Consider the following 53575-nt stretch of genomic DNA (forward strand, 5'->3'; position numbering starts at 1 on the left):
CCCACCTCGACCTCCTGGTCGCCCGTGGTGAGGCCACTCGCAGCAGCACCCCGGCGGGCGTCGCGCTGTTTGCGCCCGCATCCCACCACGCCGGACCGTCCGAACCACCTGAAGAGGAGCCCCACGCACATGAACATCGGTGATCGAGTCAACTATGAGCTGGTCGACCGCGTGGCGCGCATCGAGCTCGCGCACGGCCAGGCAGCCAACAGCCTTGATCAGCGCATGGGGGAGGCGCTCCACGAAGCTGCCGGCCTCGCCGAACGGGACGCAGCCGATGGGGACGCACGCCTGGTGATCATCAGCGCCCAGGGCCGGATGTTCAGCGTCGGGGGCGACCTCGCTGAGTTCGCCAGGGCTGAGGACCGAGGTGTCCAGGTCAAGGCGACCGCCGACGCGCTGCACGCCGCTCTGACGACCATCCGCAGGGTCACGGCTCCGGTGGTCTCCGTCATCCAGGGCACCGCGGCCGGCGGCGGTCTCGGGTTCGCGCTCGCCGGCGACATCGTCATCGCAGCGGCCGGGGCCAAGCTCGTGATGGCTTACACGGCCTCTGGGCTGACCCCCGACTGTGGGCTGACCTGGCTGGTCCCGAACCGCCTCACATGGCCGCGGGCCATGGATCTCGCGCTCACCAATCGCGTCCTCACCGGGGCGGAAGCAGCGGAGTGGGGCCTGGTCAGCCGCGCGGTTCCCGGCGAGGAGTTGCCCGCCGCGGTCGATGCGGTCGTCTCCCTGCTGCGCGCGGGTGCTTCGGACGCGTTCGCTAACGCCAAGCGCCTCATGCTCGAGTCCCGGGACAAGACGATGGCAGAGCAGATGGACCAGGAGGCTGAAACCATCGCTCGGTTGATCGTGCAGACCGACGGAGTCGAGGGGATCGACGCCTTTCTCGGCAAGCGACGGCCGATCTACCGCTGAGCCGACAGTGAAGACACGACAGATCAGCGCCCTGCAGAGAGCTGAGCCCAGATCCGGATTTGGGCGAGTCTGACGGGTGGAGTCCTAAATAGTGGTGTACGACCCCGGTGGGTGTGTCGCTGAGACAAGCAGCGACGGTCACCGGGTGATCCTTCGAGTCAACCTTCCACAGAATCCTCGAACGGAGCACCACGATGACCGTCAGGTCCAGTATCGACCCTGCCCTCCTGCTGGAGGAGTACCTGTCCCAAGCCAGCCCGGATCTGTTGCGCGAGCGGATGCAGACCTTCATCAACACGTTGTTGTCCGCGGACGCGGACACGGTGTGTGGCGCGGAGTACGGCACCCGGTCCGAGCAGCGGGTCAACTCCCGTAACGGCTACCGCCACCGTGACTTCGACACCCGCATCGGCACGTTGGATGTCGCGATCTCGAAGCTGCGGGAGGGCTCTTACTTTCCCGAGTGGCTCCTGGAGCGCCGCAAGCGTGCCGAGCAGGCCCTGACCACGGGTGGTCGCGGAGTGTTACCTGCGTGGGGTGTCGACCCGGCGGATGGACAAGCTGGTCCAGGCCCTGGGGATCACCGGCCTGTCGAAGTCGCAGGTGTCGGTGATGGCCAAGGACCTCGACGAGCACGTCGAAGAGTTCCGCACCCGGTCCCTGGCCCAGGCCGGGCCGTTCACCTTCGTCGCTGCCGACGCCCTCGTCTTGAAGGTGCGTGAAGGGGCCGGGTCGTGCCCGTGCACGCCCTGGTCGCGACCGGGATCAACGCCGATGGGCATCGTGAGGTCCTCGGGATCCAGGTCACCAGTGGCGAGGATGGCGCGGGCTGGCTGGCCTTCTTCAGCGATCTGGTCGCTCGCGGCCTGTGCGGGGTCAAGCTCGTCACCAGCGACGCCCACGCCGGCCTGAAGGCAGCCATCGCCGCCACCTTGCCCGGTGCCAGCTGGCAGCGGTGCCGCACCCACTTCGCCGCGAACCTGCAGACCATCACGCCCAAGGCGTCGTGGCCGTGGGTGCGCACGCTGCTGCACTCGATCTATGACCAGCCCGACCGCGAGGCGGTCGAGGACCAGTTCGCCCGGGTAGTGGACACGCTGACCGAGAAGCTCCCCGTGGTCGCCGAATACCTCGAGCATGCCCGCGAGGACATCCTCGCCTTCCGGCACTTCCCCAAGGAGATCTGGCGCCAGATCTGGTCCAACAACCCCAACGAAAGCCTCAACCGCGAGATCCGCCGACGCACCGACGTCGTCGGGACCTTCCCCAACCGCGAAGCGATCATCCGACTCGTCGGCGCCGTCTTGGCCGAGCAACACGACGAATGGGCCGAAGGCCGCCGCTACCTCGGACTCGACGCCCTCGCCAAGTCCCAAACCGTCGGCCAGCCCGCCGAGGAGGTGAACCAGCCCGAGCTACAGGCCATCACGGCCTGACCCTGCGCACGACGAAGGAGCACCCGTCGTACACCACTACTCAGGACTTGACCGTCTGACGTCCGCGGCTCTGGCAGAGGCACAGGCTGGACGAGACTGCCCGTTACGTGTTCGTGACCCCGGAACAAGGGCCGCGTGCGCTTTACGACGGGCTCGCCAGCGAGGTCCGGTGCTGGTCGTGGTCGATCAGCCGGACTTGATCGGGGCGCTCGCCGTCGTCGCTCGCGATCTTCTCGCAGGGCTCGGTGGGCTGACCGGGCTGCGCAAGGAACCGCGTCTTCTGCTGATCGCTGCGGGCAGGCACGGGGCCACCGCGTAAGCACGCCGTGATCATCGACACCTCTGCTCACGACGTCCTCTTCACACCCGTCGTCGCCAGTTACGGTTTGGGCGTTGCCAGGACGCCCTCCTGCACGCCACCCGGCCCGGGTGGCGTGCAGGTGCACTTCACCCGGTGACGGACGTGGCGGGCAGCTTGATGGCCCGCTTGAGCACCTTCCCGGTCGGCCCGAGCGGCAGTTCGTCGACGATCTGCACGATGCGGGGGTACTTGTCGGCCGCGACGCGCTCCTTGAGGAAAGCAGTGATCTCGTCGGGCGTCGCGTACGCACCAGGCTTCAACATCAGGACCGCGGCAACCTCCTCGCCGACTCTGTCGTCGGGGACGCCGATCACGGCCGAGAGGTGCACAGCGGGATGCTCGCTCAGCACAGTCTCGATGTCCGACGGGTAGACGTTGTGGCCGTTCCGGATGATGATGTCCTTCAACCGGTCGACGACCTCGACGAAACCGTCCTCGTCGATGGTGACCAGGTCGCCTGTCGCGAACCAGCCGTTCGCATCGATCACGGCCTTCGTGGCGTCGGGGCGCCCGAAGTACTCCGCCATGATGCAGTGGCCACGCACGTGCAGCTCGCCGACCTCTCCCACACCCAGGAGAGTGCCGTCGGCGCTGACGACGCGGTGCTCGACACCCCACATCGGGGGTCCGACCTTGCCCGGCTTGTGGTGCCCCGGTCCGCAGACGTGCGTGATCGGCGAGGTCTCTGAGAGACCGTAGCCTTCGTACATCGGCACCTGGAACTCGAGATCGAGCGCTTCTCGGAGCCCGGCAGCCAGACCGCTTCCGCCCGAGGCCAGCCAGCGCAGCGAGGACACCTCGCGCGGCCGCGACTGCTGCTCCGCGAGCACCGCCGCGTGCATGCTGGGCACTCCCATGAACAGGGTGATCTTGTGACGCTCGATGAGGTCGAGCGCTCCGGCTGCGTCGAAGCGGGGCTGCAGCACCAGCTCGACGCCGTAGTTGATACCGGCGTTCATGATGCTGGTCTGGCCGAAGGAGTGGAAGAACGGCAGCGCTGCAAGCGCGACGTCGCCGGCCATCAGTCCCACGGCGTCGCCGAAGAGACGTGCGTTCCACACCAGGTTGTCGTGAGTGAGCGCCGCGCCCTTCGGTGAGCCCGTGGTGCCGGAGGTGTAGATGATCACGGCCAGGTCGGACGCATCGGTGCTGGCTGCCTCGTGGTCACGGGCTTCGGCTGCAGCACTCTCGAGGAGGTCGGGCAGCCCGGTCTCCGGGGCGCCGGGCGAGCCCGCCGAGTAGACCAGTCGGACGCCGCAGGCGCGCGCGGCCTGGGCGGCTGCCTCGTGGATGCCACTCCACACGACGAGAGCTGTCGGCGTACAGTCCTTGAAGATGTACTCGAGCTCGGCCGCACTCATCAGCGGCGACAACGGCACCACCGTTGCGCCGGTTCGAAGGGCGCCGTAGTAGGAGATCGGGAAGTGCGGCACGTTCGGCAGCACCAAGGCCACTCGGTGCCCTGGCCCCACGCCTTCCTTCTCCAGGAGCAGGGCGGTGTTCTTGGCGAGGTCGTCGAGGGTCTCGACGGACATCGCCAGGTCGCCGAACCGCAACGCCGTGCGGTCGGGCGCCGCCGCGGCTGCGTGCGAAAGGATCTGTGCGGCGTTGAGCATCAGGACTCTCCTCGTGTCTGCATGTGATTCTTCACTGGTGGATTGCTCCTACGCACTCGCGCAACGGCGCACCGTGCTGGCACCTCGCGTTGCGACGATGATCTCGGCCGCGATGGATACCGCGGGCTCTTTGGGGTTAGGGCGCCCAGATCCGGGCCAATGGACGAGAAGCAGAGCTCCATGTCTGGATCACCGTGGCAAGTGCGAAGGGCGCGCCCTTGGCACGCCGGGCCATCGGCCCGGCGACGATGTCACGCATGGGTCTCTCCACTGTCCGGATCTGAGCCTTCGAGGCTCAGACGTCCCAGTCGGTGGGAAGATCGCCCCAGGCCGCGATGATGACGTTCAAGGCCTTTGCGTTCTCGATGGCGTCCTTCATCGTTCCCCTGATCAGCCGCACCTTGCCGCCCATGACCAGGTTCGCCGCGGGTGTCTTTCCCTCGGCGGCCTCGCGATAGTGCTCCACCTTGCCTTGGAAGCTGGCGAGGAGCTGGTCGTCGGGGTAGACGTTCGTGGTGCTCCAGTTCACGACCCGGCCCGCCACGATCTCGACGTGGTTGGTCAGATCAGGTCGATCTGTGACGCCGAACCCCAGGATGTGGTTGAAGTTGGCCGCGTCCCTGAGCGCTTTGCTCGCCTGCTCGGCGAGTTCGCCGACGTGGGCAGCCGCTGCTGCGGCGCACCACTCCTCCGAGAAGAACTTGAGCTGGTCAGTCATGGTCTTGCCTCTCTTGTTTCTTGGTTTTCGAACGGGCCATGGGAACGCTCAGAGTCGTCGATCGAGAGCGCGTCGAAGGGCGCGACCGACCACGACCCCGATCAGGTGTCGGCGGTACTCCACGGGCGCATAGCCGTCGCCTAGGACATCGACTCCGTCGGCTGCGTGCTCGACAGCCGCGCGCACCGCATCGTCGTCGACCGTGGTCCCCTCGAGCGCGCTCTCGGCTGCCACCGAACGCAACGGCGTGGTTGCAACACCCGTGAGAGCCACCCGGGCGGCGCGGCACGTTCCCGAGGCATCGAGGGTGAGGTTCACACCCGCGGCGGCGACTGCGTAGCCCGACGCCGGGTGAGCGATCTTGACGTACGCCGACACGGTTCCGGCCTCGGGCCTCGCCAGCTCGACGTGCGTGAGGATCTCGTCGTCGGCGACGTCCGCCGTGAACAGGTACGTGAAGAAGTCCTTGGCGGCGATCTCCCGCACGCCACGCACGCTCCGGACCTGCACGACGGCGTCGGTCGCCAGCGCGACCGCCGGCCAGTCTCCGGCCGGGTCGGCGTGGGCCAACGATCCCCCGAAAGTGCCTCGGTTGCGCACCAAGGGGTCGGCCAGGTCCTCACCTGCATCCTCGATGATGGGCCAGGTCCGGATGACCGGGTCTTCGTTGAGGAGCTGGTCATGGGTGACGAGGCCGCCGATCCTGACACTGACCGGCGTATGTTCGATCCTGCGCAGGTCGTTCAGACGTGAGATGTCCATGATGACTGCAGGGTTGGCCAGACGCAGCTTGAGCAACGGGATCAGGCTCTGGCCACCGGCCATCACCTTGATGTCCTGGTCGCCCCTGGCCAGCATGGCCAGGGCGTCGTCCAGCGTCGCGGGGGAGGCGTACGCGAATGCCGAAGGGATCATTTCGTTGCCTCCTGGAGGGCCATCCACACCTTGGCGGGGGTGAGCGGCATGTCGAGGTTCTCGACTCCGAGCCGGCGCACCGCATCCATCACCGCATTCACGACCGCTGGCTGGGAACCGATCGCACCTGACTCGCCCACACCCTTGACTCCCAGCGGGTTGATCGGTGACGGCGTGACCGTGTGACCAGTCTCCAGCTGTGGCATCTGATGCGCCCGGGGGACGGCGTACTGCATGAAGCTGGCCGAGGCCGGCTGGCCGTCCTCGTCCCAGGCGAGGTTCTCGTAGAGCGCCTGACCGATGCCCTGGGCGACGCCGCCGTGGATCTGACCGGTGGCGAGCGTCGGATTGATCAAGTGGCCGCTGTCATCGACTGCGACGTAACGGTCGATGGTGATAGCTCCGGTGTCCGGGTCGATCTCCACCGCGGCGAGGTGCACGCCGAACGGACTGGTGAAAGCCGGCGGGTCGAACACGGCCATCTCCTTGAGGGTGGGCTCCATCCCCTCGGGGAGGTCCACACCGCGCCACGCCTCGACTGCCACGTCTTCGAAACTCAGCTGACGCCCCTTCCCGTCCCTCCTGACGAAGACTCCAGACTCGTAGGCGACGTCGTCGATCTCGACACCCAGCATGTGGGCGGCCAGACGGGTGGCCTTGGCCATGATCTTCCTGGCGGCCAGTGCGGCCGCGGATCCGGCGCTCGACATCGACCGGGAGTTGAACGTCCCCGTGCCGAAGTGCACGATGTCGGTGTCGCCTTGGAGCACTTCGACGTCGTCGATGTCGAGCCCGAGCTCTGTCGCGACGATCTGCGCGATCGACGTCTCGTGGCCTTGGCCGGCCGCGTCGATCCCGACCTGCACGATCACCGAGCCTGTGCGGGTCACCGTGATGACGGACTGTTCCCAGGTCGCACGGTCGAAGCCGACAAGCTGCAGCTGGAAGGCGTCGCCGAATCCGCAGAACTCGGTGTAGACACTCACCCCCAGCCCGACGATCCGTCCGCGCGACCTGGCCTCGTCGTGTTCGGCGAGGAGCTTGTCCCAGCCGATCATGTCGAGGGCCTTGTCCAACGCCTTCTCGTAGTCGCCTGAGTCGTAGGTCATTCCGGTGGCGTTCGAGTACGGGAACTGGTCCGGTTGGATGAAGTTCCGGCGGCGCAGCTCGACGCGGTCGATGCCGATCTTTGCTGCCAGTTCGTCGACGGCGCGCTCGATCAGGTACGTCGCTTCCGGACGCCCGGCGCCGCGATAGGTCTCGGTCGTGCTGGTGTTCGTGAAGACCCCGTGGATGTCGACGTCCGCGACGGGGATGTCGTAGACGCCGGGAAAAACCATTCCGGACACGACCGGGATGCCTGCGCCCATGCCGGAGACGTAGGCGCCCAGGTTGGCGTAGGTCGTGACCTTCAGACCCTGGATCTTCCCGCTCTTGTCCGCCGCGATGGACACGTACTCCACGTGATCGCGCCCGCCTGAGGTTCCGGTGAAGTGTTCGGCTCGCGACTCCGCCCACCGCACCGGCCGGCGGAGCCGGCGACTCACGGCGCTGACGACCACGTCCTCCGGATACAGGCACAGCTTCGACCCGAATGCTCCGCCCACAGCCGGAGTGACGACCCGGATACGGTTCTCAGGGATGCCGATCGCGATCGAGAGGTTGCGACGTACGACGTGGACGTTCTGTGTCCCGAGGTACAGCGTGAGCGAGTCGGTGCCGACCGCGTAGTCGGCGATGGAGACACGTGCTTCCAGCGAGCTCGCGTGGACACGCTGGTTCACCAGTCGCAGGTCGACGACGTGATCCGCTGCCGCCGCCACCGTGTCCCAGTCGCCGGTGCCGAGATGCCAGAGGTACGAGGTGTTTCGCTCATAGCGCTCGTGCACCAGCGGCGCGCCCTCGCTGGCAGCCGCCTCGGTGTCGACCACCACGGGACGTTCGAGGTACTCGACGTCGACGAAGCATGTCGCGTCGTCGGCCTGGGCCCGCGTCTCCGCAATGACGACGGCCACCGCTTCCCCGACGTACTTCACGGCATTGCGAGCGAGCGGGTAACGATCCGGGATGCCGTCCATGATCGGCAGCGTCCAGTCGGTCGGAATGGTCCCCATCTCTTGGTCGCCGAAGTCGGCAGCCGTGAAGACGGCGACAACGCCAGGCTGGGCGCGAGCGGCCTCGGTGTCGATCGACACGATGTCCGCATGGGCGAGGGTGGAGCGCACCATCGACGCGTACAGCATGCCGGTCAGGCTGATGTCTTCGCTGAAGGTTCCCGTGCCGGTGAGGAACCGGAAGTCCTCGCGTCGCGGAACCGACTCGCCGACGTACTGCCGATTCGTCGCGGATGAGGATGTCTCCGTGGCACTACTCATTCGCCGGACTCCTGCCTGTCCGCGGAGAGCTCGACCAGGGCGTCGACGATGTTCTGGTAGCCGGTGCAACGGCAGATGTTCCCGATCAGTCCCTGCCTGACCTTCTCGTCGGTGAGGAGTTCATCGGTGTCCAAGATGTCCAACGCCGTCATCACGAAGCCAGGAGTGCAGAAGCCACACTGCAGTCCGTGCTTGCCCTGCAATGCCGACTGCACCGGGTGCAGGTCTTTCGGGTCGTCTCCGTGCACCCCTTCGATCGTGGTCACCTCGCAGCCATCGACCTGTACCGCCAGGACCGTGCACGACTTGACCGCGCGGCCATCGACATGAACTGCGCACGCGCCGCACTGACTCGTGTCGCAACCCACGTGGGTGCCGGTCAGGCGGCGGTCCTCTCGAAGGTGATGGACCAGCAAGGTCCTCGCCTCGACCTCGCAGCTGACCGCTTCCCCGTTCAAGGTGTACGAGACGGGTACGCGGTGTGCGCCTGCTGATTGTTCTGTTCCGATGACATCGCTCGTCATGCGGTCACGCTCCGTTCGTCGAGAGTGGGCTGGTTACCGACGCCGAGCGCGTCGGATGGCAATGGTCAGCAGCAGTACGCCGACCAGCGAGAGGCCTGTGGTCGCCGAACGGCGAGCCATGGCGCGGCTTGCCACGGAGAGGAGGTCCAGGGGCTCCGCAGATCCGTGGTCGATCTCGCCGCTGACGGCGGTGCTCGGCGCGGGGCTGGGAGGCGAGACCTTGTCCTCAGCGAGCTGCCGAGCAAGCGCGTCCGCGAACTGGCCGATGAGTCGGTCACCTACGTCCGCCATGACGCCCCGACCGAACTGCGCAGGCTTTCCAGTGAGCTTGAGATCCGTCTCGAGATCGACCCGAGTCTTCCCACCCTCCGGGGTCAGGTTGACGACGACCGCGAGAGCCGCGCGCCCGTTCGCGCCGTCCTGTCCCTTTCCGTGCAGCACCATCCGATGCGCGAGCGCATCACGTTCGATGAACGTCGCCTGCCCTTTGTAGGTCAGCCCGATCGGTCCGAGCTTGACCTTGCAGGTTCCGGTGATGTCGTCGCCGTCGACAGTGTCGACTGCCGCCCCCGGCATGCAGAGCGCAACTCTGCGAACGTCGTTGAGGACGTCCCAGGCCGTGTCGATGTCCTCATCGACGTGGAAGGAGTGCTCGAGTTTCACGTGTGCTTCCTTGTTCCGAGTTACCTCGGGTAGCAGCTAACTGAATGTATGCGTCGTGTGACCGACACCACAACGTTAGAGAACGCTCGCTCTCATGTCAACGGCAATGCGACGCTCTGTCCCGAGCGCATCCCTGCTGCCCGATGCTCGCCCCGCGACCTCAACCTCGCGGCGGGCACGCGTCCTCATGGCGCAGTTGTATGGCCAGCCGAGGGGCCTGCTTCTAGCAGGCGTACCGATCGAACCGGAATTCCCTAGGGCGGTATGACGTGACCGCTTGTGTCCTGCAAGGGACACAAGCGGTCACGTCATACCGTCTAGAGGCGCGAACGCATCCGACGGAGAAGTAGACCTTCCCTGCGGATCGTCGTGCGTGCGCACAACGAGGCGACATAGAGCAGCGCGGCGTTGAGCAGCACGGCGTTCCAGCCTGACCGCGCGATGGCATTGACATTCCAGCCGGCGGCGGAGCCTCATCGGATGCTGCGATGGCCCGATCAAGACGCCTATGCGCCCGCCGGGGAACTGTGCACCCGCAGCCGGACGCCGTGCGGGCCACGATGCCCCGGACGGAGCGGGATCTCATCGCGGCCGTCGCGGCCAGGGTGACGCGGCTCGAGCGTTGGAGTGCCGAAGCCGCGAGCCTGGGGAAGGCGGATCAGCCTTCCGGGCGCGTCTTCTGCTTGAACGCAGTGACGGCGGACATCACCAACGCCGAGGGGTTGACGTGGTCGGGGTAGAGATCTGTCATCCGACTCACGAGCTCGCGTGAGTCCGAGCACGTCTCGAAGAGGTCGATGAAGCTCGCCAGGTAGTGCCGAGTCTCCTCGATGCACTCCGCACCGTCGCTACGTGCGGGCGACTTGTGTCCAGCGATCACCGTCGTCGGCTCCAGGCCGGCGATGCGGCCAACACTCGCGACCCACTTGGGCCAGTCGTCCGGACCGCTCGCGGCCAGAAACGGGTTCACTCCGTTGTAGATCGCGTCGCCTGCGATCACGGTGTCGATCGACGGAATGTGCACGATAGACGTCGGCGCGATGTCAGCTTGCTCCAGGTCGATGACCCGCAGCTCGGACTCGTCGACCCAAAGGGCGCCGCCAGCGAGTGGTTCGGGCACAACGGTGTTGTCGAGCGCCTGTCCCTCGAAGAAGCGTGCTGCCGATGCACGCTCAGCCACGATGTTCCGCGCTATGTGGGCAGCGACTGCAGGAGTGGCCACCGCGCGCGCCGCCGGATACCGTTCGAGAAGCATTTCGAGCCCGAAGTAGTGGTCGAAGTGACCGTGGGTGACGAAGATCGTCGTCAACGTTCGCCCGGACGTGTCGATGCGCTGGATCACCTCGTCGACGTCGGCCGCTCGGTACTGGGTATCGACCAGCACCGCCTCGTTCTCACCCAGGATCAGCGAGCAGGTGGTGGGTGAGAACGTTCCGCCGCGCGGCAAGTCGACCGCGTCGCACGTGTAGACGTCAACCTCCACGTTCATCGCGATTGCGCCTTCGACTTGCTCGTCGCGCCCTGGGCTGCGAATGCTGCCTCGACAAGCACCTCGGCAGCCATCCGTCCCTGGGCGGCGAACTGCTCGCCGCCGGTCCGCATCTGCGCAGCCACGAACACGCCGTCCACCAGCATCGACAGTTGGGTGGCCAAGGGCTCGGTCTCACGCAATCCCGCATCCGAGAGGTGGCGGGAGAAAGCGTCACGCATGAACTCCTTGTGCGACACGGCGATGCCGACGAACGGGTGCTCGGGGTCTGCCATCTCGACTGCAACGTTGATGAAGGTGCAGCCGCGGTAGTCCGATCCTGCGGTCACCTGACCCAGGACGTCGAAGAACGCGAAGACGCGCTCCTTCGGCGTGTCAGCAAGCCGCTCGATCTCGCTCTCGAACAGCGTGCGGACGCGCGCGTCCTTGTCGAGCAGGAACTCTTCGACGAGCCCCTCCTTGGAACCGAAGATCCGGTACAGGCTCATGATCGGCGTCTCCGCCTCTTCGAGCAGCCGGTTGATCCCCACGGCGCGAATCCCCTCCGTGTAGAACAGTTCCGCCGCGTTCATCAGACGCCGCCTCGGTTCCAGCGTGCTCTTCTTGACCGTCGTTGCCATGTGCCGATGATAGCGAATATTCTCTATTCATCTCAATCGCCATGGTGAGCTGTGTGGATTGACACGAAAGAGAGTGATCTCTATCATAGGGATCCCATACTCTAGGAGAGGACCACAGATGACGGACAGTGCAGCCCGCGTCGCGGAGAAGACCAGCCAGGAGACCGGCGGCATCGTCACGGAGGTTCTGGGCCACGTGCTGCTGATCGGCCTCAACCGGACGGACAAGCGGAACGCCCTGACGCCTGAGATGTTCGCCGAGCTGTCGGCCGTCTACGCCCGCTACGACAAGGACGACGATCTCCGCTGCGCCGTGCTGTACGGCGAGGGCGGGGTCTACTGCGCCGGAGCGGACCTGACCCGGCTCTCGGAGCTGGTCGAGGACGAAGGCCTGAGCTACGGCCCGGACGACTACGACCCGTTCGGCATCGAGGGCGCCCGCCTTTCGAAGCCCTTGATCACCGCCGTTCACGGCATGTGCTTCGCCGGCGGCATGGAGCTGGCACTGGCTGGTGACATGATCATCGCCGCAGAGGGCACCTTCTTCGGCCAGCCAGAGGTCGCTCGCGGCATCTTCGCCTTCGGAGGCGGCGCCGCCCGATGGAGCGACCGCATCGGCTGGGGCAACGCCATGCGCTACCTGCTGACCGGCGATCCGCTCGACGCCCAGGAGGCGCTCCGGCTCGGCCTCGTCCAGGAGGTCGTTCCGGCCGACCAGCTCAAGGCCCGCGCCACCGAGCTGGCCACGGCGGTGTCCAAGGCTGGTCCTATCGGCGTGCGCCACACCCTCACCGTTGGCCGACGCGTGCACGACGAGGGTCTTCAGGCCGGCCTGGACCTGATCGCGCCCCTGCGCACCGAGATCCTCGGCACCCAGGACGCCGCCGAAGGAGTGCTCTCCTTCAAGGAGCGCCGCGCCGGAAACTACGTGGGCCGTTGAGCCCCTCCACCTTCAACCCCACTCAACATCGAACCATGACCGAAGGACTGAACCATGCGTGAAGCTGTCATCGTCTCCACAGCCCGTACCCCCATCGGAAAGGCATACCGGGGGGCTTTCAACGACACCCATCCGACCACGATGGGCGGGCACGTCGTCCGACATGCTGTCGAGCGGGCAGGGGTTGACCCGAGCGAGGTCCAGGACGTCACCGTCGGGATCGCCATGCCGTCCGACGTCGCCGCCGGCGGCATCGCTCGCCAGATCGCGATCCGCGCCGGGCTGCCGGTGTCGGTCCCAGGCACCACCCTGAACAAGTTCTGCACCTCCGGTCTGGAGGCGATCGCCATTGCGTCGTACAAGGTGCTGAACGAGGGCGTGGACGTCGCCGTCGGTGGCGGCGTCGAGTCGATCAGCATGGTCCAGGTCCCCGGCTTCCAGTTCATGACCCCGGAGGCGTGGATCGAGAAGAACAAGCCGGACTACTACACCCACATGATCGACACCGCAGAGGTCGTGTATGACCGGTACAAGGTCAGCCGCGAGATCCAGGACGAGCTGTCATACCAGAGCCAGCAGCGGACCGCTCGGGCTCAGGCAGAAGGAAAGTTCGACGACGAGATCGTCCCGATGGAGACCTCCAAGAAGATCGTCGACAAGGAGACCGGTGAGGTCTCGTTCCAGACCGTGACTCTGACGAAGGACGAGGGCAACCGGCCCGACACCACACGCGAGGGGCTGCAGGCGCTCAAGCCGGTTGTCCGTCCCGAAGGCTGTGTCACCGCCGGCAACGCCAGCCAACTCTCGGACGGGGCCTCGGCCGCTGTCGTGATGAGCGCCGAGGCGGCCGAGCGCAAGGGGTTGCAGCCGCTGGGGTACTTCCGTGGCTACACCAGCGTCGGTCTCGAGCCCGACGAGATGGGCATCGGTCCCGTCTTCGCGGTCCCGAAGCTGCTGGAGCGGTTCGGCCTCACCGTGGCCGACATCGACCTGTGGGAGCTCAACGAGGCCTTCGCCGTGCAGGTTGCGTACTGCCGTGACCGGCTCGGCATCCCCGACGAGCTGCTGAACGTCAACGGCGGCGCGATCTCGATCGGCCACCCGTACGGGATGACCGGCGCCCGTCAGGTGGGCCACGCCCTGATCGAAGGCAAGCGCCGCGGCGCGAAGTACGTCGTCACCACGATGTGCGCCGCGACCGGCATGGGTGCTGCGGGCCTGTTCGAGGTCGCCTGACGTCCGATCCCGCACTCGTCGGTATCACTCTGGACCCCACGGCTTCCAACCGTGGGGTCCTTTCACGTCCTGTGATGAGCCCGCAGACGTTCCTTCGGCTGGAAGGGTGCCAGGACGAGTAGATGTCGTGGACGTAGCCGCGCAGCGTGGGCTCGCCGATTCAACCGGCGCTGCGCGGCGGCGTCATCGACAGGTCGCAACAAACAGCAGTTGAAGGCCGGCTTCCTCTTCGCGAGGAAGGCGTCGACGCCTGCGATGCCGTCAGGACTCGCGATGCCGCCACGAGGCGCTTGAACTCGGCCAGGTCTCCGCCGACACTGAACGTAGGGCCCTGAGCGTTGACGAGGACCACGCGGGCATCGTGGAGTCGTACTTCTTCTTCGGCACGCTGGGCTGCCCGGTGTGGCGCCCGGCCCATCTGACCGTCCAGGCTGTTGTGCGCCTGACCGTGTGTGAGTTCGATCCGGACAACGCGGTCGACGAAGGCCTAGGTGATCCGGTCATTGATGGTTTCGGGCACGGCTTTCCCGTTGGTGTAAGGGGGAATCGGTGAAGAGTTGGTCAGCTGCAGAGGCGGGGGCCGGCGCCACGACCGGTGCGGCAGAGCGGGACCTGCGTGGCAGGGCGAGGGCCGCGACCGAAGCCAGCACGCCGCAGGTGAGAATCAGGATCCACACCCTCTGGAAGTATGCGACTGCGTCGGAGGGCGTCGCGCCGGCGAGGAGCGCCACCGTCAGCGCGATCCCGAACGTCGCGCCGAACTGGCGGATGGCCTGGTTGACCGCCGCGCCTGCGCCGTACTCGTCCGATGACAGCTCGCGCACAGCGGCGCTCGTCAGCTGGGGAAGGACCAGGGACGCACCGAGCCCGGTGAGCAACGAGGAGGGCAGAAGGGCGGTGAGCCATGACGGATCGGTGTCGAGCGAGAGCAGGAGGAGCGCGGCCGACGCGGCGTACACGAGGCCACCGGGGATCAGCAGCCTGCGCTGTCCGTATCGCGCCGCGACCCGGCCCATCAGAGGAGCCAACACCATGACAATGAAGGCGGCGGGCATCATCGCCAGTCCCGCCTTGACGACGCTGTAGTGCCACACGGAGGTCATGAACTGGATCAGCGCGAAGAACATCGCTGTGAAGCCGATGGTGAAGACAGCTGTGGTGATGTTCGCCCACCGAAACGACGGCCGCGTGAACAGGCTCAGGTCGAGCGCGGGGTGGGGCACGGACAGGGAGCGGCGGACGAACCAGAGGAGGACGACCAGGCCGCACGTGACGACGCCGGCGGTGGGGAGGCTGAGCGCGCCCCACCGCTCACTCTGCACGATGCCGAGGGAAAGCAGGGTGAGCGAGCCGGCGAGCAGAAGGATTCCCAGCGCATCCGGGAAGCGCTCGCGGACAGCCTCACGGGACTCGGGCAGCAGGCTGATCGACAGGGTCACGGCGATGATGCCCACAGGCACGTTGGCAAGGAACACGGACCGCCAGCCGAATGCCTCGACGAGGAGCGCTCCGGCTGTCGGGCCCACTCCAGCGGCGAAGGCGCCGGCCGCGCCCCAAGTGGCGACTGCGACCGGGACCCGCGCTGGGGGAAAGACGGAGAGGACGAGGGCGAGGGATGCGGGCATCAACGCTGCTGCGCCGAATGCCTGGACGACGCGGAAGGCGACAAGAAGGCCCGGTGCGGGGGCTAGCCCGCAGAGCAACGAAGCAGTGGTGAAGACGACCAGACCAGTGACGAAGGTGCGTCGCCGGCCGAAGCGATCGGTCATCCGGCCAGCAGTGACGAGCGTCGCCGCGAGGGCGATCGTGTAGGCCGACAGCGTCCACGACATCGTCGCGAAGGAGACGGACGGGAAGCTCGCCCGGATGTCGTCGAAGGCGACGAAGAGCACCTGAGTGTCAAGCATCACCATGAAGGCGGCTGTACTTGCGATCGCGAGAACGGTCCAAGGGTTGACCTCGCGGATAGAGGAAAGCGTCATGGCGGGGCCTCGGGCAGTCGGGCGAAGAGGTGAGTGTGTGGGCAGACATGAGGCCCAGGCGGCGGACGGTCCGCCCGGGCCTTACACGCGGCTCAGCTGAGACGCTCGATGACCATGGCCATGCCCTGGCCGCCGCCGACGCACATCGTCTCGAGGCCGATCGTCTTGTCCTGCGAACGGAGGTTGTTGATGAGCGTGCCCGTGATCCGGGCGCCGCTCATGCCGAACGGGTGACCCAGCGCGATCGCGCCGCCGTTGATGTTCAGCTTGTCCTCGTCGAGCTTCAGCGCGTCGGCCGACCCGAGGACCTGCACCGCGAACGCCTCGTTGATCTCCGCGAGGTCGATGTCGCCGATGCTCATCCCCGCGTGGCGCAGCGCCTGCTTGGTCGCCTCGATCGGGCCCAGGCCCATGATCTCGGGGGAGAGGCCGGTGACGCCGGTCGAGATGATCCGGGCGAGCGGGGTCAGGCCGAGCTCGCGTGCGCGGACATCCGACATCACGACGAGCGCAGCAGCACCGTCGTTGAGCGGGCACGCGTTGCCAGCCGTGACGGAGCCGCCCTTGCGGAAGACCGGCTCGAGGCCGGCCAGCGCCTCCGACGTCGTGCCGAAGCGGGGGCAGTCGTCGTCGGAGATGACGGTGCCGTCGGCCAGGGTGATGCCTGTGATCTCGGACTCGAAGTGACCGCGCTTGATGGCGGCTTCAGCCCGCTGCTGCGACCGCAGGGCCCACTCGTCCTGGCGCTCGCGCGAGATGCCCGTGAACGAGGCGACGTTCTCGGCGGTCTCGCCCATGTCGAGGTAGATGTCGGGAACGAGGCCGTCCTCGCGCGGATCGCTCCACGGCGCGTTGCTGGCCTTGCGAGCTGCGGTGCGCTCCATCGCGGTGGCGAAGAGCGGGTTCTCGGTACCCGGGAAGTTGTCCGAGTTGCCGTTGACGAATCTCGAGACGGCCTCGACGCCTGCGGACAGATACGCCGTGCCCTCACCCGCCTTGATCGCGTGGAAGGCCATACGCGTGGTTTGCAGCGACGACGAGCAGTAGCGCGTGACGGTGGTGCCGGGGAGGGTGTCGAGGCCGAGCTGGACGGCGACGCGGCGCGCCATGTTCCAGCCCTGCTCGCCGCCGGGGAGGCCACAGCCGACCATGAGGTCGGTGATCTCGTCGGTGGCGAGCTCGGGCAGGCCGGCGAGGAGCGACCCGATGACCTGGGCGAGGAGGTCGTCAGCGCGGACCTCCTTCAGGCTGCCCTTGAAGGCGCGCCCGATCGGGGAGCGGGTGTGGGCGACGAAGACTGCTTCGGGCATGGGGATCACTCTCTGTCGTGGTCGGTCAGGTGCCGTGCCAACAGCTGGATGAGGTCCTGGGGCACGGAGCGCGCCGTGCCCCAGGACCTCCGTCGCGGGGCCTCGATCAGGAGGCGGAGACGGGCTCGAGCGGGAGCATCGTGGCCTCGTCGTAGGGGATCGGGCGGTTTTCCTTGGCCCAGAGCTTTTCCATGTCGGAGTCCTCAGGAGGAGCCGTCAGGCCCTGGACTCGCCACAGGTCGATGGGCGTCTCGTCGAAGTGGATCTCCCAGCCGAAGCCGCGGTCCTTGATGTAGGGAGCGAGCGTCGCTTCGAAGACAGCCATGGCGAGCTTGCGGAACTCCGGGTCGTCCAGTTGGCGGGCGATGTGGTCCACGACGATCCGGACGAAGTTGTTCTGCGGCTCGCCTCCGACGTACATCGTGTTCTCCGGCATCTCCTGGAAACGGATGACGACATAGAACTCCGGAAGGTTGACGAAGTCGACGTACACCTTGGTGAGGTCCTTGGACAGCTGCTGCTTGTCCTCGGGCGTGAAGGCGTTCTCCGGCGTAAAGATTTCCCAGTACGGCATTGCAGTTCCTCCTAATGAGTGTTTCCAGCCCGCCACGCGGTCTGATCTGGTCGACCTCTCGGTCGGGGTGCAGGGTCACGCGTTAAACCGAGGCCGCGATCCGGTACGCCTCGATGGCGTCGTAGCGGGTGACCGCACCTGGGGAGACGACCTGCTCCGGCGGGGCGCCGGCCAGGATCTTCTTGATAGGTGTCTCGAGCTTCTTGCCAGTGAGGGTCCGCGGCACTGCCGGGACGGCAGCCACGAGGTCGGGGACGTGGCGAGGCGACAACTCCTTGCGGATGACGCCCTTGAGCGCCTTCACGGTGTCTTCGGTCATCGCGTGGCCCTCTGTGAGCTGGACGAACAGCATCAGCTCGCCAGGGCCTCCCGCGGAGTCCTCGAGATGGACGACGAGGCTGTCCTGGATCTCAGGAAGTGCCTCGACAAGGTTGTAGAACTCGGCCGTGCCGATCCGGACGCCACCGCGGTTGAGCGTGGCGTCGGAACGGCCTTGGATGACGACGCTCTGGCGGTCTGACACGGTGACCCAGTCGCCGTGCCTCCAGACTCCCGGGTAGATGTCGAAGTACGCCGCGAGGTAGCGCTCCATGCCGACGTCGTTCCAGAACGCCACCGGCATGGAGGGCATCGGGGATCGGACGACCAACTCCCCGACCCGGTTGACGATTGCTGCGCCCTCGTCGTTGAAGGCCGCCACATCGGCCCCGAGCGTCGGGGCCGAGAGCTCGCCCCGGTAGACCGGGACCCAGGGGTTGCCCGACACGAAGTTGGAGCAGATGTCGGTCCCGCCGCTCATGGAGTTCAGGTAGACCTCGGCCGGCAGGACCTCGTAGATCCAGTCGTAGGCCTCCGGGGGAAGCACCGCACCTGTCACTCCGAGGGTGCGGAGGGCGCTCAGGTCGAAGCTGTCGGCGGGTCGCATCGACTCAGTGCGACAAGCCATCAGGTATCCGGGGCTGGTGCCGAAGTTGGTGACCCCGGTCTCAGCCGCGATTCGCCAGGGCTCCTCGAGGTCCGGGTAGAAGGGATTTCCGTCCGTGACCACGATGCTCGCCCCGATCATGAGGGCGCTGACCATGCAGTTCCACACGGTCCAGCCGGTCGTGCTCATCAGCATCACCCGGTCGCCGGGGCGGGTGTCGAGGTGCAACGCATGCAGCTTGAGGTGCTCGAGGGCAATGCCCCCGTGACTGTGGACGATGGCCTTGGGCAGACCGGTCGTCCCCGAGGAGAACAACGTCCACAGGGGGTGGTCGAACGAGACCGGCTCGAACTCGAGCGGCTCGTCCGTGCTTTGCTGCTCGAGCAACGAGGTCCAGTCATGGGCGCCACTGACCTCATGCGGCCCGTAGGACAGGCCGACGACGTTCTCCACCGTCGGGAGGGAGTCCCGGATAATCTGTAGCTCAGCGGTCCGGTCGACCTCCTTCGCCCCGTAGCTGTAGCCGGAGACGGCAAGGAGAAGCCTCGGCTCGAGCTGCGCCAGCCGGTCGACCACGCTCTTGGCGCCGAACTCCGGCGGGCAGCAGGCCCACGTCGCGCCGAGCGAGACGGTGGCGAGCATCGCGATGACGGCCTCCGGGATGTTCGGGAGGTAGCCGACGACGCGATCACCCTTGCAGACACCCAGTGCGCGAAACGCTGCGCGCGCACGGCGGACCTGCTCGGCGAGCTCGCCGAAGGTCAGCTCGAGCGTGTCCCGCGCCTGCGATCTGCCCACGATGGCCACACGGTCGGGATCATCAATTGATCCCAGAATGGTCTCCGCGTAGTTCACACGAGCCGTCGGGAACCAGTTGGCGCCTGGCATGGTTCGGGCGCCGAGGGCGCAGCTGCCGGGTGATCCGGGGACGTCGAAGTATTCCCACATCGATGTCCAGAAGCCCTCCAGGTCCTCCACCGACCAGGTCCACAGATCGCGGTAGGAGTCGAATCGCTGGCCGCGGTCGGCGAGCCAGGCGACGTACTTGCCGAGCCCGGTCTCGGCAAGCGCTGCTCCCTCGAAAGCGGGCCTCATGACCGCGCCGAGATCCGCGGCGAGGCCGGAGGGATCGGGGCGGTCGGTAGTGGTACTCATCATCAAGCTCGATCAGGCGCCGAGGTGCTTGACGAAGTGGTCACGGGCCGCCGACGCGCACTCCTCGAAACCAGGCCCGCCATACCCGTCGAAGTGACCACCCGAGAGAACCTTGAGCTCCTTGGGCTCGCGGGCGTCCTCGAAGGCATCCAGCGCGAACTGGAACGGGGCCACGGTGTCGTTGTCGGCGACGAGCATCAGCAGCGGGGTCGGGGAGATCCGGCTGATATAGCTGCCCGGCTCGTACTCCGAAGCCCACTCCAGGCTCCGTGCGGTGACCTCGTTCTTCCAGTTCGGCGCGCGGTTGGCGGCACCCTTCGTGAACCACTCGTAGGCGTCGGGTGCGGGCATCATCGCCTGCCCGGCCGGGTCATCGGTCACGGCAGCGAGCTTCGCGGGCTCGCCACCGGCGAACCGGTTCAGCCGGTCGCCGTTGAACTGGTCGCGGACATGGGAGACGAAGTCGGGGCGTACCTGGGCGCCGAAGGCGCGGGAGCCCGAGATAAAGGGCACCTGGGAGACGACGGCCTTGACGCGCTTGTCGATGGCCGCGACGAGGAGTGCGTGTCCACCGGCGAAACTGGTACCCCACAGGCCGATCCGGTCGGCGTCGACATCAGGGCGGGTGGAGGCGTACGTGATGGCGTTGCGGATGTCGCGGTGCTGGAGGACCGGGTCGGTCTCCTGGCGCGGCAGGCCGTCGCTCTCGCCGTAGTTGCGGTGGTCGTAGACGACCACGTTGAGACCGGCGGCCGCAAAGTGCGCCGCGTAGTCGTCGAGGTAGAGTTCCTTGACGGCCGTCATTCCGTGGGTCATCACCACGGCCGGGGCCGGCCCCGTGGCGTTGTCGGCCGGGTAGAACCAGCCGCGGAGGGTGACGCCGCCCTCACCGGTGAACTCAATGTCTTCGCGAGTCATTTCAGTGCCGCCTTCTGTCGTGGTGTCTGACAGAACGACCGTATGAAACTGTGACGCCCGTCTCATAGGATGATTGCGCCCGCGGGTGGAACCGGAGCGCCACGCCCAGAGAGCGCGCCGACGAAGCGCTCAGACGATGCCGTGGGCGGCGCGGTAGTCACCCGGAGACATCGCGAACTCGCGGCGGAACTCACGTCCGAGATGGCTCGCGTCGCAGAATCCCCAGCGGTGTGCGATGGCCGCGACGGAGGCAGAGGTGTGCACCAGGTCGTTCCTTGCAGCAGCGAGACGCTGGGCTCGCACGACCGATCCCATGGTGTCGCCGGTCGCCGCGAATGCACGGTGGACCGTCCGCGCAGCGACGTTGTACGCCGCGGCGAGGTCGCCGACGCGGATCACGCCCTTGGTGAGGTGGTCGGCGATCCATCCCTCCATCTGCTTGCGCAGGAAGGGCAGGAAGTCGGTCTCGCTCACATCCGGTGCGTGTCCTGAGCGGATCATCCCGGCGATCAGCGTCATCAGGGCGTCACGGGCACCCTCGACCTCGGTCGGCGTCAGTCGGTCGAGCTGGGCATCGACGCCGCTCATGAAGTCCTGAGCGAGCTGTGCCAATCGGTTCTCACGGGTATCCAGCAGCAGGAAGTCGGGAACGCCCACGCCGGTGTCATAGGGAGCGAGAGCGGTGAGGGGCACCCGGACGGTGCGCTTGGTGGCCGACTCCGGGACCACGAAGTTGCCCGTGGCGCGAGTGCTCATCACCAGCAGCACGCCGGGCCGCAGGACCACGGTCCTCTCGGGAGTCTGAATGATCAGGCGACCGGTCGTCACCGTGAACAGGACGAGGGCGCAGGCGTCGTTCTTCGCCGTGGAACTGCGGCGCACGCCCTCGATCTCCGTGCTCTGCCAGTCCGTGATCAGCAGGTCACCCAGGTCCCGTGCCTCCAGTGACCCGACCTCGGGGATCGCTCTGGTGGACCGGAGGTCCATGGGCGCAAGGCGGTCGTGGACGGCGTCTCGCCAGCGCGCGTGGAGTTCGTCGAACGAGAGCCCCTGCTTCGGTGCGAAGGTGGGTGCGGATCGGAGTTCTGTCATGGTCATGGTGGCGCTCCTGCGGTCAGACTCGTCTTCAGCGTTCTCCAAAAGTGTGCTTCGATGTGACGAACGTTACTTGCCCCTAGGCGACAAGGATTTGGCCATGCGCGACAGTGACCTGCCGATCCGGGCGGGCATCCTGCGTGGCTTTCCAGCGCTGGTCGGCGAGCTCGGCGGCCAGGGTGAGGAGCTGCTCGCGGCTCATGGCTTTGATGCCGAGGTAGGCACTCAGCCCGACGTTTTCATCAGCCTGCGCGACGTGGAACGGCTCCTCGAGGACGCTGCGAGCCGACTCGGCGTACCCGACCTCGGCCTGCGCCTGGCGGCCCGGCAGGACCTGCACATCCTGGGCCCGTTGGCCATCGCGATGGAGAATGCGCAGACGGTTGGTGAGGCCCTCCAATCGGCGGAGCGGTTCCTGTTCGTCCTCAGCCCGGCCCTCTCACATGAGGTCATCGCGGACCCGCTGAACAACCCTGCCCTCCTTGCGCTCCGCTACTCGAGTACGACGGGTACGGGCTCGCCTCAGTCGATCGACTACGGCCTCGGCTTGGTCCACCGGGTGGTCGTGCTGGTCAGCGGAGGGAACTACGGCCTGCGCTCCGTCCACCTGCCGCATGGGCGGATCGCCCCGGAGGCGGTCTACCGGGAGTACTTCGGAGCCGACGTCGTGTTCGACGGTGTCGAAGCGCTCCTGCGGCTCCCGCGGCAGTTTCTTGCTGTCCCGGTCGGCGGCGGCAACGAGCTGCTGCGGGAGATCGCGATCGACTTCCTGGAGACGCACTTCGGGCACGAAGAGGTGCCGGTGACCGATCTCGTGCTCGCGATCCTCCAGGGTCAGCCAGGACCAGACCGGCCCGACCTGGCCAAGGCGGCGCGACTGCTGAGCATGCATCCGCGCTCCCTCCAGCGACTCCTCGTCGTCGAAGGTGCAACCTTCAAGGAGCTGGTCGACCGGGTGCGGCGCGACCAGGCCCACACGCTGATCACGACGACGAACCTGTCGTTCTCGCAGATCGCCGCCCAGGTCGGCCTACGCGAGCAGTCGAGCCTGACCCGCGCCGTACGACGGTGGTTCGGGACGTCGCCGTCAGCGCTCCGGCGCGATGCGGCACGTGAGTCCCATGCAGAGGCACAGCCGTTCTAGCGGGGCCGGCCGCAGCGTTCATAGCCTGCAAGGACAGCCCAACGATGAAAGGCGTTTGCTCATGTCCCTGCCGGAATCCACGGAACAGTTCACGTTGGAGGATGCCGACGGCGTCCTGGTCGTGACCTTCTCGTCCGCTCCGCTCAACTACCTCAACGTCAACAGCCTCGACCAGCTCGGCAAGCTCGTCCCGGTGATGGCTGACCCGAAGTACCGCGCGGTTATCTTCCAGTCGCGGCCCGAGGAGGTCGGCAACTTCACGCACTTTTCCGTCGAGGAGATCTACGAGCTGATCGTCAAGTCGCCCGAGACCTCTCGGTATGCGGCTGACATCGTACGTCAGTTCAAGGCCCTCCTCGACCAGATCGCCGCACTTCCCAAGGTGACGATCGCCGCTCTCAACGGGGACACCATGGGCGGCGGCCAGGAGCTGGCGCTGGCCTGCGACATCCGTATCGGCGAGCGCGGCGACTACCGCTACGGCCAGCCGGAGGTCCGCCTGGGCATCATTCCCGGCGCGGGCGGGAGCCAGCGTCTCGCCCGCCTCATCGGCCTGGGTAAGGCGCTCAACATGATCCTCCGCGGTCGCGTGGTGGCCCCCGAGGAGGCCCTTGACATGGGCATCGTCACCGAGCTCGTCGATGACGCCCCGGCGCGCGCCCTCGAGATCGCCCGCGAGATCGCGCAGCTCCCGCCGATCGGCATCGCCAAGGCGAAGGCCTCGATCTACAAGGGCTTCGACACCAACATCCAGGCCGGCTTCGAGATGGAGAGCCTCTTCTGGATGGAGGCCATGCAGTCCGACGACGCGAAGGCGTCGATGATCCACTTCCTCGACCTGCCCTTCGAGAAGCGCCGCGACTACATCGAGAACGGCCCCTACCCGGAGAGCACCGGCGTCTGACCGACTCCCCGCCGCTCCGCCGTGGACCCGCTGTGCACCCGCTGTGCACCCGCGCGGGTTCACGGCGTAGCGGGTGGCCTCTGATGGGTGCCGGAGTCGCGGAGGTCGCCACCGGCAGGGGATGGAGAACGCGGGTCGTCCGTCGCAAGACGGGCTGCGGCTTCTGCCTGCACAGAACGCCTCAGAACCCGCCCTCAGGCCGCCACAGTCGAGCGCTGGTCTCGAGCGGCCGTGTCAGCAGGGCATCCCGCGTGTGGCGTCCAGCGGCCGCAATGACGGCCGGGCCGAGGTCGCGCGCCCTGCGGCAGATCCAGGGAACGATGTGGTGGACGAGGGTTCGGACTGCATCGCGCGGGGTAGAGGGAGCGCTGGTACAGGTCAGCGACGGCAATCGAACGGCCACGCCCTCAGCGCGGAGCAGTATTCCGACCTGCTGGGCAAGCCAGCGGTGGCCGAGCTCTGAGGGATGCAGACGGTCGAAGGCCCACAAGGAGCGGTCGTAGATGAGCGGGTCGGCCGCCAGGTCGAGCCCAAGGCCGCCGTACCTTCCCTGGACCTCCTCGTAGATGTCGTTGAGGATCTGGATCCGCCGACGCATCGGTCGCGCTAACACTTCCGGAAGGCCTAGTACGCGGGTGTGGTCATGGAACCGGACGGTGAGGAGCAGCGTGCCCTGGCGAACCAGCTCATCCGCGCAGTGGAGCAGGTCAGCCCGCACACGGTCAGGATCCCAGGTCGAGCGCATCGCGTCGTTGAGCCCGACAACCAGCGATGTCATGTCCGGACGGTGAGCGAGGGCGTCGGGCAGTTGGTGGTGCCGCACGTCGGCGACGGTCGCGCCGGGGGTCGCGAGCTTGCAGAAGACCCGATCCTCGGAGTCGAGGGCGTCAGCGAGGATCTGTGCCCAGCCGCGCCACCCGTCCGGTGTGGGGTCGCCGACCCCGCAGGAGGCCGAGTCACCGAGCGCGATGAACCGGACGCAGTCATGTGTTGTCGAGGTCGCCATGGCGGGATGCCTTTCTGTGCAGGTCGGCTGAGGCGTTTGACCTCATTGAAGATCCGCCAGCTCGTCGTTGCCACGGGGGGACTACGCACGTCTGTACCTGTTCCCTACGTACGGTCGACGTTGCGTCGGGCGCCCCGTCTCAGCGGCGACGTGCGCTCTACCACCCAGATGCAGGTGATCGGGCCCGTTGATCAAGGCCTCGACTGGTCCGAGACCCAGACCGCGAGCTGCGTCCGCGACGTGAACCCGAGCTTGGTCAGAGCTCTCTCCACATGGCCTTCTACGGTCCGCCGCGAGAGAGTGAGCTTGCTGGCGATGTCCTGATTTGTCAGCCCCGTCGCGACCAGTTCCGCGACCTGCCGCTCTCGTCTGGTCAGACGCGCGAGCCCGGACGCAGTCACGGGCACGGCGGATGCCTGCAAGGTCGGCTCCTCGCTCAGCGCGCAGCTGATCGCGGCGTCTTCGTCCATCGCGAGTCCTGCGGCGTACGACGCTTCGTACGGATCCGGCCCGAGGGACTCTCGCAACGCCAACTCGCAGCGCTGCCGCAACGACGTGAGCCCAGGTAGCGCCTCGAGCGAGGTCGCCATGTAGCGCCAGAGGCGGTCGGCCGCGCCGAGCAATGTGGCAGCTCGCACAGGAGCGTCCGAGGCGTGCATCCAGGCACACGCCTCGAGGCAGAGGGCCAGTCCGAGCCGCTCGCCCATGCGCCGTTTGAGCGCGAGGCTCTTCCCCTCCAGCTCGAGCGCCGTGACCTGGTCCCCACCCGCCCAGACGACCAGACCGAGATGCCACAGCGAGAACGACCGGCACCACGACTCACCGCTGGACTCGCAGATCTCCAGGCTCAGCTCGTGGGATCGGGCGGCTCGTGTCAGGTCACCGGCGAAGCCACACGACATGCCGATCAGCGTGTGGGTCTCCGCGATGTCGCGGAGGGCACCACCGTGCTCGAGAAGAGTTGCCAGGGCACGGTCGTGGCTCTCCACACAAGCCTCGTGGTCGCCCAGGAACATCAGGTGCCAACCGGTCGCCTGGTCGGCCAGCCAGGCGGCTTCCGGAGGAAGCCGATCTGCAAGCTCGCGAGCCTCGGAGGCGAGGGTCGCGCTCGACTCCCGGTCGCCCTGAAGCGCGGCCAGCACACACGCGGCGCGCAGCCCTCTGAGTCGTACCAGGCTGTCGTCGGTCGCCAGCGCGATGAGTCTGCGCAGCCAGTACCGCACTTCGGTGAATGCGCCGTAGGCCATGGCGTACTTGCGCATCCGGGCGGCCAGCTCCAGACCGACCGTGGCCGCACCGATCTCCGAGCACGCGTACTCGAGTGCGATTCTGATGTTGGCATCCTCCCTCCGCATCCGGCGCATCCAGCCGATCTGTCGGGGGCTCATCCAGTCCTCATCTATACGCCGCAGCAACGCGACGTAGAAGTCGAGGACCCGCTGCCGTACGGGGGCCGTGGAGCCCGCAGTCGCAAGATGGGCCGCCCCGAACTGCCGCAACACCTCGTGCATCCGAAACTGCGTGCGGCCGTCGACGAACTCCGTCGTGAGGATCGACTTGTCCACGAGTGCCTGAGCTAGGAGGGCGATCGACTCCGGCGTTGCAGACGGGTCGTCGCCGCGGGTGACATAGTGGATCGCGTCCATCTCGAAGCCACTGGCGAAGATCGACAGCAGCGTCCACATCCGGCGCTCCGCACGCGAGCATTGTGCGTAGCTCCACTCGATGCACGCACTCATCGTGCGGTGCCGTTCGGGGACGTTGCGGTCGCCCAGATCGAGCAGCTCCCAATGATCCCGAAGGCGCTCGAGGAGCTCGGCCGGGGACATCGAGCGCAGCCTCGGAGCGGCCAGCTCCAGAGCGAGGGGGATGCCTTCGAGATGCCGGCAGATCTCCAGCACCGCTGTCCTGTTCTCGCCATCGAAATCAAAGCCTGGCACCACATGTCGGACCCGTTCCACGAAGAAACGCACAGCCTCGTGGTCGTGAAGGGACATATCTTCGGTGGGCGTTCCCGGGACTGCCAACGGCCCGACGGGACGGATGACCTCACCTGAGATCCGCAGGGGCTCTCTGCTCGTGGCCAGGATGCGCAACCGCGGACAGGTGCGCAGGAGCGTGTCGGCAAGCATCGCGCAGTGCTCGATCAAGTGCTCACAGTTGTCCAGCACCAGAATCAGGTCGCGTTCGCGGAGGTATTCGGCAAGCTGGATCGTTCCGACCTCGCTCGACCGGTCGTGGATGCCAAGCACCGCTCCGATCGTCTCCGGAATCAACAAGGGGTCGGACAGCTCAGCGAGCGGCACGAACCAGACACCATCGGGGACACTCCGCTGCAGTTCTCGTGCGACCCGCAGCGCCAGCCGAGTCTTGCCCACGCCGCCCAGTCCGGTCAGCGTCACGAGCCGTCCCTCGGTCACCAGTTGCCGGACGTCGGCGCGATCTTGTCGCCGGCCGACGAACTCGGTCAGCTCGACGGGAAGACTCGACGAAATCGCCGGGGCACGGGCCAACTGGCTCACATTGCCAGCGTATGCCCGGCTCAGCTGCGCGTCACTGATCGACCGTGACCCGGCCGTCTCCTCGCGCCAACGCTGGACTCAGAATGTACGCGCGGCCGCGAGTCGATGCGCATCCTCTGCACCCGCGTCTCCAGGGGTCCGCCTCCGGCACGTTCCGTACTGAGACGTCATTGCCTCGGCACGTCCGCAATGTGACGCGCTGTGGTTGACCGGGATGGTTGATAGACGACGTACGTGACGGCGACATCGCCGTTGCCAAGTGGACAGCTGTGCGTGATGGTGCCGCCGCCAAGGTCGATCGCGGCCTGCAAGAGCGCCACGTCCTCGGCTGGGACGACCAGGGTTCGATACTCCATGACCCTGATCGTGCGCCCAGCCGAGGCTCGGAAGAACCGGGGTTATACGTGGGTTCATACCTGAACGGGAATCTGCGTGAAGGTCACCGCGCCGTCCGTCGAGATGCTGCGCGTGGCCAGCCCGCGGGCGACCAGGAGCTCCAGGTGGGCCTTGGTCTCCATGGCAGCGATTCCCTGATTGAACTGGTCGAGCTCGTCGAACGACCGTTCGTGACGGGTCCAGCCGAGCATGTGCGCAGCCTCGAAGGCAGTCAGAGGGCCGTTGGCGAGCGTCGCAAGGCTCTTCGTCAGCCGCACCTCGTGGTGAGTGAGGAGTTCGTCGATCCGTGCGTGTGTTGACGGTGCCACCGGCCCGTGGGCTGGAAGCAACATCAGGTCGGGCAGAGCCCGCACCTTGGTCAACGAGGCCATGAAGTCGCCCAGGGGGTCGGGTGCCGGAGGCATCGTGAAGCCGATGGACGGGGTGATCGTGGGGAGGACGTGATCGCCGGCGAAGAGCAGCGCGGCCGTCTTGTCTGCGAAGACGAAGTGTCCCGCGGTGTGTCCCGGCGTGTGGACCGCATCAAGAGTCCGATTTCCGACCGCGAGCTCTTGGTCGCCCTCGAGCCAGGTGTCGGGATAGCGCCACACCGTCTGGGCGGGGACTGCCCCGGGCAGGTCGTTCCACTGCTCGGCCAGGTCGACGGCACCGGCGCTCACGAGGCTCGCGAAGAACGGGGGCGACTCGCGCGGCCGCCCTTGGTCGTTGAGCAGATCGAGGGTGGCCCTTTCGGCGGCTCCGAGGGCTACGTCTGCGCCATACTCTTCGCCGATTTCTGCGGCCAGACTGTAATGGTCGCGGTGCACGTGGGTGACCAGAAACCGGTCGATGTCGCCGAACTTGCCGCCGATCTGGCGCAAGCTGCGCTTCAGCACGTCGCGCGCGGCCGTGATCGCCCAGCCGCCGTCCACCAGGGTGAGCCCGCTGGGTGTCTCGATGGCGTAGACGTTGACGGCCTTGAGTACGTCGGATGGCAGCGGCAGTGGGATCCTGTGGATGCCCGGGGCGACCGGCCAGGCGCCCTCGTCGGCCCAGTGCCTGCCTGAGTCCGGCGACACTGCGTACGCCGTGGGGGTGGTGCTGAACGGCGTTGCCGCAGGTGTATCGGAGCGGACCGGGTCGCCGATGTCGATGAGAACCTTGCCGATCGCCCCGGCCTCCACGGCGTCGTGGGCCGCAGCGGTCTGTTCCAGGGGGAAGTGATGCAGCGGCAGTCCCGCCTGCTCGCCAACCCGCAGCGCACCACTTGCGACAGCGGCCGACACGTCTTCGACCGCCGCCCGGAGGAGGACCGGGTCCAGCGGGTAGAGGAGGACGAACTGGTACCGGACGTTGAGCCACATGTTCTTGAGGATGTCGAGGGAGAAGGTGCCGCCGCCGTTGTCGGCGTAGACCGCAATCGTGCCGTGGTTCTTCAGGACAGCCAGGTTCAGCGCGTTGTTCTGTGTCGGGGCGACCTCGACGACGAGGTCCACCCCCGCGGGGCTGATGGCCCGGATCTCGGCGGCCGCATCGCCGGTGCGGTAGTTCACGACGTGGTGAGCGCCGGCTGCGGTGGCCAGAGCGGCCTTCTCGTCGCTTGAAACTGTCGTGATGACCGTAGCGCCTGCCCATCGTGCCAGCTGGATCGCGGCGTTTCCGACCGCGCCCGCCCCACCGGCGACGAGTACCACGTGATCCGTGAGCGCGTCTGGGGCGAGCCGGAAGGGGCCGTCCTGGGTCGAGGTCAGGGCGCGGTGTGCTGTGATGGCAGGTACGCCGAGCGACGCGCCGAGGTCGAAGTCCGCGCCCTTAGGCAGGGGGACGACGCGCTCGACGGGCTGGACGGTGTAGTCAGCGGAGGTGCCGCAAGGACGTCCGTGCTGGGCGAGGAGAAGCCAGACCGGGTCGCCGACGGAGAAGTTGTCGACGCCCTCCCCGAGGGCATCGACAAGTCCGGCACCGTCTTGACCTGGCACGACCTCGTCGTACTCGTTGGGGACGCGCGCGCGGAACTTCCAGTCGGTGGGGTTGACCCCCGACCGCAGGACGCGGACCCGGACCTCGCCGGGTCCGGGTCCGGGGACCGGCCGATCGGCAACACGGAGGACCGACGACGGTCCGTTCTCGGAATAGGTGATGGCTCTCATGCGCTGTCCTGCGCTCACCGCTGTTCCTCTCCCGGGCCTCGGCCGAAGTACCGAGGGACGCATTGGATTGTCGAATGTTGCGACATCGCAACAGTAGGAAGCGCCGGGTAGCGGCTACTAGTACGCCTGTGCCCGGCAGTGGTATCGACGCGCCACAGTGGTCATCTGGCCTTGCAACCACCTCCGTCGAGCGGCGACGCTGCACTTGCGGAGGCGATGGCGACCAGTTCCCAACGACTGATGGATTCGACCCTTTGCACCCTCGTGCCGACATGTGAAGGTGGAGAAACGGATCGCCGCTGGACGCGGCGGCCGCACTCGCCGACATGGTCACCTACAACGGCGGCAAGCCCCTGAGCTGCCACGCGTGAACCGAGGTATCCCTGACGGAGATCTGCGCGATTCCTCCAGGGGGATCGCCGTGGTGGTCGTCGACGGAGCGTCGTGGCGTCATGGGCGCGGCCGTTCCGCGAGTGCTTCGCTCTGGTTGCCAGCCTCAAGCAGGTGTGCGGCGACTTCGTAGAGGCTCATGTTCATCGATCGGACGGCAGGGCCGATGGTTGCGCAATTGCGGCGAACGTCGCTGCTTGTGGCCGAAGCGCCACCGAGTCGGTTCGCTGTGTTGGCCAGTACGCGCCGGAGGCTGTGCAGGAATCCGCAGAGGACGGCGAAGAAGCCGGTGAGGGCGACGAGGCTTGCGCCGATCAACATTTCGGTCATCGCGCGGACCTTTCTGCGAGTTCCTCGACGTGTCGTCCAAGCTCCTCCGCCATGGCAGCGACTCCGCCGGCGGCGCGGTGCAGCAGGCCGCTAGTTGCGGTGTTGCGGGCGAGGCCGGTGAGTTCGGCGTCGACATCTGCGACCTGGTTGTCGATGTCGATCAGCAAGGCACGGAGCAGGGAGAGCAGGATGGCGACGCATATGGTCACCACGATTCCGATGCCGATTGTGATCGCCCAGATCAGGGCGACCGCGTCAGGAAGGGTGTTGTTCACCGCGGGCCTCCGGGTAGATGGTGTCGAGATTGCGCCTCAGGTCGGCAAGCCGAGCGTTGATCTGGTGGACCTCGACGTTGATGCTCATGACGTCAGGCATCGCGCCGGTGTTGCTACGGGCTTGGCGCAGTGTGAGTGCTATCTCTCTCGACTTCGATCCCGCTGCGCGGGCGAGTGCCAGGATTATGGTCACGAGGACGACGACCGCAAGGATCGCGACCGCGCCGATGACAAGGCCGGCGTACCAGCCGGTGAGGTCGGGCTCGTTCATGGCTTCCCAAGGAGGTCGTTGAGGATGGATTGCAAGACGTTGCCGAGTCGGATGATCCCGTTGTTCTCCATGCGTCGGGTGTGTACGCCGATCGCGACCAGGTCCCTGCCAATGCCTTCGGCAGTTGGGTGAAGGGCGTCCACCGCGCGCAGGATCCGAGCTAGTGCGGCGTTGGACGAGGCCATGTCCTGATCCATCGCGGCGGTCAGCTCGGCGGTTCCGGAGAATGCGGTGGTGAGGCTGCCAGCGTGGGACCGGATGTCACCGACCCCATCGCTCAGACGTCCGGCAGGCCCGTGCATATCAGCGGCGGAGTCGTCGATGCCGCGCATGGAGCGTTCGATATTGGCAACGGAGTCATCGGTGGTGGCCAAGTCCCTCCGGACGCTGTGGAGTGCTACGGCGGTCTCGGACAGGTGGCCCGAGAGCGGCTTCGCCGTTCGGACGATCTCATTCGTGGCGGCTGCCGTGTGGTCAAGCTCTCGAATCAGCCGGGTGTCGCGGGCTAGGCCCGAGGTCTCGGGATTGATCGCAGACTCGATGGAGTCATCGAGCTGGGCCGTGGAAACCGCTGTGCGGGTCAGGAAGATCAGTGCCGCGAGCGCGAAGGCGAAGACGACGAGCAGGTTGATGTTGATGGCGCGCACGGCAGTAGTCGCGGGTGTGTCCCAGGCCGAGCGCCACGTGCGGATCACGCGCTCGTACAGCGATCGGCCGCTGGTCCGATGGCCTCTCAGCATGCCTGCCTCCCATGGAGAAGGTTGATGGGTGCGGAGGTACACACTCCGTAGAGGTGTCCGTTGACCAGATCGATGAGTGTCAGCACGTCGGTGAGACTTGCGTGTGTGCCGTCGATCGATGTGGTGACGGCGTTTATCTGTCGGCCGAGGCGTCGAGTACCGGTCTGGTCCGAGGAGCCGTAGATCGCCCGAAGATTCTTCTCGATGTCGCCGGTGCTCGCGAGGGTTGTGGCCAGGAGCGCAGAGGTTTCGTTCAGTCGCTTCGCGACCGGGTCCAAGGTTCCCGATGTACCCTTGAGGTTTTTCGAGACGGTGGTGAGGCGAGTTGCCGTGCGGTCGAGTGAGCCACTGGTCGTGCCGGCATCTTGTTGGATGCTGGCGAGATCCGTGCGGATGTCGGCGGCATGACCGGGCAGTGGTTCGACGGCGTCGCTGACATCGGCCAGGTTCTGGTTCAAAGCGTGGAGCTGACCGGGCAGGGTCGTCAGGTTGCCCTCGGAGTCGGTCACCGCACGTTGTGCGACTCCCATGTTGTCGTCGATGTCAGCCAAGGAATTGCTGATGATCAGCAAGTAGGCGCAAATGACAGCGACGATGCCCGCACCAAGCGCGACCCAGGTGTTGACCCATCGGCGCACGTAGTCTTCGCGATCGCGAAGGTCACTGAGCTGACGGTGCTCCTCGGCGTCATCGGTCGGGATCGTGGTGGTTGTCATCGGTTGTGCTTCCTCTCGCAATCGCTGCCGCCGTTGAGCCCGTTGTCGATGCAGGATGCGTAATGGCGCGTGGTGTCCAGGCGGGTGCGGATGCCTTGGGCGTCGCGGAGCACCTGGGTCGCGAGGCCGGCTGTCGAGTCCAGGTCGGACCCGATGAGATCGATGCCGCGGGCAAGCGATTCCGCGGTGGAGAGAATGCCCGCGGCGTTGCCGTTGATACCCTCGAGCCTGGTATTGACCGCTGGGATCGCGTCGGCGATGGCCCGCACGTCGCGATCGATCGCACGGGTGCTGGTGTCGATCGATTTCGCACTCCCCTCGATGGACCGCGAGCTGGAGTTGATCGATTCCAGGTTCGAGGCAGCAGCGCCCGACAGCGATGAGATCTCACCCATGTCCCGGTTGAGGGGGGCCAGGGAGTCTCGGATGTCACCGGCGAGCTCGTTGGTCTTGTTGAGCTGAAGCAGCGAATCGGTGTGCTCGTTGATGCCGCGGCCACTCTGGGCGATAAGCGCAGCCTTTTCCTGGATCGCCGCGGCGTTGGTCTGGGTTCGATACAGAAGAGCGATCATCAGCAGCGCCGCGATGCTCACCATGACGATCGAGACACGTCCGGCCATCGTGATGCGGCGATACCGAGTTGCTACGCGAGCGACTGGTGTCGGGAGTCGGTGGCGGCTAAGCAGTTGCCCTGACTCGTCGTGAGCTTCCTCGGCGTGAGCCTGAACGTAGGTTCGCAAGGCCGGAGAGTCCACAGCGACGCGATGCTCCTCACGCAGGTGGCCAACCGCCTGCCCAACGACCTCGCTGATCTCGGCGCCCGCGGTCATCCAGTCGCAGCTGTAGCCAAGGTCAGCGCAAACAAGGCGAGTTGTCATGTCAGCTCCTGCGGATCGGGGGCGGGCGTATCGCTTGCAAGGGAGTGACCGCTGGTAGCGGTTGGTGGCTGTTCACTGAGAGTGGCAACGAATGCTGCGATTCCTTCGGCCTCTTCCAGGATTCCGCTGACGTTGGTTCCGATTCCGCGTACGTGCTCGTCGACGTGCTCGGTGGCGCCGACGACGGTTGCGGTAAGGATCCGGACCGAGGTCAGCGCCTCCGATATCCGAGCCATCAGCCGAATGAGCGCCATCAACCCCACGATGAGGACGATCCCGGAGGCGAGCGCGAGTAGTCCTGCGATCATCACGGCGATCATCGCGCCCTCCGCACTGCTTCTCGGTATCGTTCGGCTCCTGGACGACCAGCACCGGTGAGCATGACGGTTTCGGCCAGATCGGGGATGGCGTCCAACGATCCGACCGTCTCGTTCAGATCGTCGACCACATGCTCGAGATGTTCAGCCATCTGCCGAATCGGTCGTAAGAGCGAGGCGATCGACCACGCAAGCGCAGGCAGCAGCGCGACTGCGACGATCAAGTCTGCGATCCACCACCACATCATTTGGACCTCGATTCTTTGGGTGGCTCCAAGGTGCCCGTCGGACGAAAGGTCTTGAGGACGACGTCGAAAGATGGTGCGAGCGAGGCGAAGCGCTTGGCTCGCCTTGTTTGGAAGACCAGCGTGTAGAGATTGCGGCCCTCGAATACGAAATACTGGGCCTGCATGCCGCGCCCGGACTCGAACGGGAACGTGTAGAGGTAGAACACCCCGGGGAGATCACCAATCTGTACGCTGCCGGTGTCGAGCACATCGAGGTTCGCCTTTGGGTCTCCGAAGATCCCGTCGGTGACGGTACGAAAGTCGGCGACGTTGGTGGCGTTGACCTTTGCGCGCAGTATGGTCTTTCGGATCAGAACCAGATCGTCGGCACGCCCAGCCTCCAGAACCACGAGGTCGGCGCGAGAGTGGGCCACGCGCCAGGTCTTTGGATAGTTGAACTTGACGCCGAGTTGCCGATCCTGGTGGACGTCCATTCCGTCGGCGACAGTGGATGCCGTGGTGGCCGCAGTATCGGTCTGGTCGGACTCCGAGGGCTTCGATGCGGTTCGTGCGGCCGGCTGGACGCCCATCATGACAATGAGCAGCAGCGCGATCAGTGTCCATCGGCGTCTGCCAGATGCGAGTTTTGAGAGCATAGGAGCGGATCACGCATCCCAACAGGTCCGCACGATCGCCCCAACGCGAACGATGCTGTCAGGCGCCTGGGCGTTCATGATCGGGTCCGTCGTCGACTCCTTGACCAGTCGAGTCCTGCCTCGAGGTAGGAGATCGGGAGCCGGGACCTCGTCGACCACGTCCCTGGCGCTGAGGTTGCCCGTACGGCTCGCTCGGCCGGCAACGTACTGCGCAGGCGTGGCCAGTTGAGGGTGGTCGGGGACGTCGGCGCCGCCGTCGGTGGCGAACGAATGCTCCAACTCCACTGCCTGACCCTCCTGACTCTCTCGGGCGGGCCCGTTTTCGATATGGCACAAGACATGCATCTGTGGGCTCCGTCACAGTCGACGGTAGAGAACGATCACTCTCAAGTCAAGGACGCAGTTCGAGTTTCCTTCGGTGACACGGGATCAATCCGATCTTGGGCCCAGGGCGATCGGCTCGGTGGGACCGTGGGGCCCGGGCGCGGGAGACAGCAGAGTCGTTGCGACCCAAACGAACTCCCGCCATCCGACACGGACGGCGGGAGCGGTGGTATTGGTATCCGTAACGCCCTAACTCGCGATTCGCGCATGCTGGGCCGCAAGGGCGGCGTCGACCAGTGATTCCGCTGCGGCGCGCGCGTGACGGGCGTGGTCCCTTTGGTCGGCTTGCATCTGCGCCCCAGCAAAGACGCCATCCATCAGCATCAGCAACTGGGTCGCGAGCGGCTCAGTCTGCTCGATGCCGGCTTCGGCGAGATAGCCCGCGAATGTTGTACGCACAAAGTTCTTGTGTGCAGCTGCGATGTCGACGAACGGATGACTTGGGTCCGCCATTTCCACGGCGACGTTGATGAAGGCACAGCCCCGGTAATCGTCTGCCGACACGACGTGATCGAGCACGTCGAAGACCGCCAGGACTTTCTCTTTGCCGGTCGTGGCGCGCTTGTCGACCTCGTGATCGAACATGGCACGGGTGTTCTCGTCGCGATTGCGGAGGTAGGCCTCGACAAGCCCCTCCTTGGAGCCGAAGAGCCGGTACAGGCTCATGATGGGCGTGCCTGCTTCCTCCAGGATCCTGTTGACGCCCACTGCGCGAATGCCGTCCGTGTAGAACAGTTCGGCGGCGGACAAGAGTCGCTCGCGGGGTGGAGTCCGAGTCCCGTTCTTGCTCTTCGTGGCAGCCATGCATCAAATATAGCGAGTGTTCTCACCCCAAGGTAGTGATGGGCCCTTGCGTGAGAACACGTGAGACAGAGCCACCTTCGACGGCTCCCGACTGGTTCTACGGTGCCATCGGCTCTAGCGTTTCTCCGCGAGTTCACGATGAGGTTCAGGGTTTGGGCGGCTGGCCCGCGTGTTGGGTCGACCGATTCGGTTCGAGGTAGAAGCGGGATCTATCGCGAAGCGCATCAGGTCAGGTTCGTCGATTGCGCCACAGGGGGAGGAGCCGTACCGGCTTCGGTCCGCCACCGACCAGAGTGAGTGGGTCGAGGTAGACGTGGTCGGAATTGCGGATCAGGCCCCAGTGAAGGCATGACCGGGGCCAGCAGTGACTGCTGGCCGTAGACAGGCGTCCTATGGAGGCGCCCGCCGTGACCCGGTCGCCGCCGCGCACGGTTGCGACGACCGGTTCGTAGGTCGTTCGGGTCTCGCCATGGTCGATCGCCACGACGGGTTTGCCCGCGATCGACCCGGCGAAGGCGACGGTGCCGCCGAGCGCGGTGTGCACGACTTGGCCGGGAGAGCCGCGGAGGTCGACTCCTCGATGCCCCGCACCCCACGGAGCGTCTGGAGGGTCGAAGCGGCGCACGACCTCCGGTTGCGGAGCCAGCGGCCACTCGCCCTGAGGCACATCCTCAGCCCCTCCGACCGGACTCGGACCCTCGCCGTGACCCACAGCCCCACCCAGCGAGGCGCCGGGCGGCGCCACCTCGGCACGTGGCGTTCCGAGAGCTGGGTGTGCCGGGGCGATGAGGACGACGAGGAACAGGGCCGCGACGAGGGCGCGGGCCCGGTCGGAGAGGCGATACGAGGTCATGACGAGCAGACAACCCCGGATCGGGGACCCGCACAACGAGCTTCGTACGTCCTGTGGATAACCCCGTCCCGAGATACCCCTGTGGACACCGATCGGCCCGCGAAGGAGCCAGTCACGGAGGATTGGCCCGCGACCCCCGTCGGCGGCTAGTCTTGGACCGGCAGCCCCCTGTGGGCTGACTTCGCACGCCAGCAGACCGCGACGGTGTCTCGCTCCGAGACGCCGGTCGCCCGCGGGCGCGGCCCTCAGTCCCGAGCAGCACGCTCAGGTCGGACCGCGCGCAGGCGTCAGGGCCCATCACCTTCGATGGACGCGAAACTGAAAACCCGACCGGCCCCCGTGACCACCCGCCCGACCTCGAGAAACGCAAGGTCGAGCCACCAGCGGTGCAAACGCGGGCCACCACCTAGGAGAAAAAACATCATGGCAGTCGTGACCATGCGCCAGCTCCTCGAGAGCGGCGTCCACTTCGGACACCAGACCCGTCGCTGGAACCCGAAGATGAAGCGGTTCATCCTCACCGACCGCAACGGCATCTACATCATCGACCTGCAGCAGTCGCTGGCCTACATCGACCGCAGCTACGCCTTCATCAAGGAGACCGTGGCCAAGGGCGGCACGATCATGTTCGTGGGCACCAAGAAGCAGGCCCAGGAGGCCATCGCCGAGCAGGCGACGCGCGTCGGGATGCCCTACGTCAACCAGCGCTGGCTGGGCGGCATGCTCACCAACTTCCAGACCGTGCACCAGCGGATCAACCGCCTCAAGGAGCTCGACGAGGTCAACTTCGACGACGTCGCCGGCTCGGGTCGCACGAAGAAGGAGCTCCTGCAGATGAAGCGGGAGCGCGACAAGCTCGAGAAGACCCTGGGCGGCATCCGCGAGATGGGTCGCACCCCGTCCGCCGTCTGGATCGTCGACACCAAGAAGGAGCACCTCGCTGTCGAGGAGGCTCGCAAGCTCCGGATCCCGATCGTCGGCATCCTGGACACCAACTGCGACCCCGACGAGGTCGACTTCCCGATCCCGGGTAACGACGACGCCATCCGCGCGGTCGGCCTGCTGACCCGCGTGGTCGCCGACGCCGTCGCCGAGGGTCTCATCGCCCGCTCCGGTGGCAAGACCGAGGGCACCGAGGGCGCCACCGCCGAGGAGCCGCTGGCCGAGTGGGAGCGCGAGCTCCTGGCGACCCCGGCTGCCGAGGAGGCCAAGGCCGAGGAGACCCCCGCCGCGGAGGCCGCCGAGGCTCCGGCCGAGGAGACCCCGGCTGAGGAGACCCCCGCCGAGACCCCTGAGGCCCCGGCCGAGGCCTGAGCCTCATCGTCCACCCAAGAGCCACTTAACAAGTCAGAGGAAGACACACATGGCTTACACTGCTGCCGACGTCAAGAAGCTCCGTGAGCTGACCCAGGCCGGCATGATGGACTGCAAGAAGGCGCTCGACGAGGCTGACGGCAACTTCGACAAGGCTGTCGAGATCCTTCGCGTCAAGGGCACGGCCAAGGCCGCCGCCCGCGCCGCGGAGCGCACCACCTCGGCCGGCCTCGTCGCCGCCTCCGGCAACGCGCTGATCAGCCTCCTCTCGGAGACCGACTTCGTCGCCAAGAACGAGGGCTTCGTCGCCGCTGCCCAGCAGATCGCCGACGCCGCCGACGCCAACAAGGTCAACGACCTCGAGGCCCTCAAGGCCGTCTCGCTCGGTGACAAGACCGTCGGCGAGACCGTCGAGGAGCTCGCCCGCACCATCGGCGAGAAGATCGAGCTCGGCCAGGTGGCCTACTTCGAGGGTGAGACCACGGTCTACCTGCACAAGAAGGCCTCCGACCTGCCGCCGAGCCTCGGCGTCCTGGTCGCCTACGAGGGTGACGAGACGGCCGCGAAGCAGGCCGCCCAGCAGGCTGCCGCGCTCAAGGCGCAGTACCTCACCTCCGACGAGGTCCCGGCCGACGTGGTCGAGGCGGAGAAGGACGTCCTCACCAAGAAGACGCTCGAGGAGGGCAAGCCCGAGGCTGCCGTCGCCAAGATCGTCGAGGGTCGGATCAAGGCGTTCTTCAAGGAGATCGTCCTGCTCGACCAGGAGTCGGTCTTCGAGTCGAAGAAGTCCGTCAAGCAGGTCCTCGACGCCGCTAACACGCAGGTGAAGCAGTTCGCCCGCTTCGACGTCGGCGCCTGAACCGAGCCTGATCGCCGCGCCGCGAGGTGTGATCAGTTAGGTTAAGCAGCAACGTACGACGAAAGGGCCGGTCCGATGAACCGAATGGTGACCATCGGACCGGCCCTTTCGCACGCCCCCACCGGCACCACCCCGCACGACGTCGCCCGAGGAAAGGCCACGGCATGACCCGCTACCAGCGCATCCTGATCAAGCTGTCCGGAGAGAACTTCGGCGGTGGCGAGGTCGGCGTCGACCCCATCGTGGTCGCCTCGATCGCCAAGGAGATCTCCGCTGTCGCCGCCTCCGGCGTCCAGGTCGCGATCGTCGTCGGCGGCGGCAACTTCTTCCGCGGCTCCGAGCTCCAGCAGGCCGGCATGGACCGGTCCCGCGCCGACTACATGGGCATGCTCGGCACCGTGATGAACTGCCTCGCGCTGCAGGACTTCCTCGAGAAGGAAGGCGTCGACACCCGCGTGCAGACCGCGATCACGATGGGCCAGGTCGCCGAGCCCTACATCCCGCGCAAGGCCATGCGTCACCTCGAGAAGGGCCGAGTCGTGATCTTCGGCGCCGGTTCCGGCATGCCCTACTTCTCGACCGACACCGTCGCCGCGCAGCGCGCCCTCGAGGTCCACGCCGAGGTGGTCCTGATGGCCAAGAACGGCGTCGACGGGGTCTACACCGCCGACCCGAAGAAGGACCCGACGGCGACGAAGTACGATGAGCTCACCTTCGGCGAGGCTCTGCAGAAGCAGCTCAAGATCGCCGATGCCACCGCGTTCGCCCTCTGCATGGAGAACAAGATGCCGATCGTGGTCTACGGCGCGGAGGACGAGGGGGCGGTCTACCGGATCGTCCAGGGTGAGAAGATCGGTACGCTCGTCACCGCTGGCTGAGCGGCACGAGCCCACACGCCACCCACATCTACAACACTTACGAGCGCACAGGAGCATCCGGTGATCAACGACATCCTCAACGAGGCCGACAGCAAGATGGTGAAGTCGGTGGACTCCACGCGTGAGGACTTCGCCACCATCCGTGCCGGCCGGGCCACCCCGCAGATGTTCAACAAGATCCTGGTCGACTACTACGGCACCCCGACGCCGATCCAGCAGCTCGCCTCGTTCACCAGCCCCGAGCCGCGGATCATCAACATCGCCCCGTTCGACATCGGCGCGATGGCCAACGTCGAGAAGGCCATCCGCGACTCCGACCTCGGCGTCAACCCGTCCAACGACGGCAAGATCCTTCGCGCGGTCTTCCCCGAGCTCACCGAGGAGCGCCGCAAGGAATACATCAAGCTCGCCAAGGAGAAGGCCGAGCAGGGTCGCGTCTCGGTGCGCCAGGTGCGCCAGAAGGCGAAGCAGGGCCTGGAGAAGCTCGAGAAGGATGGCGAGGCCAGCAAGGACGACGTCACGGGTGCCGAGAAGCGCCTCGACAGCCTCACCAAGAAGCACACCGACGCGATCGACGAACTGCTGAAGTCCAAGGAAGCCGAGCTGCTCGAGGTCTGAGCCTGTGACCCTGCGACGAAGTCGCAGGGTCACAACGCGAAGAGATCGAGCGAGCGCAGCGGCTGAGCTTGCGAAGCCGCGAAGCGGGTCGAGATCTACCCGTACGCGGTCGAGTTCCACGAGCGATCCGGACCGCGACCAGATAAGGACCTGAGCATGAAGGAATCCCTTGTGAGCCAGACGCCGCCGTCTCCTGCTTCGTCAGCTTCCGAGCCGCCGAAGAAGGACTACGGCCGCGCCGGCCGCAACCTGCCCGCGGCGATCGGCTCCGCCGTCGTCCTCCTGGTCGCCATCGCGCTGAGCCTGATGTTCGTGAAGACGGCGTTCATGCTGATCGTCGTCGGCTGTGTCGTGGCCGCGGTCTGGGAGCTCCACCGTGGCCTGATGGCCAAGGACATGGACGTCCCCGAGCAGCCGCTGATGATCGGCGGCACGGTGATGGTCCTGGTCGCCTACTTCCTAGGCTCCGACGCGCTGGTGACGGCCACCGCGGTGACCGCTCTGGTGATCATGCTGTGGGTGCTGCGGCGGGGGGTCGACGGCTACGTACGCACCTCGGCCGCCGCCGTCCTCACCCTGTTCTACCTGCCGTTCCTGGGCTCGTTCGTCGCGCTCATGCTCCGCGAGGGCGGCGGCTGGACCTCGGGCGGTCTCTCCGACGACGGCGTACGCGGCATCATCGTCTGGGTCCTGCTGACGATCATGTCCGACATCGGCGGCTACGTCGCCGGTGTCCTCTTCGGCAAGCACCCGATGGCGCCGGTGATCTCCCCGAAGAAGTCGTGGGAGGGCTTCGTCGGCTCGGTGGTCTTCACCGTCGCCACCGGCGTCGGTCTGGTCGTATGGCTGCTCGACGGCGCCTGGTGGGTCGGTGTCGCGCTCGGCGTGGTCGCCTGCGTGATGGCCGTCCTCGGCGACCTGGTCGAGTCGGTCATCAAGCGTGACCTCGGCGTCAAGGACATGAGCCAGATCATCCCCGGCCACGGCGGCCTCATGGACCGCCTCGACTCGCTCCTGGCGACCGTCGCCCCGGTCTGGCTGATCCTCCACTACGCGGTTTTCTGAGGGCGCGTCTTCTGATGCTCCACCTCGTACGCCACGGCCGACCCATCCAGCTCCGCGGCGTCGCCGCGGAGCACTGGGACCTCGACCCGGCCGGGTTCGACGAGGTCTGGGCACTGCGTGACCGGCTCCCGGCCGGCGCCGCGTGGTACTCCTCGCCCGAGCCCAAGGCGCAGCAGACCGCCCAGCTGCTCACCGACGGCGACGTCGGTGTGGTCGAGGCGCTCCGTGAGCACCGTCGCGGCGCGGCCTGGGTCGAGGACTACCGCGCCACGGTCGAGCGGGCGTTCGCGGAGCCCACGGTGCCGGCGTACGACGGCTGGGAGCCGCTCGAGGAGTGCCGCGCTCGCGTGACGAAGGCCGCTGCCGGAATCCTCTCGGCCCACGCGGGCGAAGACGCCGTGCTCATCGGACACGGCACGGCCTGGACCGTCCTGGTGAGCGAGTTGACGCGCACGCCGCCAGATCTCGCCCGGTGGCGAGACCTCGGCTTCCCGGACCTGATTACCGTCGACGCCTGATCGGCTTGAATCGCCCGGAGTTCGTTGCGGCAGCGATTCTTTACCAAGGATGACCTGGTTCGGCGCTACGGTTGAAGGGTGGTCCAGCGTCCCTCGGACCTCGACGTGGACTCCGATCCAGACGTCGAGGCAGATCACGGCCCGGAGGAAGAGTCCTCGGGGCCGGGTGGCGTGTGGGCGTGGCTGCACGACTCGCACCCGACCGTTGCGGCCCTGGTCGGCTTCTACCTCGGCCTGGCGTACGCGATCCTCGTACCCGGCACCTGGGGCGCGCTGCTGACGTGGGTCGTCGGGCAGGAGCGGGCCGAGCAGCTGTTCCCGTGGGTGGCGCTGACGCTGCTGGTGCCGCTGGCGATGCTCGTCCCGCGCAAGACCCGCCGTCTGGCCGAGTTCGTGTGGCTGGGCATCATCCTGACGGTGCTGGTTGTCGTCGGCGTCGGCGCGCTGGTGTTCTGGATCCTGCTCAAGACGGGCTGACCGGCCGGGCCGGATCCAGGTTTAGCCGTACGCCGCACCCCGGTGGGACAATGAAGCAGTGACCGAGCCTGATCCTGCGAACGTACCGGCCCCGCACAGCCCCGAGGCCGAGGCCGCCGCGATGGAGGGGCGCCGCCTGCCCCTGGTGATGGCGCCGCCCACGGGTCGCGGGAAGCCGCCGCGCCACCTGGCCGACCTCGACCTGGCCGGCCGTCAGGACGCGGCCAAGGAGGCGGGGCTTCCGGGGTTCCGGGCCAAGCAGCTCTCGGTGCACTACTTCGAGCGGCTGGTCGACGATCCCGAGAAGATGACCGATCTTCCCGCGGGCCAGCGCCAGGAGCTGGTCGACACGTTCCTGCCCGACCTGATGACGCCGATCCGTCAGCAGGAGGCCGACAAGGGCACCACCGTCAAGACGCTGTGGAAGCTCTTCGACGGCGCCCTGGTCGAGTCCGTGCTGATGCGCTACACCGACCGCGCCACGGTCTGCATCTCGTCCCAGGCCGGCTGCGGCATGGCCTGCCCGTTCTGCGCCACCGGCCAGGGTGGGCTCGAGCGCAACATGTCGACCGCCGAGATCGTCCACCAGGTCGTCGTTGCGGCACGGCAGATGGCCAGCGGCGAGATCCCCGGCGGCCCCGGCCGTCTCTCCAACGTGGTGTTCATGGGCATGGGTGAGCCGATGGCCAACTACAAGGCGCTGATGGGTGCCGTACGCCGCCTCACCTCGCCCGCGCCGGAGGGTCTGGGTCTCTCGGCCCGCCACGTGACCGTCTCCACGGTCGGCCTCGTGCCCCGGATCAAGCAGCTCACCGAGGAGGGCATCCCGGTCACCCTCGCCCTCTCGCTGCACGCACCCGACGACGAGCTCCGCAACGAGCTCGTCCCGATCAACACCCGCTTCTCGGTCGCCGAGACCGTCGACGCCGCCTGGAACTACGCTCGCGTCACGAAGCGCCGGGTCTCCATCGAGTACGCGATGATGCGCGGGATCAACGACCAGGCCTGGCGCGCCGACCTGCTCGCCGACGTCCTCAACTCCTACGGTGATTGGGGCTGGGTCCACGTCAACCTGATCCCGCTCAACCCGACCCCTGGCTCCAAGTGGACCGCGAGCGACCCGGCCGACGAGCGCGAGTTCGTACGCCGCCTCGAGGCCAAGGGCATCTCCACCACCGTCCGCGACACCCGCGGCCGCGAGATCGACGGTGCCTGCGGCCAGCTCGCCGCGGCCGAGTAGCAACACGTACGCGGACCAGTCCCAACGGCCCGGTCCGCGTACGTCCCCCTTCACGATGCCGTTCCCAGCACATCGTGAGCCTAGGAACGCCGGCTCACCGACTTCTGTCGACGGTCGGTTTGCGGTGGCAGATTTCTGAGAGTCACGCGACGTTTCCGCTGATGACACCGCCCGGACCATCTGTCGCCCGGCACGGAGTTCTGGCCACGGGAGGTTCACCGACCCGTCAACCAAGTCGGGGGTGACGTTGCCGGACGGCGCTCACGATCAGAAACATGAGCATCAGCCTCGATCGGGTCCCGATGGTCGCCGCCAACTCGGAGCCGCTCCGTGTCCTCATCGTCACGGAGTCGTTCCTTCCGCAGGTCAACGGCGTGACCAATTCCGTACGCCGCGTGCTGGAGCATCTTGCGATCGACGGCCACACCGTCGAGGTCGTGGCCCCCACCGGGCCCACCGAGTACGCCGGCTTCCCGGTGACCCGAACCCGGGGCGCGACGTTCTGGGTCTACAAGGACTTCCGCGTCGGCCTCGAGACGCGGCGCAAGCTGCGCTTGGTGATGCGCCGGTTCGCCCCCGACGTCATCCACGTCGCCTCGCCCGCGCTGCTCGGCCGGCAGGCCGTGCTGGTGGCCAAGGACCTCGGGATCCCGAGCGTGGCGATCTACCAGACCGACCTGGTCGGCTTCTGGGACAAGTACAAGGCGGTCGGTGGCCCGCAGGCGGCCGCGATGCTCACCCGGCAGGCGCACTCGGCCGCCGACCGCACCCTGGCACCGAGCTCGTCGGCCCTCACCCAGCTCGAGGGCCTCGGCGTGCAGCGCACCGGCCTGTGGCCGCGCGGCGTCGACGTCGAGCTGTTCCACCCGAGCCGCGTCGACCACGACCTGCGCGCGAAGCTCGCGCCCAACGGGGAGACCATCGTCGGGTACGTCGGCCGTCTCGCCCAGGAGAAGGAGCTGCACCTGCTGGCCGCGCTGGCGCACAACCCGGCGTACAAGGTCGTGCTCGTGGGCGGCGGCCCGCAGGAGCGCGAGCTGCGCCAGCTGCTCCCGAACGCGACCTTCATGGGCGTTCTGCAGGGGGAGGAGCTCGGGGCTGCGTACGCCTCCCTCGACGTGTTCGTGCACACCGGCTCGCACGAGACGTTCTGCCAGGCGGTCCAGGAGGCGCTCGCCTCCGGGGTGCCGGTGGTCGCGCCGCGCTCCGGTGGGCCGCTGGACCTGGTCGCCGACGGCGTCACCGGCTTCTTCTACGAGCCCGGCAGCCGTGACGACCTCGGCTCCCATGTCGCGCTGCTCCACAACGACCCGCAGCTGCGGCTGCGGATGGGACGCGAGGCTCGCAAGAGCGTCGCCCACAAGTCGTGGGGTGCGGTGAACGCCGCCCTGGTGGACCACTATCGCGACGTCATCCGGGCACGCCAGCTGCGATGACCTCGAGGACCTCCTCGGCGGTGTCGACGAGGTGGACGTGGCCCTCCATCGCCCGGCCGCGGGCGAGGGCCTGCAGGAGCGGCCAGACCGGCAGCTCCTCGGTCCAGTAGCGCCGTCCGACCAGCACCATCGGCGCGACCGCGCTGGTGTCGGCATAGTAGTTCTCGCAGGCGTCCTGGAAGACCTCCTGCACCGTGCCGCCGGCGCCGGGCAGGAAGACGATCCCGCCGTCGCAGACCTCCAGTAGCACCGCCTCGCGGGTGGCATTGCGGAAATACTTCGCGATCGCCCCGGCGAACACGTTGGGCGGCTCGTGGCCGTAGTGCCACGTCGGGATGCCGAGTGACCTTCCGGGCCTGCCCTCGACCCGGTTCCGTACGTCGAGGGCCACCCGCGCCCAGGCCCGGATCGACGGCCGGAACGTCGGCACCGCGGCCAGCGACTCGAGCGCACCGTCCAGCACCGTCTTCGGCGCCCGGGCGAGGAAGGCACCCAGGTTGGCGGCCTCCATCGCTCCCGGACCGCCGCCGGTCGCGATCACGTGCTTGCTCGCCAGGTGCTGGGCGAGGCGGGCAGCGGATGCGTACGCCTCCTCGCCCCGTCGCAGCGTATGCCCGCCCATCATCCCGACGATCCGCGTCCCCTCGTCGCGCCGCGCACGGACCCAGGCCTCCAGGGCGGCGTCGATCGCATGGTCGTGGAGGGTGATCGCCAGCTCGTCCTCGGCGTCGAGCGGCTGCTGCATCCAGGCGTACGCCCTCGCGTCGAGGCTCCGCGCATAGACCGGGTCGTCGTAGAGCTCGTCGGCGGTGTAGAGCTTCGACCGGTAGACGTCGACCGGCGCCTCCGGGATCACCGGCATCACCAGCGCGCCCTCGTCCTCGGCGTAGTCGACGTCCCCGGGCGCGAAGGAGCACCCCAGGAACGTCGCCCCGGCGAGCTCGGTCTCCCGCAGCGCGGTGGAACGCGAGGTCAGGTCCAGCGACCGCAGCCGCCATCCCTTCAGACTGCCCGCCCCGGCCGCCAGGTGACCGTCCAGCTCCGCGACCGACTCGATGTCGACGTGCCGTCCCCGGTGATGCTTCATGGGGTCAACCTACCGATCAACCGCCGCCAGGAGACTCCGGCCAGTGCGTCGGGCGCGGGGCCACAGGTTGAGGACGTCGAGGTCAAAGCCGCCCCGCCGCCGCGAAGTGGGGATATCGTCTGCCACGGCCCCGACGTAGGGCTGCCGGTATCGAGGTGGTCAGGTGTGTTGCTAGGGCGGATCCTCCGTGCGGCACGCTCCCGCCCGGTGACGACGGAGATCGGCATCGGTTTGGCGGTCTTGTGCGTCTGTCTGCTCGTGGCCGGGCTCGTCATCCGCGTGAGCGTCGCCGAGCTGGCTGCGGAGAGTACGCGGCCTGACGTCGTCACAGACGAGAAGGCGCTCGAGGTGCGACGAGAGCGGCTCGCGCCCCACTTGGAGCAGGTCAACGCGATTCCGACGCCGGTCGGCCTGCGGTGGGTACACGTTGCCGACGTCGGGAAATGTGGCATCGACCGCTCGGACGGAAGCCTGATCCAGGCTGAGGCGTGGTTCGAATGGGAGGCGACGGAACCGGTCGCCTACGACCAGGTGAGCCGAGTCGCTGCTGTCGGGTATGTCGAGATCCTCGACCATCTTGTCGACCACGGTTGGCGGGTCAGCAAGCGCGAGAACCTGAACGGCATGGTCACCGCCGCAAACCCCGGCTTCGACTCCGCCGACCTCGTTCATAGCTCAGGCGTCAAGATGCGCACGCAGTTCTTGGGCGATGTGATTCTGGGGCGCCTCTTCTTCAGGGGAGCTCCCAAGGTCTGTTCGTTCGCCTGAGCGGCCGCGGTGTGACGCCAGGCGTGACCATCAGGTCACGCCCGGCATCACCCGAGCGGCGTCAGAAGGCGTGCGCCATCAGGTCGGCGTAGACCTCCTGCTCGTCGACCTCCAGGCCACGGGCCTGGAACCACTTCGCGACGTTGGTGATGTCGCGCAGGAGGAAGTCGAAACCCAGCGGGTTGCCGACGAGGTCGATGATCTGGGGGAGGTCGATGATCACGAGCCGGTCCTGCTGGGCCAGGATGTTGTAGGGCGAGAGGTCACCGTGGACCAGGCCCGCCTGCACCATGGTGGCCAGCGCCTCGACGAGCCCGTCCCACCACATCTCCAGGACGTGGTGCTCCGGGCGGGTCTGGGCGAGGCGCGGCGCCGTCTCGAGCTCCCCGTTCCCGTCGTCGACCGCGATCCACTCCATCAGGATCTCGGTGCCGTCGATCTGCACGGGGTAGGGGACCGGGAGGCCGAGGTTCCAGCAGCGTACGAGCGCATTCCACTCGGCGTTGGCCCACTCGGCCTTGGCGACCTCGCGGCCGAAGGTCGAGTTCTTCTTCAGCGCCCGCTCGTCACGGGAGCGCTTGACCGAACGGCCCTCGGTGTAGCTCGCGGCGCGGTGGAAGGTGCGGTGGTCGCTGTCGCGGTAGCGCTTGGCGACCATCAGCGCCTCCTGCTCCGGGAACAGCGGGTCCGCGCGCACGATCAGGAAGGCGTCGGCTTCCTTGCCGGTCTTGAGTACGCCGAGCTCGGTGTCGATGGCGCCCTGAGAGGTCACCACCCAGTCCGGGCGCGGCTCCGGTCCACGGGAGAGCGGCTCCACGGAGAGCCAGGTGGACCAGCGTTGTCCGTCATCCAGGTCATCGTAGGCCTGGAAGTCGAAGACGAAATTCGAATCGATCCCCTGGAGAGGATCAGCGGAGATGTTCTCCTGAGTCACTTCGGGTGCTCCTGATACGAGAGTTCTTGTCTGTGGGCAGGCACAGGACGGACACAGTCATGGGTCTGCTCCTCTCGGTCAGGGGCGCCTCGGGGACGAGGAACGCCGGTCGCGCTCCATGGTGGAGGACCGCGACCGGCGTACGCAACAGGTTTATTCGCCGAGTCAGTGACCGCCGACGAGCGGCGCGACCGCCCGGGCGACCAGGGAGCCCTTTCCGGTCGCGGACTCCTCCGCGTCGGCAACGGTCATGGCCCGCAGGCCGGCGTTGACGCCGAGCCAGCGCAACGGCTCCGGCTCCCAGCGCGGCGAGACGTGGCCGACCCAGGGGAGGGCGGTGAGGTCGGAGTCGATGCCGAGGATCAGGTCTCGCAGCGTACGGCCGGCGAGGTTGGTGGTCGCCACCCCGTCGCCGACGTAGCCGCCGGCGTGCGCGAGGCCGCCGGCGGGGTCGTAGCCGACCGAGGCGTGCCAGTCGCGCGGGATGCCGAGGACGCCGCCCCATCGGTGGGTGATCTTGTGGCCGCGTACGGCCGGGAACAGCTCGACCAGGGTCTCCTGCAGGCGACGGTGGGTGCGCAGGTCGGAGGCGTCCGCGTGGGTGATCCTCGACCCGAAGGAGTACGGAGCGCCCCGGCCGCCGAAGACCAGCCGGTCGTCCGCGGTGCGCTGCCCGTAGATCAGCAGGTGACGGCCGTCGGAGAACGTCTCGCGCTCCTCCAGGCCGATGCTCGACCAGACCAGGTCGGTGAGCGGCTCGGTCGCGATGATCAGCGAGCGCACCGGGATCACCTCGCGCTCGAGGCCGGCCAGCGTCGGGGTGTAGCCCTCGGTGGCGCGCACGACGACGTCGGCGGAGACCACGTCCCGCTCGGTCCGGCTGTGCTCGACGAACACGGCGTGCGGCGCGATCGCGGTGACCCGGGTCTGCTCGTAGATCGTGACCCCGCGGGCCTCGACGGCGCGGGCCAGGCCCCGGACGAGCTTGGCGGGGTGGAGTGCGGCGCAGTCGGGGGTGTAGGTGGCGCCGAGGGTGTCGGTCGCGGCGAGCCGCTTCTCCGCGGCGGTCTGGTCCAGCAGAGAGAGCTCGGCGTCGCCGAGACCCCAGGATCGGGCGTGCTCGACCTCGTGCCGGGCGCGCTCGAGCTGGGCGGGCGTACGGGCCACGACGACGGTGCCGCCCTTGGCGATGTCGGCCTCGATGCCCTCGGCGCCGGCGACGCGGATGACCTCGTCGACGGTCGCCCGCATCGCCCGGTCCTGGGCGATCGCGGCCTCCCGGCTCGACCCCGCCGCCACCTTGTCGAGCGAGGCGGGGAAGAGGGCCGAGCACCAGCCGCCGTTGCGGCCGGACGCTCCGAAGCCGGCGACCTCGGCCTCGAGGATCGCGATCTTCAGGTCGGGCCTGGCCTCGGCCAGGTAGTAGGCCGTCCAGAGACCGGTGTAGCCGGCGCCTACGATCGCGACATCGACCTCGAGGTCGCCCATCAGGGCCGGACGCGGCTCCCAGGAGTCGCCCGCGGTCTCGTGCCACAGGCTGATGCCCGGGTAGCCGCTGCTCACCGCACGCCCCAGGCGTAGGTCTGCTTGTGCAGGTGGAGGTACATGAACGTCTCGGTGCTCACCACGCCCTCGATGGCGCGGATCTTGCTGGAGACGAGGTTGAGGAGGGCCTCGTCGCTCTCGGCGACGACCTCCACGAGGAGGTCGTAGGAACCGGCGGTGATGACGATGTAGTCGACCTCGTCGAGCTTGCCGAGCTCGTCGGCGATCCCCTCGATCGGCCCGGAGGTGCGTACGCCGATCATGGCCTGCCGCGCGAAGCCGAGCTCGAGCGGATCGGTGACCGCGACGACCTGCATGACGCCGCTGTCGACGAGGCGCTGCACGCGTTGGCGCACCGCGGCCTCGCTGAGGCCGACCTCCTTGCCGATGGCGGCGTAGCTGCGCCGGCCGTCCTGCTGGAGCTGCTCGATGATCAGCTTGTTGACCTCGTCGAGGTGAGCGCCCCCGTTGCGCTTGCGAGTGGTCATGGCGCCTAGTCAACCTTTTCGCCGCCGCCCGATGCAACGAAATCCGTCGTGTGTAACGAACAATTTCCATGATTCCGCACATTCTGTGTGGCTGAGGGCCTCCAGAGTTGTCATAGTGGGCGTCGTGAACCATGTCTCGCTGACCGATGCGAAGCCCGCCGTCTACTGGCTGGACGACCCGGCCAAGCCCGCGCCGCTGCCGCCTCTGCTCGGGGTGTCGTCGGCAGATCTGGTGGTCGTCGGAGGCGGCTACTCGGGGCTGTGGACGGCGCTGCTGGCTCGGGTGCGGTTTCCGTCGTGGTCGGTGGTGCTGCTCGAAGCAGGGCAGTGTGGCGACCAGGCCTCGGGCCGCAACGGCGGCTTCGCCGAGGCGTCCTTGACCCACGGCTTCTGGAACGGTCTGGAGCGCTGGCCCGACGAGCTGGCGACGCTGGACCGGCTCGGTCAGCAGAACCTCGACGAGATGGCGGCCACCATCGAGGAGCACGGCATCGACTGCGACTGGCGGCTCACCGGCGCCCTCAACGTCGCCACCCGGCCGCACGAGGTCGAGGACCTCGCCGAGTGGTCGGCCGCGCTGAGCGAGCACGGCATCAAGCACCGGCTGCTGGACGAGGCCGCCGTGCGGGACGAGATCCGTTCACCGAGCTACCTCGGTGGGCTGGAGGTGCTCGGCGACACCGCGACCGTCGAGCCCGCAAGGCTGGCCTGGGGGCTGCGGCAGGCCTGCCTGGACGCGGGGGTGGTGATCCACGAGGGCTCCGCGGTCACCGGCCTCGCCCGCGACGGGGCAGGGATGCGGGTGTCGACTCTCGCGGGGTCGGTGCGCGCCGGGCGGGTGGCGCTGGCCACGAACGCCTTCCCGCCGCTGCTGCGGCGACTCAAGATGATGACGGTGCCGGTCTACGACTACGTACTCATGACCGAGCCGCTCTCGCCGTCCCAGATGGACGCCATCGGCTGGGCCAACCGGCAAGGGGTCAGCGACTCCGCCAACCACTTCCACTACTACCGTCTGACCAGGGACAACCGGATCCTGTGGGGCGGCTACGACGCGATCTACCACTACGGCTCGAAGATCGCACCGGAGCTCGAGACCGGCGCCACCCACGACAAGCTCGCGAGCCACTTCTTCGAGACCTTCCCGCAGTTCGAGGGGCTGCGCTTCACCCACCGCTGGGCCGGCGTGATCGACACCTGCACCCGTTTCTCGGCCTTCTTCGGGAAGGCGTACGCCGGCCGCGTCGCCTACGCGCTCGGCTACACCGGTCTCGGCGTCGGGGCCACCCGCTTCGGCGCCCAGGTGATGCTCGACCTGCTCAGTGGCGAGCAGACGGAGCGTACGTCGCTGGAGATGGTGCGCTCCAAGCCGCTGCCGTTCCCGCCCGAGCCGGCTCGCTATGCCGGCATCTCGATGATGGTCCGATCGCTCGGGAAGGCCGACGCCAATGGCGGCCGACGCGACCTGTTCCTGCGGACGATGGATCGGCTGGGGCTGGGGTTCGACTCTTGAGGCTGGCTTCTTGGCTGGCTATCGGGTCGGCGGCGGGGTGTGGCGCGGATTCCTTGGGTTGGGTCCGGGCTTGGGATCTTGGGCCAGTGATCCCTGGGGACGGAAGGGTTTCCTCGTGCTTTTACAAGACGATGACACCTTGTGAACGCGGCGATCTCAACCAGTCGAAGCAACGGTTGGTCAAGCTGCTGGGTTCAGCAGTTGGGCCAGCCGTTGGGCTGGCGTGTGTAGGTCAAGGGTAGGCCGTGGGCGTCGGTTGAGGGTGTCAGCGACGCGTTGGAGGTCGCGTGCGGTGTGGCGTGAGAGGTCGCTGCTCTTCTCGAACCAGTGCCGCAACAGCCGGTTGGTGTTCTCGTTGGATCCGCGCTGCCAGGGCGAGTGCGGGTCGGCGAAGTAGACCGTGGTGCCGAGCTGGATCTGGATGTCTTGGTAGCGGGCGAGCTCGAGGCCGCGGTCCCAGGTGATCGAGCGGCGTAGATGCTCGGGCAGCTTGCCCATCTCGCGGATCATCGCCTCAGCGACGGTCTCGGCGTCGTGGCGATCGGGCAGGTGGAGCAGGATCACGAACCGGGTTGAGCGTTCGACCAAGGTGCCGATGGCCGAGCCGTTCTTGGTGCCGAGGATCAAGTCGCCCTCCCAATGGCCCGGCACTGCCCGGTCAGCGACCTCGGCCGGTCGTTGGCTGATCTTGAACGCCTCGATGTAGGCGTTCTTGCTGGGGTCGTGGCTGGCACGGCCGCGTGGTTTGCGGGCCTTGCGACGTGTCGAGAGGCACCGATGCAGATCAGCACGGAGCTGACCTCGGGTTTGAACATAAAGCGCCCGGTAGATCGTCTCGTGACTCACCCGTGCCATCCTCGCACCCGGATCGGCACCAGAGCCGACACCAGAGCCGACACCAGAGCCGACACCAGAGCCGACACCAGAGCCGACACCAGAGCCGACACCAGGATGATCGGTGCGCAACACCGTCGCGATCAGTCCCGGTGACCAGCCCTGGTCCATCCAATCCTCGATCAACCGACACAGACGCGGGTTCGCCGCCAACTTGAACTCCTTGGGACGCCGGCGGCGCTGGTGCGCTGCCCGATGAGCCAACTCAGCGCGATAGACACCATCGCTGCCGGTGTTGCGAGCGACCTCGCGACACACCACCGACCTATCCCGCCCGACCGCTGCGGCGATCTTGGCCTGCGACCACCCATCGGCCAGCCCCGCAGCGATCACCGCCCGGTCCTGGCTGGTCAAGCAACGCCGCTGGCGACCCGGGCTATCGGCGCCGGGGTCACTCGGCAGCGCCGCTCCCAGCCCACCCCGCAACGCGCCCGGCTCAAGTGGAATCAGCACCGGGCAAGCCTGATGCCACCACTGCACCGCCGTCGGTTTCGACACACCGACCACATCAGCCGCCCCACGCGCAGTCGACCCCGCACAGATCAGATCCACCACCCGGACTCGAACCTCTGGCGAGAACACCTTCGGCATGACAACACTCCCTCACTCAGCGTTGCCTCCACCGATTGATTCCGCCCGCTTCACAAGGTAGCGCGGAGCATGGGTGGCGACGACCGGGCGGGGCGGACGCTGCTGCCTCAGCTGGCTACTAGCCATGCCCGTTTCAGGCGGGTCGCCTCGGCGGGCGAGCGGGGTCATCAGGTGGCGATTGATGCGCCGCGGACTCGCAGCACCGCCAACTGCACGCCGTCCGGATCAGCACTGCCCGCTGCAGAGCATCGGCAGGTTAGCCACCCGGCAGGAGTGGCACGACAGGACGGTGGCGAGGACGCAGATCAGCGATCGTCCGTCGTGGGATCGGACGAGTACGGGCACGGCCGCGCAGGCCAGCCCGGGGATCAGCTGGTTCGGGTGCGCCTGGTGAACCGGATTCGTCCGTCGGAGAGCCGCTCATAGGTGTAGTCGGGGTCGTGGATCCGGCGATGGTCACTCGCACACAGCAAGACCATGTTCGCCAGATTCGTGAGGCCGCCTTCGGACCAGGGTTTCAGGTGGTGCGCTTCGGTCCACGTGGCTGTCGCGATTTGAGTTGTCCCTGTCGGTGTCGGCCGGGCGAAGCCCGGCCCGGCTCAGCCGGTGGCCAGGCCGGTCTGGTGGAGTCGTCG

Annotated in this window: 54 protein-coding genes and 1 pseudogene (1 of these 55 only partly in view); 18 read left to right on the forward strand and 37 right to left on the reverse strand. The window is 67.1% G+C overall.

Translation table 11 applies throughout. The features are described from left to right. The 3 genes and pseudogenes from ACIA03_RS23270 to ACIA03_RS23280 form a co-directional block, all read left to right on the forward strand. On the forward strand, positions 1-143 hold the end of the coding sequence (locus ACIA03_RS23270; RefSeq protein WP_396986935.1) for an MBL fold metallo-hydrolase. The gene continues 985 nt to the left of window position 1, outside the view; only the last 143 of its 1128 coding nucleotides appear in the window; its start codon lies beyond the left edge, outside the window; its stop codon occupies positions 141-143. After that, entirely contained in the window at positions 130-921 is a 792-nt protein-coding gene (locus ACIA03_RS23275; protein ID WP_396986937.1) for an enoyl-CoA hydratase/isomerase family protein, read from the forward strand. The genes ACIA03_RS23270 and ACIA03_RS23275 overlap by 14 nt, the downstream gene beginning before the upstream one ends. 194 nt (positions 922-1115) lie before the next feature. Continuing rightward, a pseudogene (locus ACIA03_RS23280) lies at positions 1116-2357 on the forward strand (IS256 family transposase). Between the two features lie 142 nt (positions 2358-2499). Here ACIA03_RS23280 and ACIA03_RS23285 read toward each other — a convergent pair. From ACIA03_RS23285 to ACIA03_RS23325, 9 genes are all read right to left on the reverse strand, one after another. After that, a complete protein-coding gene (locus ACIA03_RS23285) occupies positions 2500-2661 on the reverse strand; it encodes a hypothetical protein (RefSeq protein ID WP_396986939.1) in 162 nt (53 codons plus the stop codon). Between the two features lie 143 nt (positions 2662-2804). Further along, positions 2805-4334, reverse strand: coding sequence for an AMP-binding protein (locus tag ACIA03_RS23290; RefSeq protein ID WP_396986941.1), 1530 nt, complete (start codon positions 4332-4334; stop codon positions 2805-2807). Between the two features lie 295 nt (positions 4335-4629). Further along, positions 4630-5052 (reverse strand): hypothetical protein, encoded by a 423-nt coding sequence (locus tag ACIA03_RS23295; RefSeq protein ID WP_396986943.1) that lies wholly within the window; start codon positions 5050-5052, stop codon positions 4630-4632. A 48-nt stretch (positions 5053-5100) separates the two neighbouring features. Next, on the reverse strand, positions 5101-5967 hold the full coding sequence (locus ACIA03_RS23300; RefSeq protein WP_396986945.1) for an FAD binding domain-containing protein: 867 nt from the start codon (positions 5965-5967) through the stop codon (positions 5101-5103). Further along, positions 5964-8342, reverse strand: a complete 2379-nt coding sequence (locus ACIA03_RS23305; RefSeq protein ID WP_396986947.1) for a xanthine dehydrogenase family protein molybdopterin-binding subunit — start codon at positions 8340-8342, stop codon at positions 5964-5966. Before ACIA03_RS23305 ends, ACIA03_RS23300 begins: the two co-directional genes overlap by 4 nt. Next, a complete protein-coding gene (locus ACIA03_RS23310) occupies positions 8339-8866 on the reverse strand; it encodes a (2Fe-2S)-binding protein (RefSeq protein WP_396986949.1) in 528 nt (175 codons plus the stop codon). The genes ACIA03_RS23305 and ACIA03_RS23310 overlap by 4 nt, the downstream gene beginning before the upstream one ends. 33 nt (positions 8867-8899) lie before the next feature. Next, positions 8900-9529 carry an SRPBCC family protein gene (locus ACIA03_RS23315; RefSeq protein ID WP_396986951.1) on the reverse strand — a complete coding sequence of 210 codons (630 nt, stop codon included), beginning with the start codon at positions 9527-9529 and terminating at the stop codon, positions 8900-8902. A 658-nt stretch (positions 9530-10187) separates the two neighbouring features. Next, a complete protein-coding gene (locus ACIA03_RS23320) occupies positions 10188-11012 on the reverse strand; it encodes an MBL fold metallo-hydrolase (protein WP_396986953.1) in 825 nt (274 codons plus the stop codon). A gap of 2 nt (positions 11013-11014) precedes the next feature. Then, positions 11015-11638, reverse strand: a complete 624-nt coding sequence (locus ACIA03_RS23325; RefSeq protein ID WP_396986955.1) for a TetR/AcrR family transcriptional regulator — start codon at positions 11636-11638, stop codon at positions 11015-11017. Positions 11639-11756: 118 nt separating this feature from the next. Between ACIA03_RS23325 and ACIA03_RS23330 the strand changes: the two genes are divergently transcribed. Together ACIA03_RS23330 and ACIA03_RS23335 are read left to right on the forward strand one after the other, a co-directional pair. Further along, a complete protein-coding gene (locus ACIA03_RS23330) occupies positions 11757-12578 on the forward strand; it encodes a crotonase/enoyl-CoA hydratase family protein (RefSeq protein ID WP_396986957.1) in 822 nt (273 codons plus the stop codon). Positions 12579-12632: 54 nt separating this feature from the next. Further along, on the forward strand, positions 12633-13814 hold the full coding sequence (locus ACIA03_RS23335) for an acetyl-CoA C-acyltransferase (protein WP_396986959.1): 1182 nt from the start codon (positions 12633-12635) through the stop codon (positions 13812-13814). 500 nt (positions 13815-14314) lie between these two features. On the opposite strand, the gene ACIA03_RS23340 is transcribed toward ACIA03_RS23335, so the two are convergent. The 6 genes from ACIA03_RS23340 to ACIA03_RS23365 all read right to left on the reverse strand — a co-directional run bounded on the left by ACIA03_RS23340 (position 14315) and on the right by ACIA03_RS23365 (position 21776). Then, complete coding sequence (locus ACIA03_RS23340) at positions 14315-15796, reverse strand: MFS transporter (protein WP_396986961.1); 1482 nt, start codon at positions 15794-15796, stop codon at positions 14315-14317. A 92-nt stretch (positions 15797-15888) separates the two neighbouring features. Beyond that, entirely contained in the window at positions 15889-17106 is a 1218-nt protein-coding gene (locus ACIA03_RS23345) for an acetyl-CoA C-acetyltransferase (RefSeq protein ID WP_396986963.1), read from the reverse strand. A 106-nt stretch (positions 17107-17212) separates the two neighbouring features. Further along, positions 17213-17680 carry a tautomerase family protein gene (locus ACIA03_RS23350; protein ID WP_396986965.1) on the reverse strand — a complete coding sequence of 156 codons (468 nt, stop codon included), beginning with the start codon at positions 17678-17680 and terminating at the stop codon, positions 17213-17215. 82 nt (positions 17681-17762) lie between these two features. Further along, positions 17763-19760, reverse strand: coding sequence for an acetoacetate--CoA ligase (locus ACIA03_RS23355; RefSeq protein ID WP_396986967.1), 1998 nt, complete (start codon positions 19758-19760; stop codon positions 17763-17765). Positions 19761-19772: 12 nt separating this feature from the next. Further along, complete coding sequence (locus ACIA03_RS23360; protein WP_396986969.1) at positions 19773-20678, reverse strand: alpha/beta hydrolase; 906 nt, start codon at positions 20676-20678, stop codon at positions 19773-19775. 129 nt (positions 20679-20807) lie between these two features. After that, complete coding sequence (locus ACIA03_RS23365) at positions 20808-21776, reverse strand: AraC family transcriptional regulator (RefSeq protein ID WP_396986971.1); 969 nt, start codon at positions 21774-21776, stop codon at positions 20808-20810. Positions 21777-21873: 97 nt separating this feature from the next. On the opposite strand from ACIA03_RS23365, the gene ACIA03_RS23370 reads away from it, so the two are divergent. Further along, positions 21874-22917, forward strand: coding sequence for an AraC family transcriptional regulator (locus tag ACIA03_RS23370; protein ID WP_396986972.1), 1044 nt, complete (start codon positions 21874-21876; stop codon positions 22915-22917). A 61-nt stretch (positions 22918-22978) separates the two neighbouring features. After that, the gene (locus tag ACIA03_RS23375; protein ID WP_396986974.1) at positions 22979-23821 is read left to right on the forward strand and encodes an enoyl-CoA hydratase/isomerase family protein; all 843 of its coding nucleotides are present in this window, start codon (positions 22979-22981) and stop codon (positions 23819-23821) included. 181 nt (positions 23822-24002) lie between these two features. Here ACIA03_RS23375 and ACIA03_RS23380 read toward each other — a convergent pair whose 3' ends face one another. From ACIA03_RS23380 to ACIA03_RS23455, 16 genes are all read right to left on the reverse strand, one after another. Then, positions 24003-24827: an SGNH/GDSL hydrolase family protein gene (locus ACIA03_RS23380; protein WP_396986976.1), complete on the reverse strand. Its 825-nt coding sequence runs from the start codon at positions 24825-24827 to the stop codon at positions 24003-24005. A gap of 191 nt (positions 24828-25018) precedes the next feature. After that, positions 25019-27349: an ATP-binding protein gene (locus ACIA03_RS23385; RefSeq protein ID WP_396986978.1), complete on the reverse strand. Its 2331-nt coding sequence runs from the start codon at positions 27347-27349 to the stop codon at positions 25019-25021. Between the two features lie 167 nt (positions 27350-27516). Beyond that, entirely contained in the window at positions 27517-27705 is a 189-nt protein-coding gene (locus ACIA03_RS23390; protein WP_396986980.1) for a hypothetical protein, read from the reverse strand. 54 nt (positions 27706-27759) lie between these two features. Beyond that, positions 27760-29874 (reverse strand): MBL fold metallo-hydrolase, encoded by a 2115-nt coding sequence (locus ACIA03_RS23395; RefSeq protein WP_396986982.1) that lies wholly within the window; start codon positions 29872-29874, stop codon positions 27760-27762. A 450-nt stretch (positions 29875-30324) separates the two neighbouring features. After that, positions 30325-30594, reverse strand: a complete 270-nt coding sequence (locus tag ACIA03_RS23400) for a hypothetical protein (RefSeq protein WP_396986984.1) — start codon at positions 30592-30594, stop codon at positions 30325-30327. Beyond that, positions 30591-30869: a hypothetical protein gene (locus ACIA03_RS23405; protein ID WP_396986986.1), complete on the reverse strand. Its 279-nt coding sequence runs from the start codon at positions 30867-30869 to the stop codon at positions 30591-30593. Before ACIA03_RS23405 ends, ACIA03_RS23400 begins: the two co-directional genes overlap by 4 nt. After that, complete coding sequence (locus ACIA03_RS23410) at positions 30850-31140, reverse strand: hypothetical protein (protein ID WP_396986988.1); 291 nt, start codon at positions 31138-31140, stop codon at positions 30850-30852. The genes ACIA03_RS23405 and ACIA03_RS23410 overlap by 20 nt, the downstream gene beginning before the upstream one ends. After that, the gene (locus tag ACIA03_RS23415; RefSeq protein ID WP_396986990.1) at positions 31137-31787 is read right to left on the reverse strand and encodes a hypothetical protein; all 651 of its coding nucleotides are present in this window, start codon (positions 31785-31787) and stop codon (positions 31137-31139) included. The genes ACIA03_RS23410 and ACIA03_RS23415 overlap by 4 nt, the downstream gene beginning before the upstream one ends. Before the next feature lie 86 nt (positions 31788-31873). Further along, positions 31874-32596 (reverse strand): hypothetical protein, encoded by a 723-nt coding sequence (locus ACIA03_RS23420; protein WP_396986991.1) that lies wholly within the window; start codon positions 32594-32596, stop codon positions 31874-31876. Continuing rightward, entirely contained in the window at positions 32593-33474 is an 882-nt protein-coding gene (locus ACIA03_RS23425) for a DUF1059 domain-containing protein (protein ID WP_396986993.1), read from the reverse strand. Before ACIA03_RS23425 ends, ACIA03_RS23420 begins: the two co-directional genes overlap by 4 nt. Further along, positions 33471-33794 (reverse strand): hypothetical protein, encoded by a 324-nt coding sequence (locus tag ACIA03_RS23430; RefSeq protein WP_396986995.1) that lies wholly within the window; start codon positions 33792-33794, stop codon positions 33471-33473. The genes ACIA03_RS23425 and ACIA03_RS23430 overlap by 4 nt, the downstream gene beginning before the upstream one ends. Further along, positions 33791-34015, reverse strand: a complete 225-nt coding sequence (locus ACIA03_RS23435; RefSeq protein ID WP_396986997.1) for a hypothetical protein — start codon at positions 34013-34015, stop codon at positions 33791-33793. The genes ACIA03_RS23430 and ACIA03_RS23435 overlap by 4 nt, the downstream gene beginning before the upstream one ends. A 20-nt stretch (positions 34016-34035) precedes the next feature. Further along, positions 34036-34674 carry a hypothetical protein gene (locus ACIA03_RS23440; protein WP_396986999.1) on the reverse strand — a complete coding sequence of 213 codons (639 nt, stop codon included), beginning with the start codon at positions 34672-34674 and terminating at the stop codon, positions 34036-34038. A 9-nt stretch (positions 34675-34683) separates the two neighbouring features. Then, positions 34684-34959, reverse strand: a complete 276-nt coding sequence (locus ACIA03_RS23445; RefSeq protein ID WP_396987001.1) for a hypothetical protein — start codon at positions 34957-34959, stop codon at positions 34684-34686. A gap of 288 nt (positions 34960-35247) precedes the next feature. Beyond that, positions 35248-35862 (reverse strand): TetR/AcrR family transcriptional regulator, encoded by a 615-nt coding sequence (locus ACIA03_RS23450; RefSeq protein ID WP_396987002.1) that lies wholly within the window; start codon positions 35860-35862, stop codon positions 35248-35250. Positions 35863-36091: 229 nt separating this feature from the next. After that, positions 36092-36715 carry a peptidoglycan DD-metalloendopeptidase family protein gene (locus ACIA03_RS23455; protein WP_396987004.1) on the reverse strand — a complete coding sequence of 208 codons (624 nt, stop codon included), beginning with the start codon at positions 36713-36715 and terminating at the stop codon, positions 36092-36094. 423 nt (positions 36716-37138) lie between these two features. Between ACIA03_RS23455 and rpsB the strand changes: the two genes are divergently transcribed. The 9 genes from rpsB to ACIA03_RS23500 all read left to right on the forward strand — a co-directional run bounded on the left by rpsB (position 37139) and on the right by ACIA03_RS23500 (position 45120). Beyond that, positions 37139-38029, forward strand: coding sequence for a 30S ribosomal protein S2 (rpsB, locus tag ACIA03_RS23460; RefSeq protein WP_396987006.1), 891 nt, complete (start codon positions 37139-37141; stop codon positions 38027-38029). 49 nt (positions 38030-38078) lie between these two features. After that, positions 38079-38888, forward strand: coding sequence for a translation elongation factor Ts (gene tsf / locus ACIA03_RS23465; RefSeq protein WP_396987008.1), 810 nt, complete (start codon positions 38079-38081; stop codon positions 38886-38888). A 164-nt stretch (positions 38889-39052) separates the two neighbouring features. After that, complete coding sequence (gene pyrH, locus ACIA03_RS23470; protein WP_350827204.1) at positions 39053-39766, forward strand: UMP kinase; 714 nt, start codon at positions 39053-39055, stop codon at positions 39764-39766. Positions 39767-39829: 63 nt separating this feature from the next. Further along, positions 39830-40384 (forward strand): ribosome recycling factor, encoded by a 555-nt coding sequence (frr, locus tag ACIA03_RS23475; protein ID WP_350829248.1) that lies wholly within the window; start codon positions 39830-39832, stop codon positions 40382-40384. A gap of 156 nt (positions 40385-40540) precedes the next feature. Further along, positions 40541-41449 (forward strand): phosphatidate cytidylyltransferase, encoded by a 909-nt coding sequence (locus ACIA03_RS23480; protein ID WP_396987011.1) that lies wholly within the window; start codon positions 40541-40543, stop codon positions 41447-41449. Between the two features lie 14 nt (positions 41450-41463). Further along, positions 41464-41967 (forward strand): histidine phosphatase family protein, encoded by a 504-nt coding sequence (locus ACIA03_RS23485; RefSeq protein ID WP_396987013.1) that lies wholly within the window; start codon positions 41464-41466, stop codon positions 41965-41967. A gap of 78 nt (positions 41968-42045) precedes the next feature. Continuing rightward, the gene (locus tag ACIA03_RS23490; RefSeq protein ID WP_396987015.1) at positions 42046-42444 is read left to right on the forward strand and encodes a hypothetical protein; all 399 of its coding nucleotides are present in this window, start codon (positions 42046-42048) and stop codon (positions 42442-42444) included. A gap of 121 nt (positions 42445-42565) precedes the next feature. After that, positions 42566-43684: a 23S rRNA (adenine(2503)-C(2))-methyltransferase RlmN gene (gene rlmN / locus ACIA03_RS23495; RefSeq protein WP_396987038.1), complete on the forward strand. Its 1119-nt coding sequence runs from the start codon at positions 42566-42568 to the stop codon at positions 43682-43684. Between the two features lie 275 nt (positions 43685-43959). Continuing rightward, positions 43960-45120: a glycosyltransferase family 4 protein gene (locus ACIA03_RS23500; RefSeq protein ID WP_396987017.1), complete on the forward strand. Its 1161-nt coding sequence runs from the start codon at positions 43960-43962 to the stop codon at positions 45118-45120. On the opposite strand, the gene ACIA03_RS23505 is transcribed toward ACIA03_RS23500, so the two are convergent. Next, entirely contained in the window at positions 45095-46207 is a 1113-nt protein-coding gene (locus ACIA03_RS23505) for an LOG family protein (protein ID WP_396987020.1), read from the reverse strand. The genes ACIA03_RS23500 and ACIA03_RS23505 overlap by 26 nt on opposite strands. Before the next feature lie 207 nt (positions 46208-46414). Between ACIA03_RS23505 and ACIA03_RS23510 the strand changes: the two genes are divergently transcribed. Further along, positions 46415-46975, forward strand: a complete 561-nt coding sequence (locus ACIA03_RS23510; protein WP_396987022.1) for a hypothetical protein — start codon at positions 46415-46417, stop codon at positions 46973-46975. A gap of 61 nt (positions 46976-47036) precedes the next feature. Here the strand turns inward: ACIA03_RS23510 and ACIA03_RS23515 are convergent, their stop codons facing one another. The 3 genes from ACIA03_RS23515 to ACIA03_RS23525 form a co-directional block, all read right to left on the reverse strand. Continuing rightward, positions 47037-47909, reverse strand: coding sequence for a serine protein kinase RIO (locus tag ACIA03_RS23515; protein ID WP_396987024.1), 873 nt, complete (start codon positions 47907-47909; stop codon positions 47037-47039). Between the two features lie 165 nt (positions 47910-48074). After that, a complete protein-coding gene (locus tag ACIA03_RS23520) occupies positions 48075-49472 on the reverse strand; it encodes an NAD(P)/FAD-dependent oxidoreductase (RefSeq protein ID WP_396987026.1) in 1398 nt (465 codons plus the stop codon). Continuing rightward, complete coding sequence (locus ACIA03_RS23525) at positions 49469-49942, reverse strand: Lrp/AsnC family transcriptional regulator (RefSeq protein WP_008363265.1); 474 nt, start codon at positions 49940-49942, stop codon at positions 49469-49471. The genes ACIA03_RS23520 and ACIA03_RS23525 overlap by 4 nt, the downstream gene beginning before the upstream one ends. Positions 49943-50066: 124 nt before the next feature. Between ACIA03_RS23525 and ACIA03_RS23530 the strand changes: the two genes are divergently transcribed. Next, positions 50067-51455: an NAD(P)/FAD-dependent oxidoreductase gene (locus tag ACIA03_RS23530; protein WP_396987031.1), complete on the forward strand. Its 1389-nt coding sequence runs from the start codon at positions 50067-50069 to the stop codon at positions 51453-51455. Between the two features lie 180 nt (positions 51456-51635). On the opposite strand, the gene ACIA03_RS23535 is transcribed toward ACIA03_RS23530, so the two are convergent. Both ACIA03_RS23535 and ACIA03_RS23540 read right to left on the reverse strand, forming a co-directional pair. Further along, the gene (locus ACIA03_RS23535; protein ID WP_396987033.1) at positions 51636-52940 is read right to left on the reverse strand and encodes an IS30 family transposase; all 1305 of its coding nucleotides are present in this window, start codon (positions 52938-52940) and stop codon (positions 51636-51638) included. 368 nt (positions 52941-53308) lie between these two features. Then, positions 53309-53494, reverse strand: coding sequence for an HNH endonuclease signature motif containing protein (locus ACIA03_RS23540; RefSeq protein WP_396987040.1), 186 nt, complete (start codon positions 53492-53494; stop codon positions 53309-53311). Positions 53495-53575: the final 81 nt, after the last annotated feature.

Source organism: Nocardioides sp. NPDC051685 (assembly GCF_044453405.1).
Classification (GTDB): domain Bacteria; phylum Actinomycetota; class Actinomycetes; order Propionibacteriales; family Nocardioidaceae; genus Nocardioides.

Bases quoted from the DNA above. Each gene is read 5' to 3' on its own strand.
- ACIA03_RS23420 (WP_396986991.1), bottom strand. From the start codon at position 32,596: ATGACAACCACCACGATCCCGACCGATGACGCCGAGGAGCACCGTCAG.
- ACIA03_RS23450 (WP_396987002.1), bottom strand. From the start codon at position 35,862: ATGGCTGCCACGAAGAGCAAGAACGGGACTCGGACTCCACCCCGCGAG.
- ACIA03_RS23365 (WP_396986971.1), bottom strand. From the start codon at position 21,776: ATGACCATGACAGAACTCCGATCCGCACCCACCTTCGCACCGAAGCAG.
- ACIA03_RS23355 (WP_396986967.1), bottom strand. From the start codon at position 19,760: ATGAGTACCACTACCGACCGCCCCGATCCCTCCGGCCTCGCCGCGGAT.
- tsf (WP_396987008.1), top strand. From the start codon at position 38,079: ATGGCTTACACTGCTGCCGACGTCAAGAAGCTCCGTGAGCTGACCCAG.
- ACIA03_RS23400 (WP_396986984.1), bottom strand. From the start codon at position 30,594: ATGACCGAAATGTTGATCGGCGCAAGCCTCGTCGCCCTCACCGGCTTC.
- ACIA03_RS23535 (WP_396987033.1), bottom strand. From the start codon at position 52,940: ATGCCGAAGGTGTTCTCGCCAGAGGTTCGAGTCCGGGTGGTGGATCTG.
- ACIA03_RS23305 (WP_396986947.1), bottom strand. From the start codon at position 8,342: ATGAGTAGTGCCACGGAGACATCCTCATCCGCGACGAATCGGCAGTAC.
- ACIA03_RS23480 (WP_396987011.1), top strand. From the start codon at position 40,541: ATGAAGGAATCCCTTGTGAGCCAGACGCCGCCGTCTCCTGCTTCGTCA.
- ACIA03_RS23300 (WP_396986945.1), bottom strand. From the start codon at position 5,967: ATGATCCCTTCGGCATTCGCGTACGCCTCCCCCGCGACGCTGGACGAC.
- ACIA03_RS23275 (WP_396986937.1), top strand. From the start codon at position 130: ATGAACATCGGTGATCGAGTCAACTATGAGCTGGTCGACCGCGTGGCG.
- pyrH (WP_350827204.1), top strand. From the start codon at position 39,053: ATGACCCGCTACCAGCGCATCCTGATCAAGCTGTCCGGAGAGAACTTC.
- ACIA03_RS23430 (WP_396986995.1), bottom strand. From the start codon at position 33,794: ATGATCGCCGTGATGATCGCAGGACTACTCGCGCTCGCCTCCGGGATC.
- ACIA03_RS23345 (WP_396986963.1), bottom strand. From the start codon at position 17,106: ATGCCCGAAGCAGTCTTCGTCGCCCACACCCGCTCCCCGATCGGGCGC.
- ACIA03_RS23325 (WP_396986955.1), bottom strand. From the start codon at position 11,638: ATGGCAACGACGGTCAAGAAGAGCACGCTGGAACCGAGGCGGCGTCTG.
- ACIA03_RS23455 (WP_396987004.1), bottom strand. From the start codon at position 36,715: ATGACCTCGTATCGCCTCTCCGACCGGGCCCGCGCCCTCGTCGCGGCC.
- ACIA03_RS23425 (WP_396986993.1), bottom strand. From the start codon at position 33,474: ATGACAACTCGCCTTGTTTGCGCTGACCTTGGCTACAGCTGCGACTGG.
- ACIA03_RS23500 (WP_396987017.1), top strand. From the start codon at position 43,960: ATGAGCATCAGCCTCGATCGGGTCCCGATGGTCGCCGCCAACTCGGAG.
- ACIA03_RS23330 (WP_396986957.1), top strand. From the start codon at position 11,757: ATGACGGACAGTGCAGCCCGCGTCGCGGAGAAGACCAGCCAGGAGACC.
- ACIA03_RS23505 (WP_396987020.1), bottom strand. From the start codon at position 46,207: ATGAAGCATCACCGGGGACGGCACGTCGACATCGAGTCGGTCGCGGAG.
- ACIA03_RS23375 (WP_396986974.1), top strand. From the start codon at position 22,979: ATGTCCCTGCCGGAATCCACGGAACAGTTCACGTTGGAGGATGCCGAC.
- rpsB (WP_396987006.1), top strand. From the start codon at position 37,139: ATGGCAGTCGTGACCATGCGCCAGCTCCTCGAGAGCGGCGTCCACTTC.
- ACIA03_RS23390 (WP_396986980.1), bottom strand. From the start codon at position 27,705: ATGGAGTATCGAACCCTGGTCGTCCCAGCCGAGGACGTGGCGCTCTTG.
- ACIA03_RS23395 (WP_396986982.1), bottom strand. From the start codon at position 29,874: ATGAGAGCCATCACCTATTCCGAGAACGGACCGTCGTCGGTCCTCCGT.
- ACIA03_RS23370 (WP_396986972.1), top strand. From the start codon at position 21,874: ATGCGCGACAGTGACCTGCCGATCCGGGCGGGCATCCTGCGTGGCTTT.
- ACIA03_RS23525 (WP_008363265.1), bottom strand. From the start codon at position 49,942: ATGACCACTCGCAAGCGCAACGGGGGCGCTCACCTCGACGAGGTCAAC.
- ACIA03_RS23485 (WP_396987013.1), top strand. From the start codon at position 41,464: ATGCTCCACCTCGTACGCCACGGCCGACCCATCCAGCTCCGCGGCGTC.
- ACIA03_RS23340 (WP_396986961.1), bottom strand. From the start codon at position 15,796: ATGACGCTTTCCTCTATCCGCGAGGTCAACCCTTGGACCGTTCTCGCG.
- ACIA03_RS23335 (WP_396986959.1), top strand. From the start codon at position 12,633: ATGCGTGAAGCTGTCATCGTCTCCACAGCCCGTACCCCCATCGGAAAG.
- rlmN (WP_396987038.1), top strand. From the start codon at position 42,566: ATGGAGGGGCGCCGCCTGCCCCTGGTGATGGCGCCGCCCACGGGTCGC.
- ACIA03_RS23350 (WP_396986965.1), bottom strand. From the start codon at position 17,680: ATGCCGTACTGGGAAATCTTTACGCCGGAGAACGCCTTCACGCCCGAG.
- ACIA03_RS23295 (WP_396986943.1), bottom strand. From the start codon at position 5,052: ATGACTGACCAGCTCAAGTTCTTCTCGGAGGAGTGGTGCGCCGCAGCA.
- ACIA03_RS23290 (WP_396986941.1), bottom strand. From the start codon at position 4,334: ATGCTCAACGCCGCACAGATCCTTTCGCACGCAGCCGCGGCGGCGCCC.
- ACIA03_RS23380 (WP_396986976.1), bottom strand. From the start codon at position 24,827: ATGGCGACCTCGACAACACATGACTGCGTCCGGTTCATCGCGCTCGGT.
- ACIA03_RS23440 (WP_396986999.1), bottom strand. From the start codon at position 34,674: ATGCTCTCAAAACTCGCATCTGGCAGACGCCGATGGACACTGATCGCG.
- ACIA03_RS23360 (WP_396986969.1), bottom strand. From the start codon at position 20,678: ATGACTCGCGAAGACATTGAGTTCACCGGTGAGGGCGGCGTCACCCTC.
- ACIA03_RS23410 (WP_396986988.1), bottom strand. From the start codon at position 31,140: ATGAACGAGCCCGACCTCACCGGCTGGTACGCCGGCCTTGTCATCGGC.
- ACIA03_RS23310 (WP_396986949.1), bottom strand. From the start codon at position 8,866: ATGACGAGCGATGTCATCGGAACAGAACAATCAGCAGGCGCACACCGC.